This is a genomic window from Chromohalobacter sp. HP20-39 (genome assembly GCF_033052815.1).
Classification (GTDB): domain Bacteria; phylum Pseudomonadota; class Gammaproteobacteria; order Pseudomonadales; family Halomonadaceae; genus Chromohalobacter.
Genome location: NZ_JAWHTP010000007.1, coordinates 57,672 through 115,342, shown reverse-complemented (window position 1 = coordinate 115,342; position 57,671 = coordinate 57,672). Strand labels below are relative to the sequence as shown.

General features: G+C 58.6%; 54 protein-coding genes, 1 tRNA gene and 1 pseudogene (2 of these 56 cut by a window edge). 26 read left to right on the top strand and 30 right to left on the bottom strand.

The window, feature by feature from the left end:
• Both RVY79_RS13900 and RVY79_RS13895 read left to right on the top strand, forming a co-directional pair.
• Positions 1–555 carry the final stretch of a glycosyltransferase family 1 protein gene (locus RVY79_RS13900; RefSeq protein WP_317464919.1) on the top strand. The gene continues 603 nt to the left of window position 1, outside the view, so the window shows 555 of its 1,158 coding nt (coding positions 604–1,158); its start codon lies off the left edge, out of view; the stop codon is at positions 553–555.
• Complete coding sequence (locus RVY79_RS13895) at positions 527–1,093, top strand: phosphatase PAP2 family protein (RefSeq protein WP_317464916.1); 567 nt, start codon at positions 527–529, stop codon at positions 1,091–1,093. Before RVY79_RS13900 ends, RVY79_RS13895 begins: the two co-directional genes overlap by 29 nt.
• Positions 1,094–1,159: 66 nt before the next feature.
• Here RVY79_RS13895 and gcvT read toward each other — a convergent pair whose 3' ends face one another.
• Both gcvT and RVY79_RS13885 read right to left on the bottom strand, forming a co-directional pair.
• Positions 1,160–2,275 (bottom strand): glycine cleavage system aminomethyltransferase GcvT, encoded by a 1,116-nt coding sequence (gene gcvT, locus RVY79_RS13890; protein WP_317464914.1) that lies wholly within the window; start codon positions 2,273–2,275, stop codon positions 1,160–1,162.
• A 55-nt stretch (positions 2,276–2,330) separates the two neighbouring features.
• Complete coding sequence (locus RVY79_RS13885; RefSeq protein WP_317464912.1) at positions 2,331–3,716, bottom strand: sodium:alanine symporter family protein; 1,386 nt, start codon at positions 3,714–3,716, stop codon at positions 2,331–2,333.
• A 580-nt stretch (positions 3,717–4,296) separates the two neighbouring features.
• Here RVY79_RS13885 and gcvH point away from each other — a divergent pair.
• Positions 4,297–4,692 (top strand): glycine cleavage system protein GcvH, encoded by a 396-nt coding sequence (gene gcvH, locus RVY79_RS13880; RefSeq protein ID WP_317464910.1) that lies wholly within the window; start codon positions 4,297–4,299, stop codon positions 4,690–4,692.
• 100 nt (positions 4,693–4,792) lie between these two features.
• Positions 4,793–7,693, top strand: a complete 2,901-nt coding sequence (gene gcvP / locus RVY79_RS13875; protein ID WP_317464908.1) for an aminomethyl-transferring glycine dehydrogenase — start codon at positions 4,793–4,795, stop codon at positions 7,691–7,693.
• A gap of 116 nt (positions 7,694–7,809) precedes the next feature.
• Here the strand turns inward: gcvP and RVY79_RS13870 are convergent, their stop codons facing one another.
• A complete protein-coding gene (locus RVY79_RS13870) occupies positions 7,810–8,733 on the bottom strand; it encodes a LysR family transcriptional regulator (RefSeq protein ID WP_317464907.1) in 924 nt (307 codons plus the stop codon).
• Between the two features lie 302 nt (positions 8,734–9,035).
• On the opposite strand from RVY79_RS13870, the gene ppnN reads away from it, so the two are divergent.
• A complete protein-coding gene (ppnN, locus tag RVY79_RS13865) occupies positions 9,036–10,400 on the top strand; it encodes a nucleotide 5'-monophosphate nucleosidase PpnN (RefSeq protein WP_317464905.1) in 1,365 nt (454 codons plus the stop codon).
• Positions 10,401–10,592: 192 nt separating this feature from the next.
• Positions 10,593–11,726, top strand: coding sequence for an alkene reductase (locus tag RVY79_RS13860; protein ID WP_317464903.1), 1,134 nt, complete (start codon positions 10,593–10,595; stop codon positions 11,724–11,726).
• Between the two features lie 108 nt (positions 11,727–11,834).
• Here the strand turns inward: RVY79_RS13860 and RVY79_RS13855 are convergent, their stop codons facing one another.
• From RVY79_RS13855 to RVY79_RS13800, 12 genes are all read right to left on the bottom strand, one after another.
• Positions 11,835–12,212, bottom strand: a complete 378-nt coding sequence (locus tag RVY79_RS13855; RefSeq protein WP_317464902.1) for a hypothetical protein — start codon at positions 12,210–12,212, stop codon at positions 11,835–11,837.
• Positions 12,212–12,673, bottom strand: a complete 462-nt coding sequence (locus RVY79_RS13850; RefSeq protein WP_317464901.1) for a flavodoxin domain-containing protein — start codon at positions 12,671–12,673, stop codon at positions 12,212–12,214. Before RVY79_RS13850 ends, RVY79_RS13855 begins: the two co-directional genes overlap by 1 nt.
• Positions 12,674–12,837: 164 nt before the next feature.
• Positions 12,838–13,146: an integration host factor subunit alpha gene (gene ihfA / locus RVY79_RS13845; RefSeq protein ID WP_040243453.1), complete on the bottom strand. Its 309-nt coding sequence runs from the start codon at positions 13,144–13,146 to the stop codon at positions 12,838–12,840.
• A 28-nt stretch (positions 13,147–13,174) separates the two neighbouring features.
• Positions 13,175–15,556, bottom strand: coding sequence for a phenylalanine--tRNA ligase subunit beta (gene pheT, locus RVY79_RS13840; RefSeq protein ID WP_317464900.1), 2,382 nt, complete (start codon positions 15,554–15,556; stop codon positions 13,175–13,177).
• 26 nt (positions 15,557–15,582) lie between these two features.
• Positions 15,583–16,602 carry a phenylalanine--tRNA ligase subunit alpha gene (gene pheS / locus RVY79_RS13835; protein ID WP_317464897.1) on the bottom strand — a complete coding sequence of 340 codons (1,020 nt, stop codon included), beginning with the start codon at positions 16,600–16,602 and terminating at the stop codon, positions 15,583–15,585.
• Positions 16,603–16,750: 148 nt separating this feature from the next.
• Positions 16,751–17,104, bottom strand: coding sequence for a 50S ribosomal protein L20 (gene rplT / locus RVY79_RS13830; RefSeq protein WP_133694393.1), 354 nt, complete (start codon positions 17,102–17,104; stop codon positions 16,751–16,753).
• Positions 17,105–17,156: 52 nt separating this feature from the next.
• On the bottom strand, positions 17,157–17,351 hold the full coding sequence (gene rpmI, locus RVY79_RS13825; protein WP_317464894.1) for a 50S ribosomal protein L35: 195 nt from the start codon (positions 17,349–17,351) through the stop codon (positions 17,157–17,159).
• 82 nt (positions 17,352–17,433) lie between these two features.
• Positions 17,434–17,973 (bottom strand): translation initiation factor IF-3, encoded by a 540-nt coding sequence (gene infC, locus RVY79_RS13820; protein WP_317464938.1) that lies wholly within the window; start codon positions 17,971–17,973, stop codon positions 17,434–17,436.
• A gap of 37 nt (positions 17,974–18,010) precedes the next feature.
• Positions 18,011–19,906, bottom strand: a complete 1,896-nt coding sequence (gene thrS / locus RVY79_RS13815; protein ID WP_317464893.1) for a threonine--tRNA ligase — start codon at positions 19,904–19,906, stop codon at positions 18,011–18,013.
• A gap of 161 nt (positions 19,907–20,067) precedes the next feature.
• Positions 20,068–20,949, bottom strand: a complete 882-nt coding sequence (locus tag RVY79_RS13810; RefSeq protein ID WP_317464892.1) for an OmpA family protein — start codon at positions 20,947–20,949, stop codon at positions 20,068–20,070.
• A 261-nt stretch (positions 20,950–21,210) separates the two neighbouring features.
• Complete coding sequence (locus RVY79_RS13805; protein ID WP_317464891.1) at positions 21,211–22,362, bottom strand: amidohydrolase; 1,152 nt, start codon at positions 22,360–22,362, stop codon at positions 21,211–21,213.
• 21 nt (positions 22,363–22,383) lie between these two features.
• Positions 22,384–22,851, bottom strand: coding sequence for a DUF2489 domain-containing protein (locus RVY79_RS13800; protein ID WP_317464889.1), 468 nt, complete (start codon positions 22,849–22,851; stop codon positions 22,384–22,386).
• 200 nt (positions 22,852–23,051) lie between these two features.
• On the opposite strand from RVY79_RS13800, the gene RVY79_RS13795 reads away from it, so the two are divergent.
• Positions 23,052–24,497, top strand: coding sequence for a DASS family sodium-coupled anion symporter (locus tag RVY79_RS13795; protein ID WP_317464887.1), 1,446 nt, complete (start codon positions 23,052–23,054; stop codon positions 24,495–24,497).
• Between the two features lie 126 nt (positions 24,498–24,623).
• Here the strand turns inward: RVY79_RS13795 and RVY79_RS13790 are convergent, their stop codons facing one another.
• Together RVY79_RS13790 and RVY79_RS13785 are read right to left on the bottom strand one after the other, a co-directional pair.
• Positions 24,624–25,352: an LrgB family protein gene (locus RVY79_RS13790; RefSeq protein WP_317464886.1), complete on the bottom strand. Its 729-nt coding sequence runs from the start codon at positions 25,350–25,352 to the stop codon at positions 24,624–24,626.
• On the bottom strand, positions 25,349–25,687 hold the full coding sequence (locus RVY79_RS13785; RefSeq protein ID WP_317464884.1) for a CidA/LrgA family protein: 339 nt from the start codon (positions 25,685–25,687) through the stop codon (positions 25,349–25,351). Before RVY79_RS13785 ends, RVY79_RS13790 begins: the two co-directional genes overlap by 4 nt.
• A 257-nt stretch (positions 25,688–25,944) precedes the next feature.
• On the opposite strand from RVY79_RS13785, the gene RVY79_RS13780 reads away from it, so the two are divergent.
• Both RVY79_RS13780 and RVY79_RS13775 read left to right on the top strand, forming a co-directional pair.
• A tRNA-Pro gene (locus tag RVY79_RS13780) sits at positions 25,945–26,021 on the top strand.
• Positions 26,022–26,165: 144 nt separating this feature from the next.
• Complete coding sequence (locus tag RVY79_RS13775) at positions 26,166–26,369, top strand: hypothetical protein (RefSeq protein ID WP_317464883.1); 204 nt, start codon at positions 26,166–26,168, stop codon at positions 26,367–26,369.
• A gap of 64 nt (positions 26,370–26,433) precedes the next feature.
• On the opposite strand, the gene RVY79_RS13770 is transcribed toward RVY79_RS13775, so the two are convergent.
• The 3 genes from RVY79_RS13770 to RVY79_RS13760 form a co-directional block, all read right to left on the bottom strand.
• Positions 26,434–26,568 carry a hypothetical protein gene (locus RVY79_RS13770; protein ID WP_317464882.1) on the bottom strand — a complete coding sequence of 45 codons (135 nt, stop codon included), beginning with the start codon at positions 26,566–26,568 and terminating at the stop codon, positions 26,434–26,436.
• A gap of 80 nt (positions 26,569–26,648) precedes the next feature.
• Positions 26,649–27,080, bottom strand: a complete 432-nt coding sequence (locus RVY79_RS13765; protein ID WP_317464881.1) for a hypothetical protein — start codon at positions 27,078–27,080, stop codon at positions 26,649–26,651.
• Complete coding sequence (locus tag RVY79_RS13760) at positions 27,077–27,763, bottom strand: TetR/AcrR family transcriptional regulator (protein WP_317464880.1); 687 nt, start codon at positions 27,761–27,763, stop codon at positions 27,077–27,079. Before RVY79_RS13760 ends, RVY79_RS13765 begins: the two co-directional genes overlap by 4 nt.
• 247 nt (positions 27,764–28,010) lie before the next feature.
• On the opposite strand from RVY79_RS13760, the gene xdhA reads away from it, so the two are divergent.
• From xdhA to RVY79_RS13705, 11 genes and pseudogenes are all read left to right on the top strand, one after another.
• Positions 28,011–29,453, top strand: coding sequence for a xanthine dehydrogenase small subunit (gene xdhA / locus RVY79_RS13755; RefSeq protein ID WP_317464878.1), 1,443 nt, complete (start codon positions 28,011–28,013; stop codon positions 29,451–29,453).
• Positions 29,437–31,881, top strand: coding sequence for a xanthine dehydrogenase molybdopterin binding subunit (gene xdhB, locus RVY79_RS13750; RefSeq protein WP_317464876.1), 2,445 nt, complete (start codon positions 29,437–29,439; stop codon positions 31,879–31,881). The genes xdhA and xdhB overlap by 17 nt, the downstream gene beginning before the upstream one ends.
• On the top strand, positions 31,878–32,744 hold the full coding sequence (xdhC, locus tag RVY79_RS13745; protein ID WP_317464875.1) for a xanthine dehydrogenase accessory protein XdhC: 867 nt from the start codon (positions 31,878–31,880) through the stop codon (positions 32,742–32,744). The genes xdhB and xdhC overlap by 4 nt, the downstream gene beginning before the upstream one ends.
• 50 nt (positions 32,745–32,794) lie before the next feature.
• Positions 32,795–34,153, top strand: coding sequence for a guanine deaminase (gene guaD / locus RVY79_RS13740; protein ID WP_317464874.1), 1,359 nt, complete (start codon positions 32,795–32,797; stop codon positions 34,151–34,153).
• 138 nt (positions 34,154–34,291) lie between these two features.
• Positions 34,292–35,674, top strand: a complete 1,383-nt coding sequence (locus RVY79_RS13735; RefSeq protein WP_317464873.1) for a nucleobase:cation symporter-2 family protein — start codon at positions 34,292–34,294, stop codon at positions 35,672–35,674.
• 45 nt (positions 35,675–35,719) lie between these two features.
• Positions 35,720–36,946, top strand: a complete 1,227-nt coding sequence (hpxO, locus tag RVY79_RS13730; protein ID WP_317464872.1) for an FAD-dependent urate hydroxylase HpxO — start codon at positions 35,720–35,722, stop codon at positions 36,944–36,946.
• A 70-nt stretch (positions 36,947–37,016) separates the two neighbouring features.
• On the top strand, positions 37,017–37,679 hold the full coding sequence (locus tag RVY79_RS13725) for a response regulator transcription factor (protein ID WP_317464870.1): 663 nt from the start codon (positions 37,017–37,019) through the stop codon (positions 37,677–37,679).
• A complete protein-coding gene (locus RVY79_RS13720; protein ID WP_317464869.1) occupies positions 37,676–39,079 on the top strand; it encodes an ATP-binding protein in 1,404 nt (467 codons plus the stop codon). The genes RVY79_RS13725 and RVY79_RS13720 overlap by 4 nt, the downstream gene beginning before the upstream one ends.
• 12 nt (positions 39,080–39,091) lie before the next feature.
• Positions 39,092–40,462, top strand: a complete 1,371-nt coding sequence (locus RVY79_RS13715; RefSeq protein ID WP_317464868.1) for an MFS transporter — start codon at positions 39,092–39,094, stop codon at positions 40,460–40,462.
• A 48-nt stretch (positions 40,463–40,510) separates the two neighbouring features.
• Positions 40,511–40,855: pseudogene (locus RVY79_RS13710) on the top strand (YkvA family protein); the annotation flags it as partial.
• 313 nt (positions 40,856–41,168) lie between these two features.
• Positions 41,169–41,717, top strand: a complete 549-nt coding sequence (locus RVY79_RS13705; RefSeq protein ID WP_317464867.1) for a cytochrome b/b6 domain-containing protein — start codon at positions 41,169–41,171, stop codon at positions 41,715–41,717.
• Between the two features lie 316 nt (positions 41,718–42,033).
• On the opposite strand, the gene RVY79_RS13700 is transcribed toward RVY79_RS13705, so the two are convergent.
• The 5 genes from RVY79_RS13700 to RVY79_RS13680 all read right to left on the bottom strand — a co-directional run bounded on the left by RVY79_RS13700 (position 42,034) and on the right by RVY79_RS13680 (position 47,123).
• Positions 42,034–43,686: a phosphoethanolamine--lipid A transferase gene (locus RVY79_RS13700; RefSeq protein ID WP_317464866.1), complete on the bottom strand. Its 1,653-nt coding sequence runs from the start codon at positions 43,684–43,686 to the stop codon at positions 42,034–42,036.
• 23 nt (positions 43,687–43,709) lie between these two features.
• Positions 43,710–44,432 carry a phosphatase PAP2 family protein gene (locus RVY79_RS13695; protein WP_317464864.1) on the bottom strand — a complete coding sequence of 241 codons (723 nt, stop codon included), beginning with the start codon at positions 44,430–44,432 and terminating at the stop codon, positions 43,710–43,712.
• A 160-nt stretch (positions 44,433–44,592) separates the two neighbouring features.
• Positions 44,593–44,964: a diacylglycerol kinase gene (locus RVY79_RS13690; protein ID WP_317464862.1), complete on the bottom strand. Its 372-nt coding sequence runs from the start codon at positions 44,962–44,964 to the stop codon at positions 44,593–44,595.
• A gap of 263 nt (positions 44,965–45,227) precedes the next feature.
• Positions 45,228–45,917 (bottom strand): VIT family protein, encoded by a 690-nt coding sequence (locus RVY79_RS13685; RefSeq protein ID WP_317464860.1) that lies wholly within the window; start codon positions 45,915–45,917, stop codon positions 45,228–45,230.
• 24 nt (positions 45,918–45,941) lie between these two features.
• The gene (locus RVY79_RS13680; protein WP_317464859.1) at positions 45,942–47,123 is read right to left on the bottom strand and encodes a glycosyltransferase family 9 protein; all 1,182 of its coding nucleotides are present in this window, start codon (positions 47,121–47,123) and stop codon (positions 45,942–45,944) included.
• 636 nt (positions 47,124–47,759) lie between these two features.
• Between RVY79_RS13680 and RVY79_RS13675 the strand changes: the two genes are divergently transcribed.
• On the top strand, positions 47,760–48,464 hold the full coding sequence (locus tag RVY79_RS13675; protein WP_317464858.1) for a hypothetical protein: 705 nt from the start codon (positions 47,760–47,762) through the stop codon (positions 48,462–48,464).
• Between the two features lie 26 nt (positions 48,465–48,490).
• Positions 48,491–49,582 (top strand): glycosyltransferase, encoded by a 1,092-nt coding sequence (locus tag RVY79_RS13670; protein ID WP_317464856.1) that lies wholly within the window; start codon positions 48,491–48,493, stop codon positions 49,580–49,582.
• An 81-nt stretch (positions 49,583–49,663) separates the two neighbouring features.
• Here the strand turns inward: RVY79_RS13670 and RVY79_RS13665 are convergent, their stop codons facing one another.
• The 5 genes from RVY79_RS13665 to RVY79_RS13645 form a co-directional block, all read right to left on the bottom strand.
• The gene (locus tag RVY79_RS13665; RefSeq protein WP_317464854.1) at positions 49,664–51,004 is read right to left on the bottom strand and encodes a UDP-glucose/GDP-mannose dehydrogenase family protein; all 1,341 of its coding nucleotides are present in this window, start codon (positions 51,002–51,004) and stop codon (positions 49,664–49,666) included.
• Positions 51,005–51,066: 62 nt separating this feature from the next.
• Complete coding sequence (locus RVY79_RS13660) at positions 51,067–52,068, bottom strand: NAD-dependent epimerase (protein ID WP_317464853.1); 1,002 nt, start codon at positions 52,066–52,068, stop codon at positions 51,067–51,069.
• Between the two features lie 75 nt (positions 52,069–52,143).
• Entirely contained in the window at positions 52,144–52,617 is a 474-nt protein-coding gene (locus RVY79_RS13655) for a hypothetical protein (RefSeq protein ID WP_317464852.1), read from the bottom strand.
• 249 nt (positions 52,618–52,866) lie between these two features.
• Positions 52,867–53,634: an SDR family NAD(P)-dependent oxidoreductase gene (locus tag RVY79_RS13650; RefSeq protein ID WP_317464850.1), complete on the bottom strand. Its 768-nt coding sequence runs from the start codon at positions 53,632–53,634 to the stop codon at positions 52,867–52,869.
• A 102-nt stretch (positions 53,635–53,736) separates the two neighbouring features.
• Positions 53,737–54,717, bottom strand: a complete 981-nt coding sequence (locus tag RVY79_RS13645; protein WP_317464849.1) for a LysR family transcriptional regulator — start codon at positions 54,715–54,717, stop codon at positions 53,737–53,739.
• A gap of 162 nt (positions 54,718–54,879) precedes the next feature.
• On the opposite strand from RVY79_RS13645, the gene RVY79_RS13640 reads away from it, so the two are divergent.
• From RVY79_RS13640 to RVY79_RS13625, 4 genes are all read left to right on the top strand, one after another.
• The gene (locus RVY79_RS13640; protein ID WP_317464848.1) at positions 54,880–56,013 is read left to right on the top strand and encodes an iron-containing alcohol dehydrogenase; all 1,134 of its coding nucleotides are present in this window, start codon (positions 54,880–54,882) and stop codon (positions 56,011–56,013) included.
• 170 nt (positions 56,014–56,183) lie between these two features.
• Positions 56,184–57,161 (top strand): tripartite tricarboxylate transporter substrate binding protein, encoded by a 978-nt coding sequence (locus RVY79_RS13635; protein WP_317464847.1) that lies wholly within the window; start codon positions 56,184–56,186, stop codon positions 57,159–57,161.
• A gap of 13 nt (positions 57,162–57,174) precedes the next feature.
• Positions 57,175–57,642 (top strand): tripartite tricarboxylate transporter TctB family protein, encoded by a 468-nt coding sequence (locus RVY79_RS13630; RefSeq protein ID WP_317464846.1) that lies wholly within the window; start codon positions 57,175–57,177, stop codon positions 57,640–57,642.
• Between the two features lie 7 nt (positions 57,643–57,649).
• Positions 57,650–57,671: the beginning of a tripartite tricarboxylate transporter permease gene (locus tag RVY79_RS13625; RefSeq protein ID WP_317464845.1), read on the top strand. 1,493 nt of this gene lie beyond the right edge of the window; 22 of the gene's 1,515 nt are visible here — the first part of the coding sequence; it begins with the start codon at positions 57,650–57,652; its stop codon lies beyond the right edge, outside the window.

Genomic DNA, 57,671 nt, shown 5'->3' with positions numbered 1-57,671 from the left:
CCGGTCGTACTCTATGCGGGTCGCCTGGCTGCCGAAAAGAACATGCCGCTCCTCGTGCGTGCGTTACGCGCGTTGCAGGAGGTACAGCCGACACTGCGTATCGTGCTGGTCGGTGATGGCCCCGAAAGGCAGCATCTGGAGAAAATGCTGCCCAACGCGATTTTCACCGGTTTTCTAAGTGGAGAAGACTTGGCACGCCACTACGCCAGCGCGGACATGTTCCTGTTCCCGTCTCATTCAGAGACCTACGGAAACGTGGTGCCCGAAGCCATGGCCAGCGGGCTTCCTGTGGTCGCTTTCGATCAAGCCGCCGCGAGCGAGTTGATCGCGGATGGACGCCAAGGACGCTTGATAGACGCGACCGACGATGACGGTTTTGTCCAGGCAGCCGTAGAGCTCTGCCTGAATTCGGACATGAGAAAACGCGCCGGCATCGCGGCCAGAGAAAAAGTCGCCGACCAGAGCTGGCATGTCATCGGCGAACGCTTCTTGACGTATTTGATCATGGCGACTCAGGAGAGCCCGCATGCGATCTCGTCCCCCGGTCACGTTTGAACGCCTGGACTCCCTCGAATGGCAGCTCTGTCAGCGCATCGCCCTGCTCAGCCAGCGGCGGTTGATATACGGCTTGTTCAAGTTTTGCAGCCGTATCGGCGACTGGCCGGCCTGGGTGGCCTTGGCCTTGATGCAGCCGATCATCTATGGACGGGAAGGCTGGCGCCTGACGCTAATGTGGGGGTTATGCGCTGCAGCTGGCGCCCTCTTCTACCGCTGGGTCAAGACGCGCCTCTGTCGTGAACGTCCCTATATAACGTTCTCGAGCATCCCATGCACCATGCCACCCTTGGACCGTTACAGCTTTCCCAGCGGGCATACTTTGCATGCCGTCATGTTCTGCACGTTTACTGCCGCGACATCGCCATGGTTGCTCATTGTGGTTCTTCCGCTCGCAGGGCTGATCGCCGCTTCGCGTGTCATCCTGGGCTTGCATTACCTCAGCGATGTCATCGCAGGCGCAATACTGGGGTTCGCCATCGCCCAAATGGGGCTTTGGGGGGCGACTTATGGGCAATGGCTCCCTGCTTTGGACTAGATGATTGTAAGAAAAAACCTCGAGTTTTACCCGAGGCTTTAAGATAACGGTATAAGAAGATGTCTTTTAACCACGGTAGTACTTGGCCTGCACGAACGGCATTCGCGACACCTGCATGGGCAGGCGCTTGCCACGAACATCGGCATACAATGTCGTTTCCAACGCCGCGAATTCGATATCGACATATCCCATGGCAACCGGCTTACCCAGGGTCGGCCCGAAACTTCCCGATGTCACGCAGCCCACATGACGATCCTCGGTGCTATAAAGCTGAGTGCCTTCGCGTACCGGCGCTCGCCCTTCGCCCAGCAGACCAACACGCTTTCGGGTGATCCGCTTGGTGTCGATCTGCGGCAGAATGACATCGGCCCCTGGAAAGCCTCCCTCACGATCGCCGCCGATACGTCGAGCCTTGCCCACGGCCCATATAAGGCTCGCCTCGGCAGGTGTCGTCTTTGTATCCAGGTCATGTCCATACAAACACAGCCCAGCTTCCAGACGCAGAGAGTCGCGCGCGCCCAGACCGATGGGCTCGACCTCCGGCTGATCGACCAGCCATTTGGCCAGATGCTCGGCAGCGTCCGTGGGCACCGAAATCTCGAAACCATCCTCGCCGGTATACCCACTGCGGCTAATCCATAGCGAAGTGCCCAATGCCTTGAATTGACCGTGATGCATGAACACCAAGTCGCAGGCGTCGGGACATAAACGGGACATGACATCTTTCGCTTGAGGCCCCTGCAACGCCAGCAAAGCCCGGTCGAGCACCTCCACCTGATGCTCCGCATCGAGCCCAGTGCGCAGATGCGTCACGTCCTGGTCCTTGCAGGCCGCGTTGACGACGACATATAAATCCTCGCCACGATTGACGATCATCAGGTCATCAAGGATACCGCCTTCATTGCCGGTAAATAGTGCATAGCGCTGCATTCCCGCAGGCAAATCGGCGATATCCGCCGGCACCAGCGTTTCAATCGCACGCGCCGGCGACGGCCCGGAGACAATGAGCTGGCCCATGTGCGATACGTCGAACAGGCCGCACGCATGGCGGGTATGCTCATGCTCCTTTTTGACGCCCAAGGCGTATTGCACCGGCATGCTGTACCCGGCAAAGGGCACCATTTTAGCACCGAGCGAGACATGCACGTCATACAGCGGCGTCTGATGAAGATCGTCGGACATCGTCGCTTCCTCGTCGTTATCCGTGAAGGGGCGACGGTTGCCGCCCCGCGATAGCTCAGCGTTTATCGTCCAGGTCTTCGCCAGGCAAAACCGTCTTGCCGGCAAAGTGATCACTGGTGAGCTTGAAGACCACCGGCGACAACAGGGCCAGCGCGACCAGGTTGGGGATCGCCATCATGGCATTGAAGACGCTGGCCATCAGCCAGACGAATTCCAGTGGCGCGACGGCTCCCGCAAGAATCGCCAGAATATACACCACCCGGTAGATCTTGATCGAAGCGACGCCGAACAGATACTCGAAGCACTTTTCGCCGTAGAAGGCCCAGCCCAGGATGGTGGTGAAGGCAAACACGGCCAGCGCGAAGGACACCACATACTGACCGACACCCGGGAGCGCGCCATCAAAGGCCATCGCGGTCAACGCCGCGCCGGTCTCACCGGATGTCCACTCGGTGCTGGTCAAGATCGCCAGCGCGGTGACCGAGCACACGATGATGGTATCGATGAACGTCCCCAGCATCGCCACCAGCCCCTGGCGCACAGGGTTCTTGGTCTGTGCCGCGGCATGGGCGATCGGCGCACTCCCCAGGCCTGCCTCGTTGGAAAAGACGCCCCGCGCCACACCAAATTGAATCGCCTTGGCCACGGCAGCCCCCGCAAAACCACCAGCAGCGGATATCGGCGTAAAGGCATGCCCGAAAATCAGCCCCAGCGCGGTACCAACGTGCTCAATATTGATAATCAGCACCAGCAAACCGCAGATGATATAAGCGATCGCCATGACCGGCACCAGCTTGCCCGCCACCTTGGCAATACGCTTGATCCCGCCGAGAATCACGGCGCCAGCCAGCAACATGATGATCACACCAGTCAACCAATGCGGCATGCCCAGTGATTCATTGAGGCCATCGGCAACCGAGTTGGACTGCACGGTATTACCAATCCCGAAGGCAGCAACAGCACCGAAAAACGCAAACAAACCACCTAGCCAGGCCCATTTCTTGCCCAACCCGTTGCGGATGTAATACATCGGCCCACCAACGTGATCGCCCGCCGCATCGACTTCACGATACCGAACCGCCAGCACCGCCTCGGAAAATTTGGTCGCCATGCCCACCAGTGCCGTGATCCACATCCAGAACACGGCCCCCGGTCCCCCCAGGAAGATGGCAGTGGCGACACCCGCGATATTACCGGTACCAACAGTGGCCGAAAGCGATGTCATCAGCGCATTGAAGGGAGAAATTTCCCCCTCATCCTCATCGCCCTTTTCGGCTTTGCGTCCTTTCCAGAGAAGGCCGAAGCCAGCTCCCAGCTTGCGAATGGGCAGCAACTTGAGCCCCAGTTGCAGATATACCCCCACCCCCAGCAGCAACATGAGCATCAAGGGGCCCCATACAACATCATTGATGGCGCTGAATACCGTATTGAGTGTTTCCACGAGATGTCCTCCCAGACATTTGTTGTTATACAGCGCAAGGTGTGCGCTATCGTCAACGGTGTTAATTCAACAAGATAACCGCCAAAACCCTCTCGACTTTAGCGGATCAGCTTGGCATTTCTCCATACCCATAAAGCAAAATAGCGCTTCAGGCGTTACAAACAGAAATCTCGTCGCTTACTCGTGCGACCATGCAGGCAAGACACGCGCACAACAAGTTTCTTATTAGAAACGCAGGCTAATTGCTGTCTCTCGGCTTGGCAACTGCAAGACAGTGTCTCTTTCCGCCCTCTGAGTAGCAGACTGGGCACCTGCCTGTTCGATGCGCGTGGAGAATCTCATGGCAAGCGAATTCATCGAAGCAGCGCGTCACGATTACGCGTTGGACCGGGCATGGGGCATGCTTATAGGCAGTATGGCTTTTTGCTGGACGCTCGTCGCTATCCTGTCCACCCTTAGTGAACGGTCGAGCCGAATGGCATGAAGAATTGCAAGATGACGATGCCAAGGGCGAATCAATGAGGCATAATGGCACTCATATTCCCCAAATCAGAAACTCTTTTCGTATAGGAAAATAACGATGAGTCACATCCCTGCGAATCTTCGCTATACCGACAGCCACGAATGGGTCCTCGACAACAACGACGGCACCGTCACGATCGGCATCACCGATCATGCCCAGGAATCCCTGGGAGACGTCGTCTTCGTCGAGCTACCCGACACGGGCCGGCAACTCGATGCCGGCGAAGAGTTCGGTGTCATCGAATCCGTCAAGGCCGCTTCCGACCTCTACCTACCGTTGAGCGGTGAAATCGTCGCCGTCAACGAATCACTCGAGGATTCTCCCGAGGCCATCAACGAACACCCTTATGAGGACGGCTGGATCATCAAGCTCAAGCTTGCCGAGCCCGACGCGCTCGATGCGCTGCTCGATGCCACAGCGTATGACGCACTCGTCAGCGCCGAGGAAGGCTGACGCACATCGCACTTGTCCTGTTCTGCCGGCGGCATCCTCGTTACGTGTCGCCGCTTCGTGTCGAATCGGGCTCGACCGCCCGCCACCGCTTGAGGGTTTCATGGCAAACGACAACCGCAGCCTGGCCGAATTGGCCAATCATGACGACTTCTTGACGCGCCATAATGGGCCTGACGAGGACGATGTCCAACACATGTTGGCGACATTGGACTTTCCCGATATCGAGTCACTGATAGCCAAGACGTTGCCTGGCGATATTCGCCTGGAACGTAACCTGTCTCTCGAAGAGCCCCGTGGTGAAGCAGAAGCGCTAACCTATCTCAAGCAGCTGGCACGCCAGAACAAGACCTTCAAGAACTACATCGGTCAAGGCTACTATCCCACGCATCTGCCGGCCGTCATCCAGCGTAACGTGCTGGAAAACCCTGGCTGGTACACGGCTTACACGCCCTATCAGCCGGAAATAGCCCAAGGGCGCCTGGAAGGCCTGCTGAACTTCCAGCAGGTGGTCATGGACTTGACCGGCATGCCGATCGCCAACGCGTCCCTGCTCGATGAGGCGACGGCTGCCGCCGAAGCCATGGCCCTATGCCGCCGCGCCAACAAGAAGGCCAAGACCGAGCGCTTCTTCGTGGCTGACGATGTGCTGCCCCAGACCCTTGATGTTCTGCGTACCCGCGCCGCCTATTTCGGTTTCGAGCTCATCGTCGCGCCCGCCGAGACCCTGGCTGATCACGATGTCTTCGGGGCATTGCTGCAATACCCGGGGGCCACCGGTGAAGTACGCGATATCACGGAGCAACTCGAAGCAGCCCGACAACGGCGCATCATGACCTGCGTCGCCACTGATCTGATGAGCCTGGTACTACTCAAGGAACCCGGTGCACTGGGCGCAGACATCGTCGTGGGCAGTTCCCAGCGTTTCGGCGTTCCCATGGGATATGGTGGTCCGCATGCGGCGTTTTTCGCCGCTAGCGACGCGCTCAAGCGCTCGCTCCCCGGACGCATCATCGGTGTTTCCAAGGACAGCCGTGGCCAACGCGCGCTGCGCATGGCCATGCAAACGCGCGAGCAGCATATCCGCCGCGAGAAAGCGACCTCCAATATCTGCACCGCTCAGGCATTGCTCGCCAATATCGCCGGCTTCTATGCGGTCTATCACGGCGCCGAGGGGCTGCGCACCATCGCTTCGCGGATCCATCGCCTGACGACCATTCTCGCCGAGGGGCTCAAGCGCCACGGCGTGACACTCGCCCACGACAGCTGGTTCGATACACTCACGCTGGCAGGGCTCGACCACGGCCAAGTACATGGCCGCAGCATGGCGCACGAAATCAACCTGCGTTACGACACCAATGGCCATATCGGCATCAGCCTCGACGAAACCACCACGGCGGCGGACGTCGCCACGCTATTCGACGTGTTGCTGGGAGACGAGCATGGGCTGTCGGTGCGCGAGCTCGACCGCCACGTTCACACGCAGAGCATGACCGGCATACCGGCTATTTGCGCACGGGAAAGCGACTTCCTCACCCACCCCACGTTCCGGCGTTACCGCAGCGAAACCGAGATGCTGCGTTACTTGAAGCGTCTCGAAAACAAGGATCTATCGCTTACCCACGCCATGATCCCCTTGGGCTCATGCACCATGAAGCTCAATGCCACCAGCGAGATGATCCCCATCAGTTGGCCGGAATTCGCCAATATCCATCCCTTCGCGCCGCAGGATCAGGTCGCCGGTTACAAGCAGATGATCGACGAGCTATCGGCGTTTCTCGTCGAGATCACTGGCTACGACACGATTTCCATGCAGCCTAATTCCGGCGCACAGGGTGAGTACGCAGGCCTGGTCGCCATACGGCGCTACCAGAAATCACAAGGCCAGGGCCATCGCGATATCTGCCTGATCCCGAGCTCGGCCCACGGCACCAATCCGGCCTCTGCCGCCATGGCGCAGATGAAAGTGGTGGTCGTCGAATGCGATAACGATGGCAACATCGACATCGGCGACCTGCGCACCAAGGCCGACAAGCACCGCGAAGCGCTATCGGCGATCATGCTCACCTATCCGTCGACGCACGGCGTGTTCGAGGAAAGCGTGAGCGAAGCCTGCCGCATCGTGCACGATAACGGCGGTCAGGTGTATATCGACGGGGCCAACATGAACGCCCAGGTCGGGCTTTGCCGCCCGGGTGATTTCGGTGGTGACGTATCGCACCTCAACCTGCACAAGACATTCTGCATTCCCCATGGCGGCGGCGGTCCCGGCATGGGCCCCATCGGTGTCAAGGCGCATCTAGCCGCGTTTGTGCCCAATCACGTCATCACCCCCCTGCCCGGTGTCGAGACGGATTCCGGCGCGGTCTCGGCGGCGGCCTACGGATCGGCGTCGATCCTGCCGATCTCCTGGGCCTATATCAAGATGATGGGCGGGCGCGGCATGAAACGCGCCACGGAACTGGCAATACTCAACGCCAACTACATCGCCAAGCGCCTCGAAGCACACTACCCGGTACTTTATAAAGGCCGCAACGGCACTGTCGCCCATGAATGCATTTTGGATGTCCGCTCGCTCAAAACGGCTTCCGGCATCAGCGAGGAAGATATTGCCAAGCGCTTGATGGATTACGGCTTCCACGCCCCGACGATGTCCTTCCCCGTCGCCGGGACCCTGATGGTCGAACCGACCGAATCGGAGTCGCGCTATGAAATCGATCGCTTCTGCGATGCCATGATCGCCATTCGCGACGAAATAAGACGCGTGGAAACCGGCGAGTGGCCCGCGGATAACAACCCGCTATCCATGGCGCCGCATACGCAGGCGGACTTGATGGCGGACGACTGGGATCGACCGTATTCGCGTGAACTGGGCGCCTTCCCCACCGACGCCACCAAGGCCGCGAAATACTGGCCGACGGTCAATCGCGTCGACAACGTCCATGGCGATCGCAACCTCATCTGCAGTTGCCCGCCCATCGAGGCGTATCGCGACGGCGACTGAGCGCGATTAGCGCCCAAGACACCACACGCGAAAACGGCCCCATCAAGACTTACCTTGATGGGGCCGTTTCAGTCTAGACAGTCACGCCAGTCGAGACTGTCACATCCGACGCACCCTCAGGCGTCTTCCTCGAGCGGTGGTGCCTCGGCATATCCATAGAGCACGTTGCGGCGCTGCAAGCGAAACTCACCGAGCAGCTGCTCGTAACGGCGTGGCATTTCGACGCCACGCTTGGTCACGACATACAGTGTCTCGTATACCGATTCCGTTACGGGCAGCTCCTTGACCTGACGCTGCCAAGGCGACGTCTCGAGTACAGTCCGGGGTATCACGGTAAAGCCCAGGCCACGCGCCACCGCATCCAGCACCATGCTGATCTCGTTGGAAAAGCCTTGTTGTGGAAAGTGGCTCATCGAGCGAAATTCCCCGGCAAAATTGCGTCGCAACAGCAAGCTCGCGTTGTTGATACCATCGGAATAGTTCATGAAACCCAGCGCCATGAGCTCACTGATCGTCGTGCCGGCGAAGTCCGCAGGTACGACCAGGCATAGCGGCTCCTGATGCCAAGGCTCGAAATTGAGGTCCGGATGTTTGCTGACATCGGTGACGATGCCCACGTCGAAGCGACCCGCCAGGACCGCATCGACGATCTCGCCATTGAAGGCGAAATCATAGGTGACCGTCAGCCCGGGGTGCATCTGCTGATAGCCCAGGATGAACGGGTAGAACATCAACCCCACGCTACCCGGCGATGCCACGCGACACTCCCCGGTGTCCGGCGAGTCATTGTCCAGCGAGTGCCGAAACTGTTCATGCTCGGCAAACAGCTTGACAGAATAATCATAGGCACGCCGGCCCGCCTCGGTCAGCGTGAAACGGCGCCCGTGCCGCTGCAGCAAGGACTTGTCTAGGTAGCGTTCCAGCTTACGTATGTGTTGACTGACTCCAGGCTGGGTCATTTCCAGCTTGCGCGCGGTATGCGTAAAGCTACCCGTTTCGACAAGCGTGATGAAGGTACGGAAATATTGCGCGTTGAACATGAAATGAGGGTCCACCGGCTGGCGTTTCGGGGCGGCTGCTTAGAGTGCCGAAGCCATGACACGATCGACGAAGATTAGCGTGGCAATAACCGTGGCTTCGGGGGTTTTAATAGCTACATCATAGCAAATTCTGCAACGCCTCACATCGCTGCGTGGCCGAAGATCGCGTGTTAGCATCGCAACATGAATCAGCATCTGGCCAGTGCGGCGGCCGGGCTTTGCGCAAGACGCGTCAATGGCCGATGCCCCGCCCATCTGCTGAGCTTTTCCTTCGGCCTTCGCGCCGCCACAAGGATGCGTCAATGCCCCAGAAACTTTCTACCATCATTTCTCCCGAAGGGAGCCTGGAAGTCCTCTCGCAGCAAGAGGTCAACCGCCTGCGCGACACCTCCGCCAACGGCCTGCACGATCTTTTGAGACGCTGCTCGCTGGCCGTGCTCAACTGCGGCAATCCTACCGATGACAGCCGCGCGCTCATGCAGGCGCATCATGATTTCGAGATCGAAGTCTTGCAACAAGATCGAGGCATTCGCCTCAAGCTCGACAACGCACCCCTCAGCGCATTCGTCGACGGGCAGATGATCCGCGGGATTCGCGAGCATCTTTCTGCCGTGCTGCGCGATATTGTCTATGTTCACAACGAAATCCAGCACACGCCCAAGTTCGATCTCCAGCGTGGAGAAGGTATCACCAATGCCGTTTTCCATATTCTGCGTAACGCCGGCACACTGAAATCCTCGCGCGAACCCAGCCTCGTGGTGTGCTGGGGGGGCCATTCCATCACTCGCGAGGAATACGATTACAGCAAGGATGTGGGCTACCACCTAGGACTGCGCGATCTCGACATCTGCACGGGATGCGGCCCCGGCGCCATGAAAGGCCCCATGAAGGGCGCCAACGTCGCGCACGCCAAGCAGCGTCGTCACAATGGCCGTTACCTGGGTATCTCCGAGCCTGGCATCATCGCCGCCGAATCGCCCAACCCCATCGTCAACGAACTGGTCATCATGCCCGACATCGAGAAACGTCTCGAGGCCTTCGTCCGAGCCGGGCATGGCATCGTGATTTTCCCCGGCGGTGTGGGAACTGCAGAGGAAATTCTCTATTTGCTGGGTATTCTGCTGCATCCGGACAACGCCGACGTCCCCTTCCCGATCGTCTTTACTGGTCCCCGCGACAGTGCCGACTACTTCAAGCGCATCGACGAGTTCCTGGCTTTCACGCTCGGAGAAAAGGCCCGTGAACGCTATCAGATCATCATCGACAATCCCGCCGAGGTTGGTCGTGCCATGCGCCGAGGCGTGGATGACGTAGCAGCGTTTCGACGTAGCCAGAACGACGCCTTCTATTTCAACTGGCGTCTCAACGTCGATGCCGGCTTTCAATTGCCTTTCGAGCCCACGCACGAAAGCATGGCCGAGCTCGCCCTGCATCGCGAACAACCGGTGCATGAACTCGCGGCCAATCTTCGCCGTGCGTTTTCAGGCATCGTCGCCGGCAACGTCAAGGAAGAAGGCATACGCGCCATCGAGGAACGTGGCCCCTTCCGCTTGCATGCCGAGCCGGATTTGATGGCACGTCTCGACGCATTACTGACCTCCTTCGTGGCCCAGGAACGGATGAAACTGCCGGGCAGTGAGTACGTCCCCTGTTATACGCTGGGCTGAAAATCGACGGACAACAAAAACCTTGCATTACTCAAGGTAACGTTCGGCGCTAGATAACCATTGCTTATGGGCTTGATCGTCTCATGCAATTGTTAAAATGCTAACAGTATTCTAGACTCTAGAGCGTACGCGAGCCCAACCTGTGGCTCGCGTTTTCTTTTATTTACCGCCTGCCTGCAAGGAGAGCGCTGCATGGCTTCACTTTTCGAACCTTTCGATCTCAATGGCACGCACCTGAACAATCGCATCGTGATGGCGCCCATGACGCGCTCACGCGCGCCCGAAGACATCCCAACCGAGATGGGCGCCCTCTATTATCGTCAGCGAGCCAGTGCCGGGCTGATCATCTCCGAAGGCACGCCCATTTCGCGCCAAGGCCAGGGTTATCTCTACAATCCAGGGATTTTTGGGCCCGACCAGTTGGCCGGGTGGGCCAAGGCCACCCGCGCCGTACACGAGCGCGGCGGGATCTTCTTCGCCCAGATCTGGCACGTGGGACGCGTTTCTCACACAACCGTACAGGTTGCCGGCGCGCCCCCTGTCGGCCCCAGTGAAAAGCAAGGCGGCATGGCTTTCGGCTATAACGACGACGGCCAGCCGGATATGCTCAAGGCCAGCCAGCCGCGTCGTCTCGAGACCCATGAAATACACGGTATCGTGCGTGACTTCGCACAAGCCGCCGTCAATTCCCGCGATGTCGGCTTCGATGGCGTCGAAATTCACGGTGCCAACGGCTACCTCTTCGAGCAGTTTCTCAACCCCGGCGTCAACGACCGCGACGACGAATACGGGGGTTCGCGTGAAAACCGCTGCCGCTTGCTGCTCGAGGTCGTCGATGAAGTCAGCAAGATGATCGGCGCACGACGCGTAGGGGTGCGTCTATCGCCGTTCGGCACACTGTTCGACATGCCGGAGTACGACGACAACGGCGAAACCTATCTCTACCTGGCACGTGAATTCAACAAACGCGGCCTTGCTTACGTGCACCTGCACGACCAGGGCGGGCAAGGCATGCCCCCGATGCCACGCGACTACCTACGCCAGTTCCGTGACATCTATCAAGGCAACTTGCTGCTTGCCGGCAACCTCGATCAGGCAGAAGCCGAAAAATTGGTAAATGAAGGCACCATCGACCTCCCGGTATTTGGTCGTTATTTCACATCGAACCCCGACCTGGTCGAGCGGATGCAAAACGGCTGGCCTTTGGCGGACTTCGATGCCAATACGTTCTATGGCGGCGATGCGCGTGGCTACGTGGATTTCCCTACCTATCCCGAGGAACAAGCACGCCTGGAGCGCGAAGAGATGATTCGCGAAAAATCCTGATAGGGAATAGAGCGTGCTATAGAGACGAAAACCCCCGATCCACAGGATCGGGGGTTTCGTGTTTAAACCGAGTGCGGCTAAAGATTCGGCATGGCAAGCAAAGAAGGCTCACTGACGAGCGCGCCAGCCTGTCGAGATAGCGTGAAGCAGCAAGCCCGCCGTGGCACCATGCGACAGCACGGTTGCCCATCCCACGCGGGTACTGGCCAGGCCATAATGCCAAATAGCCATGATCACACCACCAGCCACGAACGACATGACCAACCACTTGAGCCGTGTAGGCAACAACTCACGCTGCTTGACCGTCATGCGTCGCCAATAGGCGATGATGACGGCCGCCAAGCCCACCGCCACCATGGCCAGCAATCCACTGTGGGTGTCATAACCACCCAGTTGATAGCGCGGCCAAGAGCACAACGTCACGAGCAAAAGCCCGATCATGACGCTCAAGCGTGAAGCGGACGGTGACGCCGTAGTGTCGCTCATCACTTGGCCTGCAACCCTTGCTCGTCGATCCATGATTCGACCCAGGGAATGGCGGCATCATCGGCCATGAACGTCTCCATGGCGTCGATTTCCAAACGCTCACCTAAACGTTGGGCGCCAAGATCCTCCAGCAAGGCATCCAGCGCCCGGCCCGCACCGCAGAACGTCTCGCCATAGGAGCTATCTCCCAAGGCGATCAGCCCATAGCGACACTGATCCAGCGCAGGTGGCGATTCACGGAGATCACGCGCGAAGGGCACAAAATTGCCGGGGAAATCACCGCTACCGGTCGTGGAAACGCAGAATAAGGCGAGATCAGGCATGGGATCGAGATCGCCTAGGGTGGGTTGCTCAATGATCGCCACCTCATATCCCACTTGCTCGAAAAGTGGCGCCACTTGTTCGGCAACGTCCAGGGCGCCACCGTACATGGTGCCTACGAAAATTTTGATGCTTGGCATGCAGTTCAGTCGTCGATTTAACGGTAAAATGTGTGCGCCATGTTAGCACATGCATGACACGTCGTTAGCCTCTCGAAATGAAGATGAACAACACAATCCCGAGCACCCGCAAGTGCCCGAGATTACTCGAGATTGTATCATCGCATGGGCGAAATGCTGCAGCGTCAGTGAATGACGTCCGCGTCGTCGAAATCCTCGACCCGTGCCTTGAGCTTCTGTCCAGGGCGGAACGTCACCACACGGCGCGCCGAAATCGGAATTTCTTCGCCGGTCTTGGGATTACGTCCCGGACGTTCACGCTTGTCGCGCAAATCGAAGTTTCCGAACCCGGACAGTTTGACCTGCTCGTTTTCGCGTAGGCAGCTGCGAATTTCCTCGAAAAAGGCTTCGACCATCGACTTTGCTTCGCGCTTGGAAAAACCCAGCTCGGCATGCAGATGTTCGGCCAAATCCGCTTTGGTCAGCGCCCCCATGCTTTCATCCTCGTAACGGCTGATAGGATTAACTCCTCAGGACCGCCGCGAAGCGCGTTTTCGCCTCGCCGACGATGGCATCGACTAACTGATTGATTTCATCGTCATTCAGCGTGCGCGAAGGATGCTGCCAGGTCAAGCCCAAGGCAAGACTCTTGTGACCTTTTTCGATCCCCTCGCCTTGATAGACGTCGAAAAGACGCATATCGACCAGCCATTCCCCGGCCTGCTCGCGCATGACGTCCATCAAGGCCATGACCGGCACGTCGTCACTCACGACCAAGGCTAGATCGCGACGCACGTCCGGATGCCGCGACAGCGGTGCGAAGGCCGGCAGATCCCCTTGGGTCAGTGCGTCCAACTCCAGCTCGAAGACGAAAGCATTGGTCTTGATACCTAAGTTGGCACGAACACCGGGGTGCAAGGCGCCGACCCAGCCCACATGACGACCGTTACATACAATGCGGGCCGTCTGACCAGGATGAAGTCCCGGATGCTCGCCGGCATCGAAACGCCATGCATCAGGCTGCTGAGTCAACGCCATCAGGCTTTCCAGATCCCCCTTGAGATCGAAGAAGTCGACGCCCTCGCGAGAAGAAGACCATCCCTCTGGTTGTCTCGGCCCACACACGATGCCGCCGAGCATCGCCACCTGTTCGAGCTCATCCAACTCGCCACGGAACACGAGCCCTGTTTCGAACAGGCGGATACGTGCTTGCTGGCGATTGAGGTTGTGGCTCAACGCTTTGACCAGCCCAGGCAGCAAGCTGGCCCTCATGACCGACATATCGGCCGAGATGGGATTGGCCAGATACGGTGCCACCACACCGGGGGTCAGCGTCTCCTGAAGCTCGGGCGCGACGAAGCTATAGGTAATTGCTTCTTGATAACCTCGAGCCACCAAGTGTCGACGCAGACGTGCCAGTGGCTGACGCGCTTCGTTGGAGGCACTCAATTTCAGTCGCGCGGACGGACGTCGCACGGGGACTTGGTCGTAGCCATGGATACGCGCCAACTCCTCGATGAGATCTTCCTCCAACGAGATGTCGAAACGCCAACTGGGTATCGTCACCCGCCAACCGGAATCGATGACGTCGACGTGCATGCCCAGGCGCGACAGGATATCCACGACATCGTCACCGGCCATGACCAGGGCCAGGCATTGATCGAGACGCTCGCGACGCAAGATAACGTCATGACCCAGCGGCAAATGATCGGGGCTCATGACGTCGGTCACGGGACCCGGTTCCCCTCCGACGATATCCAGCAGCAGTTGCGTGGCCCGTTCGATGGCGACCTGCGCCAATTGTGGGTCGACGCCACGCTCGAAACGGTGCGAGGCATCGGTATGCAGGCCATAAGAACGCGCCTGCCCCGCCACTGCCAGTGGCGAAAAGAACGCCGACTCCAGGAAAATATCCTGTGTCGAGGCATTGACGCCGGAGGACTCGCCGCCCATGACACCGGCAATCGCCAGCGGTTGCTTTGCGTCGGCGATCACCAGCGTGCTCTCGTGCAGGGCAATTTCCTGGCCGTCGAGCAACGTCAAGCGTTCCCCGTCTTGCGCCTCGCGCACCACGATAGCGTCATTCAATTGCGCCAAGTCGAAGGCATGCATCGGCTGCCCGAGTTCGAGCATCACGTAGTTGGTGACATCGACAACCGGGTCGATGGCACGAACGCCGCTACGCCGCAGGCGCTCGGTCATCCACAGCGGCGTGGTCGCCGCAACATCGACGCCACGAATGATACGTCCCGCGTAACGCGGGCATTTCGCCGGTGACTCGACCCGTACGGGGAACGTCGCTTGATGCAATGCCGGGACGATGTTGGCATCCGGCTCCGTCACCGGCAGACGACTCAACACGCCTACTTCACGCGCCAGCCCCTTGAGGCTCAAGCAATCGCCACGATTGGGCGTCAAATCGACCTCGATGGCATGATCGTCCAGTGCCAGCCAATCGCGCAGGGACGCGCCTACGGGCGCCTCATCGGACAGCACCATGATGCCTGCCGAGGTACCGTCTTCCAGCTCAAGCTCGGAGGCCGAGCAAATCATGCCACGCGATTCCACACCGCGTAGCTTGGCTTTCTTGATCTTGAAATCGCCGGGCAGCGTTGCGTTCACCCTGGCGAAAGGCACTTTCTGCCCAACCGCCACATTGGGAGCACCACACACCACTTGAAGCGGCTCATCACCACCGTCATTGACCTGGCAGACATTCAGCTTGTCGGCACTGGGATGAGGCTCCTTGGCCACCACCTCGGCGACGACGACACCTTCGAAATCGCCCGCTACTGCTTCGATCGCATCGACTTCCAGCCCGGCCATCGTGATCTGGTCAGCAAGCGCCTGCGTCGTGAGCTCGGGCGACACCCAATCGCGCAGCCATGTTTCGGAAAATCTCATGTTTCTTCCTGTGTCCTAGTCGCTGATCAGCCGAACTGGCGCAAGAAGCGCAAGTCGTTCTCGAAAAACAGCCGCAGGTCGTTGACACCATACCGCAGCATGGTCAAGCGTTCGGCCCCCATGCCGAAGGCAAACCCAGTGTAACGTTCGGTATCGATGCCCGAATGCCGAAAAACTTCGGGATGAACCATGCCGCACCCCATCACTTCCAGCCAGCCGCTATGGGAACACACACGGCAACCCTCACCACCGCACATCACGCATTGGATATCGACCTCGGCGGAGGGCTCGGTAAACGGAAAATAGGACGGCCGAAAGCGAACGGAGAGCGTTTCGCGCTCGAAGAATGCCTTGAGGAAGTCCTCGATGGTGCCCTTGAGATCGGCGAAACTGACGCCTTCGTCTACCAGCAGGCCTTCCACCTGATGAAACATCGGCGTATGCGTGAGATCCGAGTCGCTACGATACACACGCCCCGGGCAGACGATGCGAATCGGCGGCGCTTGCTCCTTCATGGTACGCACCTGAACCGGTGACGTGTGCGTACGCAACAATCGCGAAGCATCGAAATAGAAGGTGTCGGCCATCCCGCGCGCTGGATGATGTGCAGGAATATTGAGCGCTTCGAAATTATGGTAATCGTCTTCGATTTCGGGCCCCACGGCCACATCGAAACCGATATGCGCGAACAACGACTCGATACGTTCAAGCGTGCGCGTCACAGGATGCAAACCGCCTGTCGGCTCGCCACGGCCAGGCAAGGTCACGTCGATGCGTTCCCGTGCCAGACGCGCCTCGAGTTCGGCATTCTGCAGCGTTTGCTTGCGCGCCTCGAGCTCATCCGCCAATACCTGCTTGGCCTCGTTGATCTGCTCCCCCGCCTTGGGGCGTTCCTCAGGCGGGAGTTGGCCAAGGCTTTTGAGAAGCGCGGTAATCTCGCCCTTCTTGCCCAGAAAGCGCACTCGAACCTCGTCGAGCGCCTGGATATCCTGCGCGCTCTCGATGGCTGCGCGAGCCTCGGCGACCAGTTGTGGGAGATGGTCCATCCGTCTAGCTCCGATGCTAAGTGCCCATGATAGGCCATCGCATATGAAGTGATGACCCAGACAAAAAAACAGGGGAAGAGCGGCTGCTCTCCCCCTGCGGCTTCATGCGCATGATGAGACACTCATAAAAGAACGTCTCACCCGGCCATTACTGAGCAGCCTTGGCCTTGTCGACGATCGCGGCAAAGGCAGCCTTTTCATGGACAGCGAGATCGGCCAGCACCTTGCGGTCGATCTCGATGCCGGACTTCTTCAGACCGGCGATGAAGCGGCTATAGGACAGACCGTTGGCACGAGATGCCGCGTTGATACGCGCGATCCACAGCGCACGGAACTGACGCTTGCGCTGACGACGGTCACGATAGGCGTACTGACCTGCCTTGATGACCGCCTGCTTGGCAACGCGAAATACGCGAGAGCGCGCGCCGTAATAGCCTTTGGCCTGCTTCAGAATCTTCTTGTGCCGACGACGAGCGACGACACCACGCTTGACACGAGTCATGACTTACTCCTGACGTTTAAAATCGACAACCTGTACTTTTGAATACAAGTACTTAGAGGTTCGGCAGCATGCGTTGGATCAGTGGCTTGTCGGCATCGTGAATCTGCTTCATGCCGCGCAACTGACGCTTACGCTTGGTCGACTTCTTGGTCAGGATATGACTGCGGAAAGACTGCTTGTGCTTGAAGCCATGAGCCGTCTTCTTGAAGCGCTTCGCAGCGCCACTGTTACTCTTGATTTTAGGCATGAGGGAAAACTCCACTCGGTTTCTTCAGAAAACCCGGGGCCGGCAATCGGCGATACCGATTGCCCGTTCAACCGCCAACGGATCACTTCTTTTTGGGCGCCAAGATCATGATCATCTGACGTCCTTCCATCTTGGGGAAGGACTCGACAGACGCCATGTCTTCGAGGTCAGCCGCGATCCGTTCCATCAGCTTGCGGCCGATATCCTGGTGCGCCATCTCACGACCTCGAAAACGCAGCGTGACCTTACCCTTGTCGCCCGCTTCGAGGAAACGAATCAGGTTCTTCAACTTCACCTGATAATCGCCCTCGTCAGTACCCGGCCGGAATTTAACTTCCTTGACCTGGATCTGCTTGGTCTTCTTCTTCTGAGCAGCTTTCTGCTTTTTCTGCTCGAAGAGGAATTTGCCGTAATCCATGATTTTGCAAACGATCGGATCGGCATTGGAAATCTGCACGAGGTCCATACCCTCAGCTTCGGCACGCTCCAAGGCATCGCTGGTCGGCACGATGCCCAGCTGTTCACCGTCACTGGCGATCAAGCGCACTTGATCTTCGGTAATCCGCTCGTTCATTGGTGGGCGCTTTTCCTGTGGGCGCCCTCTGGGGTTGCTTCTCTTGATGGTTCCGTCTCCACTTTTGCCTTGGAAGATGTCGCTACTACCGCTCGGCCTGCACCTTGTCGATGAAAGCGTCCACCGTCACACTGCCTAGGTCTTCGCCGCCGCGCGTCCGCACGGCTACCGAGTCGGCTTCGACTTCCTTATCTCCAACCACAAGGAGATAGGGCACCTTTTGCAACGTATGTTCGCGAATTTTAAAGCCGATCTTCTCATTCCTCAAGTCTGACTTGACACGCAAACCGAGTTTCTGCAAACGCTGCGACACCGACTCGGCGTAATCGCGCTGGGCATCCGTGATATTCAAGACCACTATTTGTAGCGGCGCTAGCCACAACGGCATAGCGCCCGCATAGTGCTCGATGAGGATACCGATAAAACGCTCCATGGAGCCCACAATGGCACGATGCAGCATGACTGGCGCCTGACGGGAGCCGTCTTCGGCTACGTATTGCGCTCCCAGGCGGGTTGGCATCATGAAATCGACCTGCATTGTACCGACCTGCCACTCACGGCCCAGGCAATCACGCATATGATATTCGATCTTGGGCCCGTAGAAGGCACCTTCACCGGGTAGCTCTTCCCACTGCACGTCACAGCGGCCCAGCGCGTTACGCAACGCTTCTTCGGCCCGGTCCCAATTTTCGTCGCTCCCTAACCGCTTCTCGGGACGTAATGCGATCTTGACGGCGATATCATCGAAACCAAAGTCGCCATAAACTGCCAATGCCTGGCGATGAAACGCCGTCACCTCCGCTTCGACCTGCTCCTCGGTGCAGAACACATGGCCGTCGTCCTGAGTGAAGGCACGGACACGCATAATGCCATGCAAGGCGCCCGAAGGCTCATTGCGGTGGCAGCCACCGAATTCGCCATAGCGAACAGGTAGCTCGCGATAGCTGCGCAGACCGGAATTGAAGACTTGCACATGCCCAGGGCAGTTCATCGGTTTGAGCGCATACTCGCGCTTTTCCGATTCAGTGAAGAACATGTTTTCGGCGTAATTGTCCCAATGGCCGGACTTCTGCCAAAGCGAGACATCCATGATCTGCGGGCAGCGGATTTCCTGATACCCACTGTCCTTGTAGACATTGCGCATATATTGCTCGACGGTCTGCCAGAGCGTCCAGCCGCGCGGATGCCAGAATACCATGCCCGGCGCTTCTTCTTGCATGTGAAAGAAGTCGAGCTTGCGGGCCAACTTGCGATGATCGCGCTTCTCGGCCTCTTCCAAACGCTGGATGTAGGTCTTCAGCGCCTTCTTATCCGGCCACGCCGTGCCATAAATGCGCGTCAACATCGGCTTGGTGGCATCACCCCGCCAATAGGCGCCCGCCAACTTGGTAAGCTTGAAGGCTTTCAGATGCCGTGTATTCGGCACGTGAGGGCCACGGCACATATCGATGTATTCTTCATGGTGATAAAGACGAACGATCTCACCATCGGCGATACCTTCGACGATTTCCTGCTTGTACGGCTCATCACGTTCAACGAAGGTCGCTAGAGCCTGTTCTTTCGTCACGTACTCACGAACGACATCGTATTCACGCTCGATCAGCGCCTTCATGCGCTTCTCGAGCGTCTCGAGATCATCCGGCGATACCGACTGACCGAAGTCGATATCGTAATAGAAGCCATCGTCCACGACCGGCCCAATCGCCATTTTGGCGTCGGGATACAGCTGTTTAACGGCATGCCCCAGGAGGTGGGCGCATGAATGACGAATGATCTCCAAGCCTTCATTATCGCGTGCCGTCAGGATACTGACCTCGGCGTCACGCTCGATCAGGTCGGCGGCATCGACGGCAACGCCATCTATCTTCCCCGCCACACAGGCCTTGGCAAGCCCTGTGCCGATAGATTCGGCGAGCTGCATAACGGTGACGGGTGACTCGAAGGTTTTCTGACTGCCATCAGGCAGGGTCACGATGGGCATGCAAGGTCCCTTATACTCAGTGGTGGCCCATACCAGGGACCACATGAAACGATGAATTGCGCACACTAGCAAGCCTGCGAAATGCCGTCCAGTCGTGCCTAACGTACAAACAAGAAGGGCGCCCGAAGGCGCCCCTTTTCTTCAATCATGAAGAGCGGTCGTTATTCTTGCTCGCCCAACTCGACACGACGGTTCTTGGCTCGACCAGCAGGGGTCTCGTTAGTGGCGATCGGATTCTGCTCACCATATCCCATGGTAGTGATGTTGTTACGCTCCACCCCATGAGCTACCAAGAAGTCCTTGACGGAGTCTGCACGACGCTGTGAGAGATCCTTGTTATAGGAAGCACTGCCGATGGAATCGGTATAGCCTTCCAGACGGACATCGACAGTCTCGTTGGCAGACAGCTTCTCAGCAACATCCATCAAGACGGCTTCTGCTTGGCTGGTCAATTTGGCAGAGTCGAACTCGAAGTTCACATTCTCTAGCACCAAATCTGCCGCACAACCTAGCGCGTTGACCTCTTGGCCTGCCGGTGTATCAGGGCACTGATCCTGATAGTTCGGAACGCCGTCACCATCACTGTCAAGCGGGCAGCCGCGAGCGTTTACATCGACGCCAGCCGGTGTTCCCGGGCACTCGTCTTTGTAGTCCGCAACCCCATCGCCATCGCTATCAAGCGGGCAACCCTGGGCATCTACCGCAACGCCAGCCGGCGTGTTCGGGCACTGATCGCGAGTATCTGGAACGCCATCGCCATCGCTGTCCACTACCTTGTCGGAATAATCAGCGCAAAGCATGGCACCAGCCGTCGCACCGCCGACGCCACCGAGTGCAGCGCCGGTATCTTCGTCCGAGTCACTGCTCGAAGCATACCCAATGCCGCCGCCGATCAAACCACCCGCCAAGCCACACACGAAGGGTGAGTTATACCATGCTTGATCATCGGAATTGGACATGGACTGAGTGCCCGAGGTGGCGCAGCCTGAAAGGCCGACAGCCAACGCGGAACCGAGCAGCAAGCCAGTCGTAGATTTTTTCATATGTAAGACTCCTTCTTAACACAGCGCTAGTCGTAACGGGACGTTACCCAGCGGGGTCCGAGTATAGAAGCGGTTCCCGATGGGAGGAAGGTTTTTCGCCCTTCTCTCATCAAAAAGAAAGCACAAAGACTTGCGTTCAGCCAGTGCTTTACCACCCACCAGCGCTTCTACTAATGAATGCCCCTTCATCATTATGCATTATCGGCATTGATGCAAACCCAAATGATGGCCGCCTGCTTGCGCCTAAACCTTGTACAACTATTACTCGTTTCCTTGATAGCGCCTGACCAGGCGCTCGAACAAATCGATGCCCAGTATCAGCAGAGTATCCGGGAAATCATAGCCAGGGTGATGCAAGGGATGACATTGCTCGCCGCTGCCCAGAGTGAGCATGGCACCCTCGCCTTGCGCAGCAAGCCATCCGAAGTCTTCCGACCAGCGATGTGCTGAAGTTAATTCACGTAGTGGTAATGACAAGGCTTTCGCCTCTTCGCGAATTGCCTCGACAGCATGCGGGTGATTTTGGGTCGCCTGAAAGACATCGCACCAATCGATTTCGATGCCCAAGTCATCCTCTTCGGCTTCGATCCGTGCCAACGCGACGGCCGCTTCCGCCAAGGCACGCATCATCGCATCGTTTTCGGTGCGCAAGGTGGCCATCACCTCGGCCTGCCCGGGCGATGTGCCGAACGCAACCTCGCCGAGGCGCGCATGGATCAGCGTCACCATGACCAGTCCTTGATCGTCCGGCAATTGCTGAGGCAGACGCTTCAGTCCCTGCAAGATTCGACACATTGCCAAAGCCGGATTGCGCCCCTGCTCGGGATGTGCCGCATGGGTGCACAGTCCATTGAGACGCACGATCAACCCTCGCGAGGCGCACGTGAACGCCCCAGGGCGAACCGATACCTCACCCAGTGGCTCGCCGGGTAAATTATGCAACGCAAAGACATGATCGGGCGCGATTTCCTCGAAACGTGATGACTCGACGACGCCCCTCGCGCCTCGCCCCGTCTCTTCTGATGGCTGGAAAAGCAGTACCGTTTCGCCACGCGCTGGCGGATTTTTCGATAAACGCTGTGCAAGCCCAAGCACTGTCGCCATATGACCATCATGGCCGCAACTATGCGCCACGTGCTCGCACCTGGACCGCCACGCCACATCAGCGGTTTCATCGATGGGCAAAGCATCGAGCTCGGCACGAAACATCACCCGCGGGCCGGGGCGCTCAGCGGCAAAAATACCCGCCACACCATATCCGCCCAAGCCTCTAATGATGCGCGTCGCCCCTGCTTCCTCGAGCCATTCGGCGATGCGCTGCGATGTAGCATATTCTTGTCCCGACAACTCCGGCTCAGCATGCAAGCAGCGGCGAATTTCCGTGGGATCAAGCGACATAAACCGATTATCCATGCCTTTCTCCAGCGTCATGGTTCACTGCAAGCCTTTTGGCCATTCGCGCTTGAACACCAGGACTTGGCGCGCCGCCTCATGGAGCGCCGTATAGCGCTCTTCTTGAAGCTCGATGCGCTCGCGATCCTCCGCAAAGCGCTGTTTGGCCGACAAGTCCTGGCGCGACGAATGCGTGTGCAGATGCTCCGTGCGCCGATAAACCTCGGCAAAAACCTTGAAATCCTCTCGGTCGAGCAGCGCAGGATCGATAATATCGAGCAATACTTTGCAGCGAAGCGCCCCTTCCACGAGATCGACTTGATCGCCCAGCATGGCCGTCGTGATCGCCTCAAGGCTCTCAAGACAATTGCGGTGGGCACGCGCGAGCTCCTCACGCCGTGCTGCCTCACGACGCTGCACTTCTCGCCATAACCGCCATGCATACCCCACCAAACCAGCGACGACCAGCACCGCCAACACTACCAAGCTCCAGCCCATCACTACGGACATGGTCGCACCTCAATCGAATACATTTAGTTAATCGGCAACGAGCGCGGACATTACCGAGCTTGTCGCGTGGCAACAAGTCATGGTGGAAAGGCCGAACAAGCGTCTTAGACCAATGATTAAGCCACTTAAGCTTAATACTTTAGTAGCATCGCAAATATAATAAGCCAATTAATCATTCGCCGCCTTCAAGGAGGAAAGTCATGAGCGAGACTACCCACCACGCACGCGGCCTCAGTGCCGCGCAAATCGGGCTTTGGCTGGGCCCACTATGGGTCATTATATGCCTGGTCGTGCCCTCGCCGGCCGGCATGTCCTCTCCAGCATGGGCATGTGTCGGCTTTGCACTGCTGATGGCCACATGGTGGGCCACCGAGGCCATTCCGATACCTGCGACCTCATTGCTCCCCATGGTCCTCGCCCCGGTGCTGGGCATCGACGAACTCGATACCGTGGCAGCCAGTTACGCCGACCCTATCATTTATCTCTTCCTGGGGGGCTTCTTGCTGGGCATCGCGATGCAGCGCTGGAACCTGCATCGACGCATCGCCTTGAAAGTCCTCAGTGTTATCGGCCAGAGACCACGTCAGCAAATCGCCGGGTTCATGATCGCCACAGGCTTCATCAGCATGTGGGTCTCCAATACGGCTACCAGCATCATGATGCTGCCCATTGGCATGTCCGTCGTCAGCTTACTGGGCGATGGCGACTCACGTGAAGTCTCACGCTACGCCACCGCCCTGCTGCTTGCCATTGCTTATTCCGCCAGTATAGGCGGTGTCGCCACGCTTATCGGCACCCCACCCAACGCCTTACTCGCGGGATATCTCTCCGGCGAAGGCATCGATATAGGCTTCGCCCAATGGATGACCATCGGCTTGCCGGTCAGCATCGTGATGATGGCCGTGACATGGTGGTGGTTGACTTACAAAGGGTTCGATTTGCAACAAAGCGACGATGGCGAGGAGATGATTCGCCGCGAACTCGAATCGCTCGGCACCATGACTGCTGCCGAGCGCCGGGTCGGCCTGATCTTTCTCATGGCTGCCACCGCCTGGATGTTTCGCCCTCTATTGAACCAGGTCGGGCTCGACTGGCTATCGGATACCACCATTGCTCTGGCCGCCGGTATTGGACTGTTTCTCTTCCCTAGTGGAGACAAGGCACGCGGCGCACTGCTCGATTGGGAAAGCGCCAAGGAACTTCCCTGGGGTGTGCTGCTGCTTTTCGGCGGCGGGTTAGCGTTGGCAGGAATGATCAAGAGCTCCGGCCTGGCCGAATGGATCGCTCAACAGCTTTCGATCTTCAGCGTATTCCCGCTATTGATGTTGGTAGGCATCATCGTGCTGGTCATCATCTTCCTGACCGAAGTTACCTCCAACACGGCCACGGCAGCGGCCTTCCTGCCGCTTCTCGGCGCGCTCGCCATCTCGCTGGACATGGACCCACTCTTGATAACGGTCCCCGCCGCCATTGCCGCCAGTTGTGCCTTCATGATGCCGGTTGCGACCCCACCCAATGCCATCGTGTTCGCGACGGGGCATATGAAGATTCAATCGATGATCCGCGCCGGACTGCTGCTCAACATCGTCGGCACACTACTGATCACGCTAATCACCGTTACCCTGCTTCGTTTTCTATGGGCGTGATGGCCTCATAGAATAATCGATCATGCATATTAAAAATCGACGCATGGCAACGCCTCATCGGGCGTTGCCTTTTTGTTATCGATTTCTGGGTTTTGAACAACGTCAAGATAACGGTATAAAATATATTCAAAGACCGAACAGATGCACCAAAGGCGGCAAAAGGAAGGCCGTCAGCAGCCCCGTCAGTCCCATCGCCAGCCCCGCAAAGGCGCCCGCCACTGCGCCGATCGAAGAAAAGGAATAGGCCGTTCCGAAACCATGCGCCGCCAACCCCATGGTAAAGCCTTGTACGCTGGGATCACGCACCCTGACCAAGCGGAAAATGACCGGACCCAACGCGCAACCCAAGGAGCCCGTCAACAACACCAAACCCGCCGCCAACGACGGAATCCCCCCCAGCTTCTCGGCAATCCCCATCGCAATGGGCGAGGTCACTGATCTAGGAGCCAAGGTGAGCACGGTCTCTCGGCTGGCCCCCAAGAGCATGGCGACACCCACGGTGGAAGTTACCGCCGTCACGATACCTGCACCACACCCCACCATGATCGGCAACAACATGCGCCTGACCCGCTCTCTATAATCATAGAGTGGAATAGCCAGGGCCACTGTCGCTGGGCCGAGCAGAAAGTGAATGAACTGAGCACCTTCGAAATAGGTAGCGTAATCGGTATGGGTGAGTTTCAGAAACACGATGAGCAACACGATGGCGATTATCACCGGATGCAAAAATGGCGTACCGCCCAGGCGCCGATTTAGCTGAGTCGCCGCCATGAAAGCCAGCAGAGTCACCAATAAGTACAGCAACGGACTCGCCGAGAGGTACACCCATAGCTGATCGAGTCCCGGCACGCTCATGAGCGATCCTCTCGCAATGCGTCACGCGGATCCTGCGGCGTCGACCGGGTAAGCCACTCCATTACTTTCGCGGTGACGGCCAGCGTCAGCGCTGTCGAAACCACCAGGGTAATCACGATCGGCCAGAAATCGGTTTTGATAAGATCAAAGTGCACCATAATGCCTACGCCTGCGGGCACGAACAGCAGTGTCAGATAGCGCAGCAGACCTTCGCCGCTTGCACGTAACCCTGCCGGCACCCGTCCATTGAGCATCAATGCCACCAAAAGCACGACCATCCCGACCACAGGACCGGGAACGGGCAGGCTCAGGGCATGCACCAAGAGTTCGCCCATGAATTGGCATCCCAACAGTATGCTCATACCTAAAATAAGTGGCATTGTCATTTACTCCCCACGGAACACCACTATTTTACATCTTTCGTCTAACGCCCATATCACCATCTGGGAAGAGCCCGACCACACAGACCCAATCACGCGGCAAGCACTTGAAAAAAAAGCGCTAACGAGGGTTTTCATTTACACGAACCCAAGGTAGTATACGCATCGTTCTCAGGCAGGGCCCTATAGGCACCCGCTAGTGAACGTAGAAACGGAGCGTGGCGCAGCTTGGTAGCGCGCTGCAATGGGGTTGCAGAGGTCGCTGGTTCGAATCCAGTCGCTCCGACCAAAAGATTGAAGAAAAACCGCCACTTACGGGTCATGCCGGGTGGCGGTTTTTCGTTGTGCTAGCATCATGGTGATGATTGCCGGGAACACTCGCCAACATGACGAGTCCCACGTTCGGCTACAGCAATTCCCAGCGAGGTCCAACATGCTGCATGACGCCATTGAGATACGGAAAATCGCCGGCCCCGACGAGAACGACGTCCGCTATGAAGTCTACGATAGCGACACGGGCGTCAGTCTAGGGCTTTACCAAAGCATGGAACATGCCGAAGCCGAGCGTCAGCGAATGAAGGCGTCTGACGACGAGGTCAAGTCAGGCGAAAAGGACGACGACCCCAGCGTGGAATGATCATTCCAAAACGGCTTGGCTATCGCTGCCAAGCCGTCTTGATCGAACGCTAAAAGCCTCGCCTCTAACGATGCCGCCATAAATCCCACCCGATCCCGCCAGCGATGCCAATAATGACACCCGCTAGCAGATTGCCTATCACCAGCCAGGTGACCAGCCCGATCATGATGCCGAGCAGTGCTCCGGGTAGTTCCTTCATGGCATCTCCGAAAAGCATTGAGTTACATAGGGCTGAACGCATCCTGATGCACACAGGCCCATGTATCCCAGCGCAACCGCTTACGTCATTTTCTGCCATTCGATCAGAGCCGCCGCCACGGCATGGGGATCAAAACCACTACGATGTAGGCTCGACGACATGATCGCGGCCTGCGCACCTTGGCGGGTCACAAAGAGACGGTAGCCCGTGTAGTCGCCACGCTCACAACGCACGTTGACCTGACCACAAACGACCCGGTTGGCGGGGCCACCGACTCGCGGAGCCACGGCGCGGATATCGCGAAAAACCGCGGTGGCGGGATACTTGAGCAGCTTCCTGACATTCGCCTGCGCGAGATAGATTTCTTCATCGGTTGCTGAAGCCCACTCCAAGTGATCGCGTGCAATCTGCGCCGTGATCGCTCCTGGTTTATCCGGGGGATCCGCCGGCAGCGACGATGAATCGTCGATCAAGCCGCCGCTGACCAGGAGCAAGATGCCCCAAAGTTTCATGTTGTCTCCTTACTGTGAAGATCCTGGCGATGATGTTCAGTGTCGACATTCGCTGCAGGGCGAACGCCACATCCCTTGAGAATGACATGGCATAGAAAATCGGTGACCGAACGGTACTCGCTTTCCCCGAGCGCTGCCTGGTCGGTAATGCCCAGTATTTGCGCCTCGAAATCCGCATAATGCTGAGTAGCCGACCAGATCAAGAAAATCAGCCACACCGGATCAACAGGATCCATCAGACCCTTTTCCGCCCAGCGCTCGAAGACACGTGCCCGCGAGCGCACCCACTCACGCAGCTCGCCGTGCAAGTATTCCTGAAGAAAAGGCGCGCCCTGAAGCACCTCGGCGGCGAACAAGCGAGAGCCTTGGGGGTGTTGCCGCGTCAGGCGCATCTTGCTGCGAATGAAGCCTTCCAGCACCTCGCCCGGATCATCATCCTCGCCGATACCATCCAGCATGGCGTTCCAGCGAGCCATCATACGCTCGAGCAGCGCCACGTACAGCTTGCGTTTGCTGCCTACATAATACAGCACGTTGGACTTGGGCAGCCCCGCCGCTTCGGCGATGGCCTGCACGCTCGCGCCTCGATAACCATGACACGCGAATACGCGCTCGGCCGCCTCGAGAATCACGCTTTCATTGCGCGCCCGCGTTCCCAACTCGGGCGAATTCATCGATGTCATGACCACTCTCTTCGTCTGCCGGTACGGAAGTCTGCCCCAGCGAGCGTCACCGGTGCAACGCACACCTACACCACATTGTGCCGCTTCTTGACAATCGATAATGCGCGCGACGGTGGGCGATAAACAAGCGCACGCAGGACTTGTCATGAACGACTTTTTGATTAAGGCTGAACAGAGTTGACCGAATGGTCATATCGACATGCGCGTGCGCACCTCGGACCACAACGACAACCCGATGGACACTCCGATGATCGAGTTTTATCTCAATGGCGAAGCGCAACGCTGTGCCTCGCTGGCGCCGGACACCAGCATTCTGGAGCTCTTGCGCAACGAATTGCAGCGAACCGGCACCAAGGAAGGCTGCGCCTCGGGCGACTGCGGCGCGTGCACCGTCGCCATCGGCGAGCCCGACCGAGACGGTCGCTTGCACTATCACAGTACCAATGCCTGCATCACCCCGGCCCATCAGCTACAGGGGCGACACCTCGTCACCGTCGAGGGGCTCGCGCGCGGCGACGCCTTGCATCCCGTTCAATCAGCCATGGTCGAGTGCCATGCCAGCCAGTGCGGTTTCTGCACTCCCGGCATCGTCATGTCGCTGTTCACGCTTCATGAGCGCCAGCGCCAGGCGCCGGTCGCGCTGGACGATGCATGCCTCGAAGCAACGCTGGGCGGCAATCTATGCCGCTGTACGGGCTACCGACCCATCCAGAAGGCCGCACGCCACATGGCCGATCAACCCGACGTGCGCCCGCCCTGGGCGGATGACCCAAGGCTCGACAACGATGTCGCGGCCTTGGAGAACACGCTCGAGGCCACCGGCTATGCCATGCCGAACACACTGGAGACCCTGCACGCACTACGTCGTCAATATCCGGCGGCGCGCCTGGTAGCTGGGGCCACCGACCTGTGGCTCGAGACCACGCAACGGCTCGAAGCTTTCGAGAACCTGATCGACGTCAGCCGCGTCGCCGAATTGCAGGCAATCGAGGAGACGCCCGACGGCTGGTGGATCGGCGCCAGCGTCACCTACGCGCGCCTCGAACCGCTGTTCGACGAGGTTTACCCCGCGTTCGCTCGGCTTTTACGGCGCCTGGGCTCCGCACAGATCCGCAATCGCGGCACTCTGGGCGGCAACATCGCTAATGCCTCGCCCATCGGCGACACGCCACCGGTCTTGCTCGCGCTCGACGCCCAACTGGCGCTGGAAGGCCCCGATGGCGCCCGGAAGCTGCCTCTGGAGGCCTTCTTTCTCGACTACAAGCGTACCGCCCTCGAACCCGGCGAATTCATTCGCGCCATCTTTCTACCGCGCCCCGAAAGCGATCAGCATCTCGAGGTCTGGAAACTCTCCAAGCGCCGCGAGGACGATATCTCGGCGGTGCTCGGCGCCTTTGCCTGGCGTGAGGAAAATGGCTGTCTGCGCGACGTTCACCTAGCCTTCGGCGGCATGGATGCCACACCACGGCGCGCCCAGGCCACCGAAGCCGCCCTGGAGGGACACCCTCCCGATGTAACGACATTCGATGCGGCTCGCCAAGCCCTCGCGCGCGACTTCAGTCCGCTCGATGACGTGCGTGGTTCCGCCGCCTACCGCCGAGTCGCGGCGGCCAATTTGCTCGAACGCCTGCGCCTGACGATCGACCACGACGCTGCCCAGGAGGTCTGCCTCGATGCGTACGCTCACTGATCTCTCACGCCCGCCGGCCGGACCTGAAACACCCGACCGCCCCGCAGCACAGACACACGCCCGCCATGCCCCCACGCATGACAGCGCCACGTTGCATGTCACCGGTCGTGCGCGATATCTCGACGACCAACCCGCGCCGGCGGATGCGCTACATGTTGCGGTGGGGCTGAGTCCGACCGCACGCGGCAGGATTACACAGATGAATCTCGACGCGGTACGCCGCGCCCCCGGTGTCGTCGACGTCATCAGCGTCACCGACATCCCCGGCAAAACCGACGTCGGCCCCGTGTTTCCGGGCGATCCACTACTCGCCGATGCCGAGGTGCGCTATGTCGGGCAGCCGCTGTTTGCAGTGGCCGCCACTGATTTCAAGGCGGCCCGCCGCGCCGTGGCACTTGCCGAGGTCGAGATCGATGCTCAGCCCGCACGACTCGACGCCGTTGCGGCCGCCGAGGCCGAGGAATGGGTCCGCCCCCCGCATGTTCAGCAAAGCGGCGACTGGCAACAGGCGCTTTCCGATGCCACTCACGTGCTCGAGGCCGAACAATTCGTCGGTGGGCAGGAGCACTTCTACCTCGAGGGGCAAGCCTGTCTGGCGCTGCCCAACGAGGACGACGGCGTCATTGTGCATACTTCCAGCCAGCATCCCAGTGAAGTACAGAAACTCATTGCCGAAGTGCTAGGTGTAGCGTTTCATGCCGTGACCGTGGAAGTGCGTCGCATGGGCGGCGGCTTCGGCGGCAAGGAAACCCAGGCCGCGCCATGGGCGTGCCTGGCCGCGCTGCTGGCCCGTCGCACCGGGCGCGCCATTCGCCTGCGCCTGCCACGCGGCGATGACATGCGCGCAACCGGCAAGCGCCACCCCTTCCATAACCGCTATCGGCTGGGATTCGACGCCCAGGGCATATTGCTGGGCGGCGAGATCACCACCATCGGCGACTGCGGCCACTCGCCGGACTTGTCCGAAGCCATCGTCGACCGTGCCATGTTCCATGCCGACAACGCCTACTCGCTGGGTGATGCCCGGGTCACCGGAATCCCCGCGCGGACGCACAATCCGTCCAATACCGCTTTTCGCGGCTTCGGCGGCCCCCAGGGCATGATGATCGTCGAGCGCGCCATGGACGATATTGCACGGCACCTGGGCGAAGATCCGCTGACCATCCGCAAGCGCAACCTCTACCGCCCCGGACGGGACGTCACCCATTACGGCCAACACGTCGAGCAGACCGCACTGCTGCACGAGATCGTCTCGCGGCTCGAAGCCGACAGCGACTACTGGGCGCGACGCGATGCCATCCGCGCCTACAACGTCCAGAGCAAAATCCTCAAGAAGGGCCTGGCGCTGACCCCGGTGAAATTCGGCATTTCGTTCACCGCCAAGCACCTCAACCAGGCCGGCGCGCTGTTGCACATCTATACCGACGGCAGCGTGATGATCAATCACGGCGGCACCGAGATGGGCCAGGGGTTGCACACCAAGGTCGGGCAAGTCGTGGCGCGTGAGCTGGGGCTCGACAACAGCGCCGTGCGTATTTCCGCCACGCGCACCGATAAGGTGCCCAACACCTCGCCGACCGCGGCCTCCAGCGGCGCCGATCTCAACGGCATGGCGGCCCGCAACGCGGCCATCCAGGTGCGCGAGCGGCTTTTCGATTTCGCCGCTGAACACTTTTTTCAAGATCAGCAGTTCGATCGCCAAGGCATGCGTCTCGAAGCTGGCGAGCTGGTCGTCGGTAGTAGCGAGAGCGGCGAGAGCGAGCGACGCATCGCCTGGGGCGAGCTCGTCCAAGCCGCTTATCTGGGGCGCGTGTCGCTCTCGGCGACGGGGTTCTATGCCACGCCGTTGATTCATTACGACCGCGCCACCGGCCAAGGGCGCCCCTTCTACTACTATGCGCATGGTGCCGCCGTCTCGGAAGTTGTCGTCGACACCCTGAGCGGCGAATATCGCGTCACCCGCGTGGATATCCTGCACGACGTCGGCGACTCGCTGAATCCGGCGATCGACACGGGCCAGGTCGAAGGCGGGTTCATACAGGGCATGGGCTGGCTGACCAGCGAGGAGCTCAAGTGGGATGCCACCGGTCGCTTGCTGAGCGATGGGCCGGCGACCTACAAGATTCCCACCATCGGCGATACCCCACCCGACTTTCGCGTCTCGCTGCTCGAGGGGCACCCCAATTCGCAGGCCAGTTTGTATCGCTCCAAGGCAGTGGGCGAGCCGCCCTTCATGCTGGCGATCTCGGTGTGGTCGGCGCTACGCGACGCACTGTCGAGCATCGCCGATTACCGTGTGAGCCCCGCTCTGGACACACCAGCCACGCCGGAGCGCGTGCTCTTCGCCGCGCAGGCCCTGCGCCAAGCCCCTGAAGCGAAGACGCCAGCGAAGACGCCAGCGAAGACGCCAGCGGAGACGCCGCAATGAGCGCCGAGACCTGGCACAGCGCCCTGCACCGTCTGCAAGCCGATGCCACGCCCCATGTACTGATCAGCGTGGTCGGCGCCGAAGGCTCCACGCCGCGCGAACCCGGTGCCAAGATGGTGGTAACCGTCGAGACCAGCCACGACACGCTCGGCGGTGGCCGCTTCGAATACCAGGCCATCGCCTGCGCACGCGACATGCTCGCCGCCAGCGCGCGTGGCGAGCAGACGACCACGCCACATCTCGAAGCCTTTCCCCTGGGCGGCCGCAGCGGGCAGTGTTGCGGCGGGCACGTCAGCTTGCTGTTCGAGTGTTTCGCAGGCGCCGAGCAGCACATCGCCGTATTCGGTGCCGGCCACGTCGCGCAGGCACTCGTGCCCTTGCTGACACCGCTTGCCTGGCGGATACACTGGTTCGACAGCCGTGCCGACGCCTTCACGGCATTCCCGCCCTCGCCGCGCGTCGATTGCCACCGCCTCGATGAGCATGCCATCGAGACGGCCCTGGAAAGCCTTCCGCACGGTGTCCATGCGCTCGTCATGACTCATGACCACGCCCAGGATCGGCGTCTCGTCGATGCCCTGCTAAGTAAGGCTGGCGTGGCCTCCATCGGCTTGATCGGCTCGCAAAGCAAGTGGGCGAGTTTCCAGCGTCCATTGCGCGATGCCGGGCACGACACGAACGCCCTGGCGCGGGTACGCTGCCCGATCGGCATCCCCGGTGCGGGCGGCAAGCGGCCCTATGAGATCGCGTTGGCCATCGCCGCCGAATTACTGACCTTTGCCCCGGCCGAGACCCACGCGTCACAGCGTGGAGTGACGCCCACCACCTGGCGCCAGACGACCGGCCAAGGTGTGCACCTCTGAGGCCGATAGCAGCACCGTTTTCGTCATTTTCCGTTTACAAGAGCGTTTCCATGACCCACTCCCGATTGCTACGCGGCGCCGTGCTGACCTTCAATGCCGATCCCGGCGAAGCACCCACCCCGGAATCCGATAGCCTGCGCTATTGGGAAGACGGCGCCGTGTGGGTGGAAGGTGGCCGCATTCGCGCCGTCGACGACTTTTCCGTCCTCGCCCCGCATGTACCCCAGGAAATCGAGGTCGTCGACTACCGCGGCAAGCTGATCATGCCTGGCTTCATCGACAGCCACGTGCACTATTCACAACTCGATATCATCGCCTCGTTCGGCCGCGAACTGCTCGACTGGCTCAACGACTACACCTTCCCCGCCGAATGCCGTTTCGCTAAACACGCCCATGCTGCAGACGTCGCCGAGCGCTTCCTCGACGAGATGCTGCGTGGTGGTACCACCACCGCTCAAGTATTCTGCACCTCTCACCCAGGCTCGGTAGACAGCATCTTCAGTGCCGCCAGCAAGCGTCGACTGCGCTTGCTGGCGGGCAAGGTGCTGATGGACCGCCATGCCCCGGAGGCGCTCACCGACACCGCCACCGGTGGCATCCGCGATAGCGAGCGGCTCATCGCCGACTGGCACGGCAAAGATCGTCTGGCGTATTCGTTGACGCCGCGTTTCGCCCCGACATCGAGTCGCGAACAACTCGATGCCGTGGGTGGCGTGCTGCGCAACGACCAAAGCCTGTATCTACAAAGCCATCTCTCGGAAAATCGCGGCGAACTCGCCTGGGTCGCCGAGCTGTTCCCCGAATGCCGTGACTATCTTGCCGTCTACGAACGTTATGGGCTGGTCGGCCCACGCAGCACCTACGCGCACGGCATTCATCTCTCCGAAGACGAGCGCATTCGGCTTGCCGATGCCGGCGCCAATATCGCCTTCTCGCCGACATCCAACCTGTTTCTGGGCAGCGGACTCTTCGATCGCCTCGCCACTCGTGACGCCGGCGTCGTCACCTCGCTGGCCAGTGACGTGGGGGCCGGCACCGGGCTATGCGGCCTGACGACGCTGCAAGGCGCTTATCAGGTCGGCGCCTTGCTTGGCCAACCCCTGACCGCCTGGCAGGGGCTTTATCGGCTCACGCTAGGCAACGCTCGAGCACTGCACCTCGACCATTGTATCGGCCGCGTGCACGCCGGGCATGAAGCCGATCTTGTGGTGCTGGATCTTGCCGCCACGCCTTTGCTGGCACGCCGCACGCAAGTCGCCGACACACTCGGCGAGCGGCTCTTCGCACTGATGATGCTGGGCGATGACCGGTGCGTGTACGCCACTTGGGCCGACGGTCACCTAGTGCACCAACGTGATGCACATGATTGCCACGTAGCACCAATGGAGCGCACTGACGCACATCCATGAGGCATCAATCCTCGCCAGCGCCCTGGCATGCGGTGCGTCTGTCGATGAAACACACTTGGCACTCCTATTGCTTATGCATTGCAGCATAATTTTGTATACATAAAGCCCGCCACATGATCGGGTACAAGGAGCCAAGCCATGTCAGTCGATCAACCCCTCTATCGCCTCGAGGATCGCCCCGGGCCCCTAGCCGCGCTGCTCGCCGCCATGCAACACGTACTCGCCAGCTTCGTGGGCATTATCGCCCCCAGTCTGATCGTGGGCAGCGCCTTGGGGCTCGACCAGTACATGTCGTATCTGATCAGCATGGCGCTCTTCGTCTCGGGCGTGGCAACATGGGTGCAATCCCAGCGCCTCGGGCCGCTAGGGTCGGGGCTCTTGAGTGTTCAGGGGACGAGCTTCTCGTTCGTCGCCGCACTGATTGCCGCCGGCGAGACCGCGCGGGCCGGCGGCGCCAGCGACGAGGCCGTCATCGCGACATTGCTCGGCGTCTGTGCCGTGGGCAGTTTCATCGAGATCGCCCTCGGCGGCATGCTGCATCGCCTCAAACGCATCATCACGCCCACCGTGACCGGCGTAGTCGTGACCTTGATCGGTCTGTCGCTGGTCAAGGTGGGCGTCACCGACATGGCCGGCGGATTCGGCGCCGAGGATTTCGGCAGCCTCGCCAACCTGGGCCTGGCGGCGCTGGTGATCGTCGTAGTACTGGCTTGTCAAATGTCCCGTCACACTTGGCTGCGCATCGGCTCGGTCTTCTTCGGGCTCGTCATCGGCTGTCTCGTGGCCGCGATCACCGGCCAGTTCGAAGGCCGTCCAGAGGCACTCGATTGGTTCGCCCTGCCGCAACCGCTACGCTTCGGCATCGGCTTCGACTGGACAGCCTTCGTCCCCGTGGCGTTCATCTTCCTGGTCACTGCCATCGAGACCGTGGGTGATCTCACCGGCACGTCGCGCGCCTCAAACGAACCCGTCAGCGGCCCAGTCTATCAACGCCGGATACGCGGCGGAGTGCTGGCCGATGGCGTCAACTCCTTGATCGCGGCACTGTTCAATACGTTCCCGAACACCACCTTCAGCCAGAATACCGGCGTCGTGCAGTTGACCGGCGTGGCCAGCCGCCATGTGGGGCGCTACGTCGCGGTCATCCTGCTGTTACTGGGGCTCATTCCTGCACTCGGCACCCTGCTGCAGTTCATCCCACGCCCCGTGCTCGGCGCCGCGACGACCTTGATGTTCGGCCTGATCGCCGTCTCCGGCATCCGCATCCTCAGCGACCAAGCGATGACCCGCAAGACGATCATGACCATCGCCGTGTCGCTGGGCATGGGGCTCGGTGTTCAGCTCGTGCCCGAAGCCCTCGCCGGGCTGCCCGAGACCGCCGAACGCATCTTCTCCTCGTCGATCACTACCGGCGGACTGGCCGCCATTCTGTGCACCCTGTTGCTGCCCGGCAGCACCGGAGACGCCGAGGAGCCCGCCGATGCGACGCCACGCGCTACGGCACCCAATCAGTCTTCGTAATCCATAACAACCTCGCCCCATAACAATCGATCGAAGGAGTTCGCCATGTCTCGCTCAGCCAAACACGCTTCGCCCTTGCATGTCCTCGTCATTGGCGCGGGGATGGGCGGCCTGAGCACCGCGCTTGCCTTTCAACACCAGGGTCACCGAGTCACCGTCGTCGAACGCGTCCAAGAAATACGCCCAATAGGTGCGGCCATTTCCCTATGGCCCAACGGGGTCAAGGTCATGCACCGCCTCGGACTCGGCGAGACCATCGAGCGACTCAGCGGCGAGATGACCCGCATGCGCTATCTCACCCACCACGGGCAGACCTTGACCGATTTCAGTCTTGCGCCGCTGTTCGAGGACGTCGGGCAGCGCGCCTGCCCCATCGCGCGCGCCGCTCTGCAGCAGACGCTTTTCGAGGCGGTCGGCGCCGAGCATATCCAGCTCGGGCGCTGCTGCCACGACTACACGCTGGCAGACGACGGCGTCACCGCGCATTTCGAGGATGGCGGCAGCCTGCACGCCGACTTGCTGGTGGTCGCCGACGGCACGCACTCACGGCTGCGCGGCAAGCTCACGGGGCACACCGTGGAGCGTCAATACGTAGGGTACGTCAACTGGAACGTGCGTGTGGCCGCCGACGATGATCTGGCTCCGCTGCATAATTGGGACCAATACGTCGGCGACGCCAAGCGCGTCTCGTTGATGCCCATGGGCAGCGGCGGTAACGACCAGGGCACGCAGGAATTCTACTGTTTCTTCGACGTGCCCTTGCCCGCCGGCACGCCCAACGATCCGCAGCACTATCGTGACGAACTGCGCGAGCATTTCGCCGGTTGGGCCGAGCCGGTGCACACCTTGATCGAGCGCTTCGATCCCGAGCGCATGGCCCGGGTCGAAATCCACGATATCCCGCCCCTAGACACGCTCATCGCGCCCCGTGTGGCGCTACTTGGAGACGCCGCGCACGGCATGGCGCCGGATCTCGGCCAGGGCGGCTGCCAGGCCATGGAGGATGCCTGGGTGCTTGCCGAGGTCGTGCAACATGCCCTCGATGAGCACGCTGACACTTCGATGGCGATTGCCACGGCACTGACGCACTACGATGCAGCGCGTGTCGAGCGCGCCGGCGAAATCGTCGCCCGCGCACGCAAGCGCGCGGCGATGATCCATGGTCTGGACCCCGAACAAACCCATGCCTGGTATGACGAACTCGCCCACGAAGATGGCGACGCCATCCTCGCGGGGCTCAAGAAGACCATTGTCGGCGGGCCGCTGGGGTGAACGAACCTTCTTAAGAAAGACTTAAGCTTTACGCATCATGCTACGCTGGCGCCAATTCCGAGGAGGCTCCATGCGTATACTCTTGGTCGAAGACGATCCCCTGCTGGGCGATGGCATCAAGACCGCGCTCACCCGGGAAGCCTATACGGTGGATTGGTTTATCGAAGGCCATCATGCCATCGAAGCCGCCCAAAACGAGGCATTCAGCGCCATGATCCTCGATTTGGGTCTCCCCGATATGGACGGCATGGCGGTGCTTGGGCGCCTGCGTGAAGCTTCCTCACTGCCGATCCTCATCCTCACCGCGCGCGACGCCGTCGAAGAGCGCATTCGCGGGCTCGACGCCGGCGCCGACGACTACGTGCTCAAGCCCTTCAATCTGCAGGAATTGCTGGCACGCCTGCGCGTCATAACGCGCCGTGCCGAGGGACGCGCATCACGCACCCTGACTCTCGGCGCCTTGAGCATCGACGAAGCCAGCCACAGCGTCAGTTGGCAAGGGCGTGATGTCACGCTGGGGCGCCGCGAATACGCCCTACTGCTCGAATTGGCGCGCCACCCCGACAAGGTGCTCTCGCGCCCCCGTCTGGAAAGCCTGCTCTACGGATGGGGAGAAGAAGTCGCCTCAAACGCGGTGGAGGTCCACGTTCACCATCTGCGCAAGAAACTCGGCAAGTCGCTTATCACGACCGTGCGCGGCATCGGTTATCGCCTGGACCGCCGCGCGTTATGACGTCCATTCGCGATTACCTGCTCCGCACGCTCACGCTGGTACTCGTCGTGTCCGGGGGCGTAGCAGTGCTCGCCTCGTACTTGATTAGCGATCACGAGCTTGAGGAAATGCTCGACACCCAGCTCAGCCTGCACAGCCGCATCGTCGCCGGCCAGCTACCGGAGAACACCAGCGATGCCGAACTCGCACGGCTAGCCGACCATCTCAGTATTCCTGGCTACCCGGCACGCGCCTATCACGATGGCAAACCCCTCGCGCGCGTAGGCGATGACGGCACGCCGCCCAGGCTCTATCACGAGGAAGAACGCAAACTCGCGCTGGGATTATGGACACCCGACAAGACGCCGCGCCTGCTGCAAGGCAAGTGGACCCAGGGCGCACCCTTTCCCGCCCCCGACGAAGAAGGTTTCCGCTGGGTCGACTACGCCGGCCATCGCTGGCGCGTCTTCAGCATGTTCGACGAAGGCCACGATGTATGGATCAGCATGGGCCAACGCAGCAATTTCCAGCGCGAGATCGTGGCGCGCATCACCTGGAACAACCTCATCCCCATGTTGCTCCTGTTGCCACTCATGTTATGGCTCATGAACCGCATCATCCGCCGTGGTTTGAAACCCATCCGGCGTCTTTCGGACCAGGTACAAGGCCGGCATGCCCGTGATCTTCGGCACATTGAGCTCGACGTTCCCCACGAACTCGAGGGACTGCATCACTCGCTGAATGATTTTATCGACAGGCTGGGCGAAACACTGGAGCGTGAACGCCGCTTCACTGCAGACGCCGCGCATGAATTACGTACCCCACTGGCCGCACTGCGTATTCACTTGGACAACGTCAAGGCCGGAGAGACCGCATCACTGCAAAAGGCTTATACCGGCGTCGAGCGTTTGCAACGTGTCGTTGAACAGCTGCTGGTATTGGCACGGCTGGATCGCACACCGGATAACCACACCACCCCGATCGACCTCTACCCCATCGTCATCGAACTCATGGCCGACCTGTGGCCCCTCGCTTATGAGCGCCAGCAACAATTGACGCTCGAAGGGCTCAAACAACTGCCCGTACATGCCGATGAAACCGAAGTCGGCATCCTGTTCCGCAATCTGCTCGACAACGCTCTGCGCTACACGCCGGAAGGCGGTCATGTCGAAGTGGAACTCAGCGAGACCGCGTCAGGCATCGCCCAGTTGAGCGTGCGCGACAGTGGCCCCGGCATCCCCGACGAACTGCTCGAGAAGGTGACCGAGCGCTTCCGTCGCGCCTCCGACCAACGCACCACCGGCAGCGGCCTGGGGCTTTCCATCGTCGTCGAACTGGCTCAGCGACAACAGGCGACACTTCAACTGCGCAATCGCCCTGAACATGGACTGGAAGCAACCATCGTCTGGAACACACCATGAGAGGAGGTCTCCATGCTCCAGGTGCTGTCTCACCGTATCTACCGCCACCTGTTCCTAGCCCAGGTCACTGCTCTCGTCGGCACTGGCCTGACGACCATAGCCCTGGCGCTGCTTGCCGACAGCTTAGCGGCCGGGCAAGCAGGAATCGTGCTGGGGACGGCCCTGACAATCAAAATGGTGGCCTATGTGGGGATCGCGCCGGTGGCCGGAGCCTACGCTTCGAGGCTGCCTCGCCGCGTCCTGCTGGTCGGTCTGGATCTGTTGCGCGCGTCTGTGGTCTGCGCGCTGCCCTTCGTCACCGAGGTGTGGCAGATCTATGTACTGATCTTCCTTCTCAACGCTGCTTCAGCGAGTTTCACGCCGATCTTTCAGGCGACGATCCCGGACATCCTCGAGGACGAGGAGCAATATACTCGAGCATTGTCGCTGTCCCGGCTTGCCTATGATCTTGAGAACCTGCTCAGCCCCATAGCCGCCGCAGCACTACTAACGGTGATGAGCTTCGATGTGCTGTTCCTGCTCAACGGTCTGGCCTTTCTGGGCTCGGCTGGCCTGATCATCTCGATGGCTCTGCCTACGCCGCATGCTTCTGATGAGGCACCGGGCGTATGGAGCAGGGTCTCCCATGGTGTGAAGGTCTACCTAAAGACACCTCGGTTGCGTGGGCTGCTAGCTCTCAATATGGCAGTCTCGGCCGCCGGCGCCATGCAGATTGTCAACACCGTGGTGTACGTTCGCTCCACCCTAGGTCTCGGTGGGCAGGCAGTGGCTATTGCCTTCGCGGCAGCCGGGGGCGGTTCGATGATGGTGGCTCTGCTGCTGCCGAAGGTCCTGGAGCGAGCCCGCGAACGCCCGGTCATGCTATTCGGCGGCGCCCTGATGACGCTGAGCCTGTTCCTCGGCCTTCTGGCTCCCGGATTTGTGGGCCTGCTGGGGCTGTGGCTCTTGCTAGGCGCCGGTGCCTCGATGGTCATGACTCCCACCGGGCGCCTCCTCAAGCAATCCTGCCAACCTGAAGACCGTCCGGCGCTGTTCGCCGCGCAGTTCTCGCTGTCGCATGGCTGCTGGCTATTAGCCTATCCGCTATCCGGTTGGTTCGGGGCGCATGTAGGCTTGATCGAGACCTTCGCTCTACTGGGAACAATTGCATTAGTGTCTACGGCGCTCTCGGCCCGCTTCTGGCCGTCACGGGATTCGATTCACCTTGAGCACGATCACAGCCCTGGCGCTCACACCCACCTGCATTATCACGACGAGCATCACCAGCACGAACATGAGGGTTGGGAGGGATCGGAACCCCACCGTCACCCCCATCATCATCCAGGAGGCCGGCATCGTCATGCCTTCGTGATCGATCGTCATCACTCGCAATGGCCCAAGTGAGGGTTGCTATTCTCTATGGCAATAAGGCTACTCTCGAGTGTCAAGCAATGGGCGCGCACGCTCATGCGGGACGTACATGCAGTTTGGTTGGCCGCGCACGACCCACGCACGCCGTGGTTCGCTAAGACCTTGGCGCTGTTTGTCGCTGCCTACGCGGTGTCACCCATCGACTTGATCCCTGATTTCATTCCAGTGCTCGGCTATTTAGACGATCTAGTGATCGTGCCGCTCGGTATCCTGATGGTCGTCTGGCTCATACCTGCCGAAGTGATGAAAGAGCACAGAGAAGCAGCGGACATAGCGACCGAGCGGCCAGTCAGTCGCTTGGCGGCGGGTGTGATCATTTGTATCTGGGTCGCTTGTGCTGCGCTTTTGGTCAGACTGTTCATGTGAATATATCGCCATCACCGCATCACACACCTAAGCGTCCAAGCGCCTATGACCTACATCATGGGCCTTCCCTAGTGCGAGAAGAACCACGGCGTCGACACGACCTAGCAACCCTCTGAGATAATTAATTTTTAGGTAGAGCAACAGGAAGGCGTCAACCATTTAACCCGGATTCTATAATTCCGATTCACAGAACTCATTAAGAAAAGCGTCAGAATACTTTCTTACCATGTAGCCTCCAATGCTTACTTTCAAACATTGGATAACAGTCGATTCGTATTAGGCACCGCTTTCATGTTAAGAATGGAGATACCTAATGATGCATAAAGAAGAATCCCCGCACAAGATAAAGACCTGGGACCCAGTAGTAAGGATCCTTCACTGGACACTGGTTATAGCGTTCATGACAGCCTGGGTTAGCTCTGGCCAATGGCAAACACTACATGAATGGGCGGGGTATACAGTAGGCGTCATAGTAGCATTACGCGTTTTATGGGGATTCATAGGCACTAGACATGCACGTTTCGTTAATTTTACTTACTCCCGAAAAGAGATACTTAAACATTTACGTGACATGCGGCATGGCCATGAACGATACTATGAAGGTCATAATCCTGCCGGCAGCGTCATGGTCTTTTTACTATTAGGTGGGCTTGGACTACAAGCAATATTGGGTTGGCTTTTAACAACGCACACCTTTCATGAAAGCGCACTGATAGAAACCATTCATCCAGTATTGGGGAACACTCTCTTTGCTGCAGCAATGCTGCATATTCTTGGTGTAATAATTTCAAGCAAACTAACAAGCCAAAACCTTACCAAGGTGATGATCACTAGCCGAAAATCTAAGAAACATAAAAAATAACTTTAAGAGCCGTCCTAAAGGCGGCCCTTTCAATTCACAATCTCCTCAACGGCCTGCACGAAAAACATACCTTATGAGCTTATAAAGACCCAGAACCATCGCAAAAGGTACAACCAGAACCCCCAGAAAAATATATAAAGCGAGAATACAGACCTCAAAAAAACAGCATCTAAAAAGAGCCTCGGCAACTCCCTTACGAACGCCCCCTCTCCAGTTTCTTATACTCTGGCAAACCCTTCCTAACGAGCCACACTGAAATCTATAAACCATCATACTCTCCCCCAACTCGGCGCCGCTACTTTTAAGCATTTAACAATCATGTGCGACATGCCGATGTTATGTCTTGCTCGGGCTTGTATACCGATGTAGTCACTTGCATCAAACCCAAAATGCTTGAAAACAAATTGGCATGGCTGTAATTTTTACCCTTATTCGCAAGTAGACAACTCTTATCAATTTCAGAAGAACTCAAAAAATCCTTTCCCATCCACCATGTCATGGGTACATGTGTTTGCTCATCAGGCGCGATCGAGTAGGGAAGCCCATGCAGGTAAATGCCATTCTCGCCCAGCGACTCCCCATGATCGGCAACATATATCATGGCAGCAGCGTATTTCTTTTGTGATGTCAATACGGAAATCACGCCATCAAGTACGCTATCCGTATACAAGACACCGTTATCATAAGCATTGACAATCTCTTTCCTTGTACATTCATTCAATTCAGCAGTATTGCATGTCGGAACGAATTTCTTGAACTTTTCGGGATATCGCTCGAAATAACTGGGACCATGGTTTCCCAACTGATGTAGAACTACAACCTTGTTTTCTCCATCCCCAGAAGAACTTTTCAATTCGTTCTGGAGCTGCTTAACGAGTGCCTCATCATAACAGCGACCTGATGCACAAAGATCAGGAAAATCTTTTTCCGACAGCGTCTTACTTTTAACACTATCGCAGACTCCTTTACACCCCGATTGATTATCGAACCACCTCACGTCAATACCAGCATGCTTCAAGACATCAAGTAGTGATTCATGACTTTTCAGGAACCACTCATCATAATCGTCATGCCCAAGAGGAGAAAACATGCAAGGCAACGACACGGCGGTACTGGTGCCACAAGAGGTTACATTAGGATAATTGACCACGCTGCGCTCTGCTAGCTTAGGGGTCGTCTGTCGCTCATAACCATTTAGCCCCCAATTGGCAGCACGCATCGTCTCACCCACCACAATGACAAGAAGTTCAGGCTTTTCATTTTTACTCGACACCCCGGACTTCAACACCGCATCACTTTCCAGGGGGATCTTGTCATCAGGAATGGGCTTTCCTGCAGGTGCCAAGGCTTGAATAGATGACACGATCGCATTACCCGGCGTCACCAAAAAACGTAACTCATGATGCGTTCTCATCAAGGCAGATACACTTTGAAAAGACAGCAAGATACAACCACCTAATATTATTATACTTGCAGCCAGCACCCCTAGACGCCTCAAGGAAGATCTCAAGATACTGCCCCTTTTTATACGCACCCAGGCAACGAATAAAGAAGGGATGACAGCATAGATACACATATACCCTAAAAAACCCAAGGTAAGGAGCTCATTGGCTTCCTGAGCATCAGTCTGTAAAACATTATTCACCATGTCGGTATTAAAATATACACCATAGCGGGTAGTATAAAAATTGATAGCCGCCGCCATAAAAATCAAGGCAATCAAAAAAGGCTTAACCGACCATCGATTGACAAAAACCACAAACACAACAAACTGAATAAAAACAAGAACAACCCCATACTCAAGGACAAGCAACCAGTCCATCAAGCCCGATGGGGCAACATAATCAAACGCACCCTTCCAAAAAGGCGTGTTATAAAATAGCGCAAACCCCAAACTTACCCAGAAGGTTAAAAATTCCGTCGCAAAAGTCGGACGCCAATGACCCATTTTTAAAAATACCTGATACATAATCCATATCTCTTGAATAAATACTAAATATCAATTAGCGAGGTATTTTCCGACTCTCTGACTCTATCCCTATGTAAGATAAAATAAGCCAGCACCCTTGATACACTAAAACTAATAATCAAAGACCATAAGTCATGCGACATGAAATGAGCTCCCCGCACTTGTTGGTCAATACCAAAGACAAGTCCCATAAATAGAGCCACCGCCGCTCCCAAGCGCCGCCACCCTGGGCTTTCAAAGAGGTAATCAAAAAAGAAATACAAGGCAATCCAGGCATAACCCGCACTTGCATGTCCGGCGGGAAAGCATGCTATATCGGGCAGGCCATCCGGCCATTTTTGAAGAAGTCCAATGTAAGTAATATCTCCCCCGTAGCGTACTAAGTCCCAAGGACATGCCACATTAATGCTATTCTTTATAGAAGATACCACTAGGGCTGAGAGTGCAGTTGATGTGAAAAGGTATATCGCAGGCCGGCGCAACTTTTTAATTCGCTCTACAAGAAAACTTGCAACAATTAATATCAACACCCCCACACCCATGGATATACTAAAACGCTTCCCCATATCATGAAGAACATGCTTAGTCAGCCAGGAGTCTGACAGCGTCCAATCGGAGCCCTCCATGGCATAAATAATATCTGCTAGCCTAAAATCTAATTTAAAATAAGCTATTGCAATAACTAATATGACGAACAGCGTCCATAATTTTAAAAGAGATACCCAAGGAGGGGCATTGTATTTCAACCAAGTTCTGGGGAGCATAAGAGCATCAGCTTTCTATTGTCCTAGAATGCCTTCATGATGCCATCCACTTCTTAAAGAACACTTACGTGTCACATTTAAACTCCACCAAAAAACTTAAGAAAACCTTAAGAAAACCTTAAGAAACCATTAGACAACACAACTACTTCAGCAAAATACTCAGCCAGACCCAGACTACAAGCAAAAAAGTCATGAAGACCGATGCCGACCCAAGATCCTTGGCTCGACCACTCAATACATGCCATTGCGTTCCCACACGATCCACTACGGCTTCAATAGCTGAATTTATAAGCTCAACTATCAGTAATAAGATGAGAGACGCACCCATCATCACTTTTTCCAACGGTAAAAAATTCCCAAATATTGGTATTGGCATCAACAAAGCCAAGACCAATAATTCTTGACGAAATGCTGACTCGTGTATCCATGCAGCATTCAAGCCTCTTAAAGAACAAAAAAAGGCCTTGTTTAAACGCACAAGACCTGTCTCGTTCCATTTATTTTTGCCTGACATTTTATCGAAATTTCCAAATTCAAAAATCAGTCATCAGGGTAGGCTAGAAGTCTTAAGTGCTGATTAAGTATCTCCTTTTCTTTTAGCAATTTAATACAAAGTGTTATTTATCAGTTACGACGGAGGCATCGTTGAAATACAAGCCGCTTTACGACTCGAGAAATCCGATGAGTTCCGGTTCTATTAAACCAGTATTTTCCAGACGGTGCGTGATGCCCATCGGGATAGCACGCGGCTATCGGAACGAGGCCAAGCCCCCTGGATCAGACGGCAACGTCGAACAGGACGCCGACGCCTGCGGTGATAGCCATGGCAGTGGCGCCCCAGAAGATAACGCGCGCACTGGCCCGTCCGACGGGCGCACCTCCCGCCTTGGCGGCAATCCCCCCCAGTGTCGCGAGAAACGCCAGAGAAAATATCCCCACGGCTGGAATCAGTAGCATCGGGGGTACCCACCATGCCACTAGCAACGGTAGCAGAGCCCCAGCGGAGAAGGTGATGGCTGATGTCACGGCCGCCTGAACGGGGCGCGCCTGTGCTATCTCGGTAATACCGATTTCGTCCCGGGCGTGGGCACCCAGTGCATCGTGGGCCATCAACTGTTCCGCAACCCTTACCGCAAGAGCCGGTTCCACGCCACGAGTGATATAAATATCGGCCAACTCGTCCCGTTCCAGTTCGTACTCGTTTTCCAGCGTCCGCCGTTCGAGTTCCAGGTCCGCTTTTTCGGTATCGGATTGAGAGCAAACCGAGACGTATTCACCGGCGGCCATGGACATGGCACCGGCCACCCAGCCGGCCAGACCAGCCAGTAGAATGTCACTCTGGGCCGTATTGGCCGCAGCGACACCGAGGATAAGGCTCGCCGTGGACACGATACCGTCGTTGGCTCCAAGAACGGCGGCACGCAACCAGCCATTACGCTGGGAACGATGATGTTCCTTATGACTCATTCGGCAACTCCCGACAGGGGCGTCTCATCTCCGATCAATAGAATACATAGTAAGCGTATCGCCATCTGCTGTCCGGTGAGTCGTGTCACTTCTTGTAGAGGGTGACGCGCCGCGATAGTCATTCAACATCTGCAGCGATTCAGGCCTCGCGGTAGCACAGGCTTGCTCGGCAACCTCGGCCGGCGTGGGTTGAAAAAGTATCGAGTCAGAGGGTCCTTGAGGGGAAAACTTGCGTGACCCCTCTACTTGCAACAGCGCTAACACGGAGGTACCCAAGGCGGCAGCCATGTGCATGGGCCCCGTATCTGGCGTAATCAAGCGCTCCAGGTTGGCCAGTACGCCAAGAAATTCTCGCAGCGGTATCTGAGGAAGCACACGACCGAATTCGCCAGAGACACTCTCCAGTGGCGTGCGCATGGCCTCTTCCTCGGGGCCCAGCAACACGAGATAGGGCTTCTGGCGTAATTCGAACTCTCGTAACAAGTCTTGCCAGAACTCGAGCGGCAGACGCTTATCGAGATGACCGCCGACGAAGATCCCAATAGAGGCCCTTAGCCCCGAAGGACTGATCAGCCTGGTGGCAGCGGCACGACGCTCCTGTTCGGATATCATCAACCATGGGCGAGATGAGCACGCCAGGCCCAGGCTGGCTGCTAAAGAACTGGTAAGCGCGTAGACATGAGATGGTGACACATCGCTGACCCAGTCATAGCTCGCCTCTAGCCGACCGCGCTGTCCCAAACGTTGCCGGGCACCGCAAAACTGCATGAGAAGCCAGCTTGTCAGCGAGTTATCACCGACCTGCACGGCCAAGTCGTATTTTCTCCGCCTAAGTCGAACCAGGAACTGTGCCAACTTCCATGGGCGAACCAACATGCTGCGACTCAAGGCGTGGTAGCGTGCCAGCGGCATACCTGCAAACAGGACCCGGGTGGTGTCGGTGCCTAGATAGTCGATATCGATCTCCGGGCGCCCTTCAGCAAAGGCTTGGATCAACCGAGCACCGATGACGGCATTACCAATGCGAAAGTTGGGGCGTACCAACAGGACGCGTCGAACACCATGAAGAGCCTCGGGAGTCGCCGGCCGAGATGAACGGGAGCCTCGCGCAACCGCTCGGTAGATCCAGCGCTTGGTCGCTTTCTCAAGACCTCGCCCCATGCGGCGCATGGCGGTATGCCGGCGCAAATAGGTAAAAGGAAACATGCAGGCACTCCTTGATGGGCAGCGCCTGCAAGTGTCACCGGCCAACCTTATGACATCCTTAATGCCCCAACATCAAAATCTCCAACTTCAGTGCCTGCTCGATTTACCTTTCTTGTAGAAAGCAGGCAGGCCGAAAACCGCAACCTTCTTAAACAATAAAATGGAAAACACAACGAGCCCTGCTGGGATGGCAATCGCCCCCAGCAATATATAGCCGATTGCCAGCGTTATCTCAGGAATATACAAGAAGCTGGAGTATCGGCTTATCTCCCTATACCCGGAGCCAATCGCGCCATAAAGGCTACGAGACCAATGATTCAAGGTCCTTGGTAGAGACGTTCGCGTCGACATGCCACCCTCGAGCGTTTCATTCTTAGTTCGGCGTTAGAGTACAGATTCAATGTTACGTTCTAACGTCTGCAGCATGCCCTTTCATACAATGATGGCGGGTCGCCATGGTAGCGGTAGCACGCACCGATGCGTCGAAGCGACAAGTTCTCACTCCCTGCAGTGGCAACAGCACTGACAGCGCCGCTGCCTTGCGTTTACCGGGGCCGTCCTGTCATCGCCTTGACATCCTTCCCCCGCTTCCCGAGGATTAGCGCCTTGTTTACCGGATGAGGCGTATCGCCACTCATGCCCCTGTATCGAGTCTCGCTGAACGGTGTGACGCGTTGGTATTACCTCCGCACACGATTTCCGTTTCCCAGCCACATCGCGCTGCAGCAACCCGAGACCACACAAGACATGGAGGCAGTGGGCAGCAGTCGCTTCTTTCTCGATACGGCGTCGAATACGCTGTTCAAGCTGGTAGCCGACAAGCACGCGGTGCACCGCGAGCCCTTCCGCTGGTGGATTCGGGATATTCTGGAGAAACGCCTGCTGGGCGGCTTCGACGGCCTCAAGGAATGGCAGTCCAACGCCCGCATCCGTCAGGCGGGGCTACGCGCCATCGAGTGTCGCGGCGTCGGCGTGGCCCTCAACCCCTTCAATCCGCTGGGGTCGCTGCTGGCCATGGAACATCTGGACGAGGGGGAGTCGGGCGCGGATTACTTTCGCCGCGAAAGCGAAGAGGCACGCCTCGCATTCCTGCAAAGCATGTGTGACGACGCCGTGGCCTTGATCCATCACGGCTATTATCATCGCGACTTTCATTATGGCAACTTGCTGCTCGATGACGCTGGCGAGATCGTTTGGATCGATACTCATGTCAAGCGCTTGCCGCAAGATGCCCACCAACGCCGCCAGACCATTATTGCCATGCTCAGCCCCACGAAATTGCAAGGCGAGCGTTACCGGGCATTCGCCGAAGCGTATCTGATTCGCCAACTCGCGCTATAGGGATTAGCCCCATCAGGGAAGACATCATGCCAACGCCCAAACGCTTTGCCTTCGTCATTGAAGATCTCTACGGCGGCGGTGCCCAGAAATCTCTGCTGTATACGGCGGATGGCCTTCGCCAACGCGGCCATATCGTCAAGGTATTTATCCTGCGCGACAAGATCGAGCATCGCGTCCCGGATGGACTGGACATCGAGAACATCAAGGTCGTGACACAGGCCACCAAGGCACTGTCAAATCGCTTCGTGGAAAAGTGGCAAGCGTCACGCATCGACAAGTCGCTCAACGCCTTCAACCCCGATGTAGTTCTGTCCTGCTCCTGCGACAAGATCACCCGACATCTGAATCGTCCCAACCTATGGTTCTGGATCAAGAGCGATATCTCGGCAAAATTCAGCGATCCCGACAAACGCGCCAAGGCTTTCGCCAAGGTGCATAGCTTTTATAGCGGGCGCAACGTCGTCGCCGTCTCACAGGGCGTCAAGGACAATCTTCTCGATGTCATTGGACTCAAGCCCGCCGAGATTCGCGCCATCTATAACCCTTACGAGCGTGCGCCCTTCCTGCGCATGGCCGAGGAGCCGGCGGATATTCCCGAAGGAGAGTATTTGATCAACGTGGGTACGTTTGAACCCCGCAAGCGCCATGATCGGCTGCTGCGCGCCTACAAAGCCAGCGGCGTCACCACACCGCTGATGCTGCTGGGAAAAGGCAAGGGCGATGAAGAAGCCAAACTCCGCGCGATGATCGAGGACATGGAGCTCACCGAACGCATCATCCTGCCCGGCTATCAAACCAACCCGTATCCCTTCATTCGCCACGCCAAAGCCTTGATCCTCACGTCGGACGCGGAAGGCCTACCACGTGCACTGATCGAATCGTTATTGCTCGACACCCCGGTGGTCAGTGTCGACTGCCCCTCCGGCCCGCATGAAATACTCTCGGGGGAACTCGCCGACTTCCTGGTCCCGCGCGAGGACGAAACGGCGCTGGCCGACGCCATCGCGCGCATGGATGCCCACCCGGTCCGCGTGACCGAGGCACATTATCGCCCGTTTCTGAAGGAAACCGTGCTGCCGCAATTCGAAGCCTTGGCGGAGTCGCCTCGCTTCGAATGACACAAGAACGGCAACGCAAAACGGCGCCCCGCGTGGCGCCGTTTGCATATCCAACTGACTCGCACACTCCTCTGGCCCGGCTCACGCCGACTGAAGTGAATCGCCCCGGCCCACGGCGAAGTACATCAAGCCTGCGCGCTTGACCGCCTGCGGGTCGAACAGATTACGCCCATCGATCACTACCGGCATGCGCAGCGTCTGCTTGAGCCAGACGAAATCGATGCTGCGAAAGGTCTTCCACTCGGTGCAGATCACCAAGGCGTCGGCACCTTCCACGGCTTGCTCACGATTATCGACCAAGGCGAGGTCGTCGCGCTGCCCGTAAATTCGGCGGCACTCGCCCATGGCTTCCGGGTCGAAGGCTTGCACGCGTGCTCCTGCGGCCCACAGCGCTTCCATCAAGGCCCGGCTGGGCGCTTCGCGCATATCGTCGGTATTCGGCTTGAAGGCCAGCCCCCACACGGCAATCGTCTTGCCTTGAAGATCGCCATCGAAGGCTTGGGCAAGCTTGGTAAAGAGGGTTGCTTTCTGGCGCTGGTTGACGCCTTCGACGGCCTCGAGCAGTTCGGCGTGATAGCCGATCTCACCGGCGGTGCGCGCCAGCGCCTGTACGTCCTTGGGGAAGCACGAACCGCCATAACCGCAACCGGGATAGATGAAGTGATAACCGATACGTGGGTCGCTGCCGATGCCGCGACGAATCTGCTCGATGTCGGCGCCCAGGCGCTCGGCCATATTGGCGATTTCGTTCATGAAGCTGATCTTGGTGGCCAGCATGGCATTGGCGGCGTACTTGGTCAGCTCGGCGCTACGGATATCCATGAACATCAACTTTTCATGGTGACGGTTGTACGGACCGTAGCACTCACGCATCGTCTCGCGCACGCGTTCGGCATCGGTGCCGACGATGATCCGCGCACCATGGGTGAAGTCCTCGATGGCGGCGCCTTCCTTGAGGAATTCCGGGTTGGAGCAGACATCGACGGTCAGCGAAGCGCCCCGGGCGTCGAGTTCGCCCTGCACGGCACCGCGCACCTTGTCTGCCGTGCCCACCGGCACGGTCGACTTGTCGACGACGACCTTATCGTCGCGCATATGCTGGCCGATGCTACGCGCCACGGAAAGGACGTACTGCAGATCGGCGCTACCGTCTTCGTCCGGCGGCGTGCCCACGGCGATGAACTGCAGCGGCGCGAAATCGACGGCAAACGCTGCATCGGTAGTGAAACGCAGGCGTCCTTCCTCGACATTGCGACGCACCATGGCGTCGAGCCCAGGCTCGTAAATGGGAATCTCGCCGCGCTCGAGGCGCGCGATCTTATCGGCGTCGACGTCCATGCACATGACATCGTGCCCCACATCCGCCAGGCAGGTTCCGGTGACCAGACCCACGTACCCCGTGCCAAAGATGCTGATTCTCATCGTGTGTCGTCCTTTACGTGTCATGTCATAAAAAAAGCGTGGGCGTCAAACCCGAGTGGATATCACACTTGATAGAACGCGCGATACCAGTCGACGAAGCGGGCCACGCCTTCCTCGACGCCGACCGCCGGGCGGTAACCGACCGCTTCGAAAAGTGCCTCGGTATCCGCCCAGGTACGCGGTACGTCACCCGGCTGCATAGGCTGATAGTCGCATTGCGCAGTGCGCCCGGTCACGCGCTCCAGGGCGCGCACGAAATCCATCAATGCCACCGGGCTACCGTGGCCGATATTGTAGAGTGCGAACGGCGCGGTGCTTTGATCCGGTGCCGTCGCCTGCCTCTCAGGATCGCCCTGGGGGATCACATCCTGAATACGCACCACGCCCTCGACGATATCGTCGATATAGGTGAAATCCCGCGACAGCTCGCCGTGGTTGTAGATCGGCAACGGCTCGCCGGCGAGGATCGCCCGGGTGAACTTGAACATCGCCATGTCCGGGCGTCCCCACGGGCCATAGACGGTGAAGAAGCGCAGACCCGTGGTGGGAATCTCGTACAAGTGCGCGTAGCTGTGCGTCATCAGCTCGTTGGACTTCTTGGTCGCGGCGTAGAGGCTGATGGGATGATCCACAGCATCGGCAGTCGAGAACGGCACATGCGCATTCTGGCCGTATACCGAACTCGACGAAGCATAGACCAGATGCGGCACCTGCTGGTGGCGACAGCCTTCCAGCACATTGAGATGACCGACGAGATTGGACTGCGCATAGACATGCGGGTTGTCGAGCGAGTAGCGCACTCCGGCCTGCGCGGCGAGATGGATGACGCGATCGAAGCGCTCGCCGGCGAAAAGCGCCTGCATGGCCGCCTGATCGGCGAGGTCCACGCGCTCGAAACGTACGTTGGGCAATCCAGCCAGATCGTCGAGGCGCGCCTGCTTGAGCGCCACATCGTAGTAATCGTTGAGATTGTCGATGCCGACGATGGTGTGGCCATCGGCCGCCAGGCGCTTGGCCACGGCATGACCGATGAACCCGGCCATGCCCGTAATAAGAATATTCATGGGGTTACCGGTCTTTCCTATGATGGCGCGCACTATAGCATGGCGCTTGAGACGCGCCGATCCATGCATCACGCTTCATTGACGAGGCGCAAGCCAGGCGAGAATACCCACGAACAAGAGCACCAGGGCGAGCAACGAAAGACCGTCGAGCACGTTTGCCAGCGACGGCAAGCGCGGATCGTTGGCCGTCACCTGATGCGCATTGTGCATGCCCTGCAACGCCAACTGCCCCACGGCCGCGATCAATGTCAGCATCATCCCCAACGGCAGGCTGGCACGCAGCCATATCGGCAAACGCGGAAACGATAAGCGAAGGCGGGAAGCCGGCTGCTTTTGCGTCTTGGTACTAGCCTGCGAGGAACCTTTGCGTGAAGCGGCATTGGCACGTTTCGGCGAGCTCTTACTATGTGACTTGCTATGTGACTTGCCACGTTGCTTGTTGGAGGACGACCCACGCCGTCCCACCCAGCGATAGACCAGCATGGTAAAGGCGGCTGTCAGCGCCACCGCAGAAATCAGGATGGAAAGGAACAAGGAAAGCGAGGCCATGGAATCCCGTTGTCTTTCGAAGAAGAATGACGACAAGGATACCAGCGATGGCCTCGCGGTTCAGGCACGGCGTGGGCCGATGCCAACAATGTATCGACGCATCGGATCAGGCGCTGTCTGCAAAGTCGGCGAGCGAAGGACAGACAAGGCAAAAATCGGCGAAAGAGCGGAGTTTACGCGCTGTAAATGAGCATCTTGAGCCGATTTTTAACGCCGTATGGGCAAGCGCAGGCACTTTGCAGACAATGCCTAGGGCATCAGTTGCCCACCGTTTACCTCGACGATCTGACCGGTGACATAACCGCTCAAGGCATCGGTGGCCAGGAACAGGAATGCCCCCACGCACTCCTCGGGCGTACCGAGCCGCCCCATGGGAATACCGGCGCGCATGGCCTCGAGCTGAGCGTCGCTGCTGTGTCGGTCGTGGAACGGCGTGACGATGACCCCTGGCGCTACGGCGTTGACGCGAATGTTGTCCGCAGCGAGTTCCTTGGCCATACCACGTGTGAACGAACTCACGAACGCCTTGGCCGAGGCATACAACGACGCCCCGGGGCCGCCGCCGTTGCGTGCCGCCACCGAGGTGGTGTTGATGATCTTGCCGCCCTCGCCCTGCCGGCGGAAATGCGCGATGGCCGCGCGTGTCGCCAGGGTCACCGAGCGGACGTTGAGATCCATGACCCGAGCATAATGCTCGGCCTCGATATCGCCCGCCGGCACCCGCCCCAGCATGTCGCCGGCATTGTTGATCAAAATATCCAGACCGCCCAGTTGCTCGACGGCACGGTCGACCACCGCAACCGCGCCTTCGGCGGTGCTGACATCTTGTTGTAGCGTGAACGCCTTGCCACCGTCGCGTTCGATCGCCTCGGCCACCTCGCGAGCCGGGGCTTCGCTGGTGTTGTAGTGAACGACGACATGAGCGCCGAGCGCCCCGAAACGCTGAGCAACGGCGGCCCCAATTCCCGTGCTCGCTCCCGTGACCAGCACACGCTTGCCATGCAATTCATCGAACATCGTGGTCTCCTTGAATGCTAAAACGTGCCATGCACGCGCTGTCATACATCACACAAATTGTCGCTCAAGGATTTCAGATCGTCGCGTTCCCGGGCATTAGACTTAAGTGCCGGCAGCGTCTGAAGACCCCCTCGGCAACAGCGCCTCACTCGCCAACTGCCGCAGATGCGCGATCAACTCGTCGGCGGCAGCGGAGTGCGGCTCCTGACGGCGCGTGATGATGCCGTAGTAGTCCAATGGCTTGCCGATCACGCGCTCGAGCACGACGTATTGCCCACCCGCCAGCGGCCGCCGCATGACCGAGCGCGGCAACACCGCCAGCATGTCCGACGATTGCAGCAATTGCAGGGTTGCCTGAATCGACGTGGTTTCGACCACATTCGCGGGCGTGGCGATGCCCTCTTCCGCCAGGGCCGACTCGAACACGCCACGCATGGGGCTCGACAGCGGATGCAGTATCCACGGCCATTGGCTCAGTTCGTCCAGTCCCGGGGCATGGTCAAGGTGCGTCAGTGGATGATCGCGGCGCACCACGACACGCAGCGGCTCATCCAGTAGCGGCTCGAAGTCGAAAACGTTGTGCTGACTGACATGCGTCAAGCGCCCGATGACCACGTCCAGGCGCTTGTGCTCGAGTTCGAGCAACAAGCGATCGCTGGTTTGCTCCTGCAGGCTCACCGACAGGCGTGGCCGGTCACGTTTGAGCCGAGCAATCGCCGCTGGCAGGATTTCCGGCGCGGCAGCAGCGATGGCGCCGATCAGCAACTGGCCATAGCCCCCTTCACGCAGGTCATTGATGTCATCCACCAGGCGTTCCATGTCGTTGAGTAGGATCCACGCATGGCGGATGACCTGCTCGCCCAGCTCAGTGGGCTGCATGGCCCGCGGCAAACGCTCGAAAATCGCAAAACCGAAATACGCCTCCAGATCGCGCAACATCTTGCTCGCCGCCGGCTGACTCAGATGCATGACCCGCGCCGTGGCATGCATGTTGCGGCTCTCGGCCAAGGTGGTCAGCAACATCAGATGCTTGAAACGCAACCAGGCACACAGATGTGCATGTGAAAGCTTGCCCGCCGTCATGATTGCCCTTCCTGATAACCAGAACGAATCACAATGCCATAAACTTCGATTGGATTGTGATTTCAATGCGGCCATAGCCTGAGCGATAAGACAACATCACGCGTTGCACCACAGTGAACAACAATCACCGCCTTGGCCGCCAAGGCACATAGGGAGCGCGGTATGAGTGCGACCATCAACTACCTCACCAAGATACGTTTTGGCGACGATGCCTTGGACGACCTGGCCGAAGAATTGACGTTGCTCGGCGTTACCCAGCCATTGATCGTCACCGACGCCGGACTCACCGCCAGCGGCCTGGTCACGCGCGTTCAGGAAGCCATCGGCGGCGAACGCCCGGTTCCGGTCTACGATGGCACGCCCGCCAACCCCACCGAAATCGCCATCGAGGAGGCCGTGGCGTATTACCACGAGCATGACTGCGACGGCATCGTCGCGCTGGGCGGCGGATCGAGCATCGACCTGGCCAAAGGCGTCGCCCTGCTGGCCAGCCACCCGGCGCCGTTGCGGCAATATGCTGTGATCGAAGGTGGTGCAGCCCGGATCGGCAGCCAAGTGCTGCCATTGGTGGCCATTCCCACCACGGCGGGCACCGGCAGCGAGGTCGGACGCGCGGCCCTGATCAGCATGCGCGACGAACGCAAGCTCGGCTTTCTTTCGCCGCATTTGATTCCAGACGTGGCGATCTGCGATCCACTGCTGACGCTATCGTTGCCGCCGCACTTGACCGCGGCCACCGGCATGGACGCTATCGCGCATTGTGTCGAGACGTTTCTCAGCCCGCGCTTCAACCCACCCGCCGACGCCATCGCCCTCGACGGCTTGCAACGCGCCACGCGGCATATTCGTACTGCCGTCAGCGATGGTAGTAACCGTGAGGCGCGCCGCGAGATGTTGATGGCCGCCACGCAAGGCGCCTTGGCGTTCCAGAAAGGTCTCGGCGCGGTACATTCTCTTTCCCACGCCCTGGGCGGCTTCCACGACCTGAAACTCCATCATGGCACGCTCAATGCCTTGCTGATGCCCATCGTGCTGCGCTTCAACCAGGACCATTGTGGCGACAAGTTCGCCCGGCTGCGCGATGCGATGGGCCTGGCCCCCGGAACGGATGTCGTCGAGGCCTTTACTCAGCTCAACATCGACCTGGGCCTCCCCATGCGCCTGAGCGACCTGGGCGTCACACGCGAACGCCTGGCACCGGTCGCCCAATGGGCACTGGAAGACCATTCAACTGCGACTAATCCGCGTGTCCCGACGCACGACGATTTTCAGGGCATGCTCTTGGAAGCGCTATGAGGATCGCTTTGAAAACTATTAACCAATTGAAAAAAGAGGAGGTTCAAGTAGCGTGCTAGACCAAAGTCTAGACAAATGAATATTGCGTACAATGTTCATTAAGGACTAACTTGAAAGACGCATTCCATGCACGACAACACTACATGACACGCCAATAACAAGGATCGATCATGCTCAAACTACACAACAAAACACTACTCGCCGGCACCGCCATCCTGCTCAGCGCTATCGCCGCCCCGGCTCTCGCCGCCTACCCGGAGAAACCCATCACCATCATCGTGCCGTGGGCCGCCGGCGGCGGTACCGATGCCACCGCACGCACCATCGCCAAGGCCATGGAAGAAGAACTCGGCGCGACGGTCAACGTCGTCAACCGCACCGGTGGCAGCGGCGTGGTGGGCCACAGCGCTATCGCCCGTGCCAATCCCGACGGTTACACGCTCGGCTTGGTAACGGGCGAGATCAACATGATGCATTGGCAGGGCCTCACCGACCTGACCTACCGGGATTACACACCGATTGCCCAGATCAACTACGACTACGCGGGCGTTCAAGTCGCCGCCGATGGCCCCTTCGATGACCTCGAAGACTTGGTGAAGACGGTACGCGAGCAACCCAAAGGGACCTATAACGCCTCCGGTACCGGCCAAGGCGGCGTCTGGCACCTGGCTTTCGCCGGCTTTCTGATGGATCAAGGCATGGAGCCTGACCGCGTCACCTGGATCCCCAGTCAAGGCGCAGCGCCCGCGATGACCGAGCTCGCAGCCGGCGGTATCGATATCGTGCCTAGTTCGGTGCCCGAAGGGCGTTCGATGATCGAGGCAGGGCGTGCCGACAGCTTGGCCATCATGGCGCCAGAACGTATCGATAGTTTCCCAAATGTGCCGACCGTCCAGGAAGCCATTGGCAGTGACTATCAGATCGGTGAATGGCGCGGTATCGCCGGCCCCAAAGGCATGGACCCCGACGTCGTCGCGACGCTCGAAGACGCACTGAAGGCCGCTTACAACAGCGATACCTATCAGGGCTTCATGGCCAAGCAAGGTTTCGGCACCGAATGGCGCAATTCCGAGGACTTTGCCCAATTGATGGCTGATATGGACAAACGTTTCGGCGAAATCGTCGAACAAGTCGGCCTAGCCAAATAACCCGGGAGCCACGATGAGAGACTTCCTGCTCGGCCTCGCGTTCATAGTGGCAGGCGCCATCGTCTATGTCGTGGCCCAAGGGTTCCCCACCATGCCGAGTTTGCAATACGGGCCATCACTGTTTCCCTCCCTCATCGGGGGAGGGTTCATGATCGGCGGCCTGGTTCTCGCAATCAGCCATGTCGGGGCTCTCAAGGGGATCGCACACGGCATCACCTGGCGTACAGACCGAGAGCTCATGCGTAACACGCTACTCTCACTGCTTCCCGCCTTGGCTATCGTCTTTTACATCCTGACAAGCGAGGCGCTGGGGACCAAGCTGTGCTTGGCATTGATCATGTTCGTGTTGATGCTGGCACGGCGCACCTCTCCCATCCTCGCACTCGGGGTATCCATCGTCGCGGCACTGGTTATCGACCTGGTGTTCTCTCGCTACCTGCTCATCCCCCTCCCTGAGGGACTGCTGAGCGTCTGGGGGTAAGTAAGCCATGGATGCATTTCTGCAAGGCC

Coding starts and splice junctions, on each gene's coding strand:
- RVY79_RS13895 (WP_317464916.1), top strand. CDS start 527: ATGCGATCTCGTCCCCCGGTCACGTTTGAACGCCTGGACTCCCTCGAA.
- gcvT (WP_317464914.1), bottom strand. CDS start 2,275: ATGTCCGACGATCTTCATCAGACGCCGCTGTATGACGTGCATGTCTCG.
- gcvH (WP_317464910.1), top strand. CDS start 4,297: ATGAGTCACATCCCTGCGAATCTTCGCTATACCGACAGCCACGAATGG.
- gcvP (WP_317464908.1), top strand. CDS start 4,793: ATGGCAAACGACAACCGCAGCCTGGCCGAATTGGCCAATCATGACGAC.
- RVY79_RS13870 (WP_317464907.1), bottom strand. CDS start 8,733: ATGTTCAACGCGCAATATTTCCGTACCTTCATCACGCTTGTCGAAACG.
- ppnN (WP_317464905.1), top strand. CDS start 9,036: ATGCCCCAGAAACTTTCTACCATCATTTCTCCCGAAGGGAGCCTGGAA.
- RVY79_RS13860 (WP_317464903.1), top strand. CDS start 10,593: ATGGCTTCACTTTTCGAACCTTTCGATCTCAATGGCACGCACCTGAAC.
- RVY79_RS13855 (WP_317464902.1), bottom strand. CDS start 12,212: ATGAGCGACACTACGGCGTCACCGTCCGCTTCACGCTTGAGCGTCATG.
- RVY79_RS13850 (WP_317464901.1), bottom strand. CDS start 12,673: ATGCCAAGCATCAAAATTTTCGTAGGCACCATGTACGGTGGCGCCCTG.
- ihfA (WP_040243453.1), bottom strand. CDS start 13,146: ATGGGGGCGCTGACCAAAGCGGATTTGGCCGAACATCTGCATGCCGAG.
- pheT (WP_317464900.1), bottom strand. CDS start 15,556: ATGAGATTTTCCGAAACATGGCTGCGCGATTGGGTGTCGCCCGAGCTC.
- pheS (WP_317464897.1), bottom strand. CDS start 16,602: ATGGACCATCTCCCACAACTGGTCGCCGAGGCTCGCGCAGCCATCGAG.
- rplT (WP_133694393.1), bottom strand. CDS start 17,104: ATGACTCGTGTCAAGCGTGGTGTCGTCGCTCGTCGTCGGCACAAGAAG.
- rpmI (WP_317464894.1), bottom strand. CDS start 17,351: ATGCCTAAAATCAAGAGTAACAGTGGCGCTGCGAAGCGCTTCAAGAAG.
- thrS (WP_317464893.1), bottom strand. CDS start 19,906: ATGCCCATCGTGACCCTGCCTGATGGCAGTCAGAAAACCTTCGAGTCA.
- RVY79_RS13810 (WP_317464892.1), bottom strand. CDS start 20,949: ATGAAAAAATCTACGACTGGCTTGCTGCTCGGTTCCGCGTTGGCTGTC.
- RVY79_RS13805 (WP_317464891.1), bottom strand. CDS start 22,362: ATGGATAATCGGTTTATGTCGCTTGATCCCACGGAAATTCGCCGCTGC.
- RVY79_RS13800 (WP_317464889.1), bottom strand. CDS start 22,851: ATGTCCGTAGTGATGGGCTGGAGCTTGGTAGTGTTGGCGGTGCTGGTC.
- RVY79_RS13795 (WP_317464887.1), top strand. CDS start 23,052: ATGAGCGAGACTACCCACCACGCACGCGGCCTCAGTGCCGCGCAAATC.
- RVY79_RS13790 (WP_317464886.1), bottom strand. CDS start 25,352: ATGAGCGTGCCGGGACTCGATCAGCTATGGGTGTACCTCTCGGCGAGT.
- RVY79_RS13785 (WP_317464884.1), bottom strand. CDS start 25,687: ATGGGCGAACTCTTGGTGCATGCCCTGAGCCTGCCCGTTCCCGGTCCT.
- RVY79_RS13775 (WP_317464883.1), top strand. CDS start 26,166: ATGCTGCATGACGCCATTGAGATACGGAAAATCGCCGGCCCCGACGAG.
- RVY79_RS13770 (WP_317464882.1), bottom strand. CDS start 26,568: ATGAAGGAACTACCCGGAGCACTGCTCGGCATCATGATCGGGCTGGTC.
- RVY79_RS13765 (WP_317464881.1), bottom strand. CDS start 27,080: ATGAAACTTTGGGGCATCTTGCTCCTGGTCAGCGGCGGCTTGATCGAC.
- RVY79_RS13760 (WP_317464880.1), bottom strand. CDS start 27,763: ATGACATCGATGAATTCGCCCGAGTTGGGAACGCGGGCGCGCAATGAA.
- xdhA (WP_317464878.1), top strand. CDS start 28,011: ATGATCGAGTTTTATCTCAATGGCGAAGCGCAACGCTGTGCCTCGCTG.
- xdhB (WP_317464876.1), top strand. CDS start 29,437: ATGCGTACGCTCACTGATCTCTCACGCCCGCCGGCCGGACCTGAAACA.
- xdhC (WP_317464875.1), top strand. CDS start 31,878: ATGAGCGCCGAGACCTGGCACAGCGCCCTGCACCGTCTGCAAGCCGAT.
- guaD (WP_317464874.1), top strand. CDS start 32,795: ATGACCCACTCCCGATTGCTACGCGGCGCCGTGCTGACCTTCAATGCC.
- RVY79_RS13735 (WP_317464873.1), top strand. CDS start 34,292: ATGTCAGTCGATCAACCCCTCTATCGCCTCGAGGATCGCCCCGGGCCC.
- hpxO (WP_317464872.1), top strand. CDS start 35,720: ATGTCTCGCTCAGCCAAACACGCTTCGCCCTTGCATGTCCTCGTCATT.
- RVY79_RS13725 (WP_317464870.1), top strand. CDS start 37,017: ATGCGTATACTCTTGGTCGAAGACGATCCCCTGCTGGGCGATGGCATC.
- RVY79_RS13720 (WP_317464869.1), top strand. CDS start 37,676: ATGACGTCCATTCGCGATTACCTGCTCCGCACGCTCACGCTGGTACTC.
- RVY79_RS13715 (WP_317464868.1), top strand. CDS start 39,092: ATGCTCCAGGTGCTGTCTCACCGTATCTACCGCCACCTGTTCCTAGCC.
- RVY79_RS13705 (WP_317464867.1), top strand. CDS start 41,169: ATGATGCATAAAGAAGAATCCCCGCACAAGATAAAGACCTGGGACCCA.
- RVY79_RS13700 (WP_317464866.1), bottom strand. CDS start 43,686: ATGTATCAGGTATTTTTAAAAATGGGTCATTGGCGTCCGACTTTTGCG.
- RVY79_RS13690 (WP_317464862.1), bottom strand. CDS start 44,964: ATGTCAGGCAAAAATAAATGGAACGAGACAGGTCTTGTGCGTTTAAAC.
- RVY79_RS13685 (WP_317464860.1), bottom strand. CDS start 45,917: ATGAGTCATAAGGAACATCATCGTTCCCAGCGTAATGGCTGGTTGCGT.
- RVY79_RS13680 (WP_317464859.1), bottom strand. CDS start 47,123: ATGTTTCCTTTTACCTATTTGCGCCGGCATACCGCCATGCGCCGCATG.
- RVY79_RS13675 (WP_317464858.1), top strand. CDS start 47,760: ATGCCCCTGTATCGAGTCTCGCTGAACGGTGTGACGCGTTGGTATTAC.
- RVY79_RS13670 (WP_317464856.1), top strand. CDS start 48,491: ATGCCAACGCCCAAACGCTTTGCCTTCGTCATTGAAGATCTCTACGGC.
- RVY79_RS13665 (WP_317464854.1), bottom strand. CDS start 51,004: ATGAGAATCAGCATCTTTGGCACGGGGTACGTGGGTCTGGTCACCGGA.
- RVY79_RS13660 (WP_317464853.1), bottom strand. CDS start 52,068: ATGAATATTCTTATTACGGGCATGGCCGGGTTCATCGGTCATGCCGTG.
- RVY79_RS13655 (WP_317464852.1), bottom strand. CDS start 52,617: ATGGCCTCGCTTTCCTTGTTCCTTTCCATCCTGATTTCTGCGGTGGCG.
- RVY79_RS13650 (WP_317464850.1), bottom strand. CDS start 53,634: ATGTTCGATGAATTGCATGGCAAGCGTGTGCTGGTCACGGGAGCGAGC.
- RVY79_RS13645 (WP_317464849.1), bottom strand. CDS start 54,717: ATGACGGCGGGCAAGCTTTCACATGCACATCTGTGTGCCTGGTTGCGT.
- RVY79_RS13640 (WP_317464848.1), top strand. CDS start 54,880: ATGAGTGCGACCATCAACTACCTCACCAAGATACGTTTTGGCGACGAT.
- RVY79_RS13635 (WP_317464847.1), top strand. CDS start 56,184: ATGCTCAAACTACACAACAAAACACTACTCGCCGGCACCGCCATCCTG.
- RVY79_RS13630 (WP_317464846.1), top strand. CDS start 57,175: ATGAGAGACTTCCTGCTCGGCCTCGCGTTCATAGTGGCAGGCGCCATC.